The organism is Streptomyces sp. NPDC056486, assembly GCF_042795295.1.
GTDB lineage: Bacteria > Actinomycetota > Actinomycetes > Streptomycetales > Streptomycetaceae > Streptomyces.
In genome coordinates, this window is record NZ_JBHTSF010000038.1 from 1 (window position 1) to 55,827 (window position 55,827).

The following is a 55,827-nucleotide window of genomic DNA, read 5'->3' on the forward strand; positions in this document are numbered from 1 at the left end:
CCTACGAGGTGGTGGATGTGCTGTTCATCCGCCCCGACGTCGCCGCTGTCAAGGCGCATGCCCAGTACCTGACGCTCGACGGCCACCCCATCGGGAACCCGGGTACTCCGCTCTACGTCATGGCGAAGGAAGACGGGCAATGGCGCCTGGTCGCTTGCCAGAACACGGAGATACTCGGCGCGTGACCTGACAACAGCCGTGTGAGTCAGGCGAGTTGCTCGCTGAACTCGCCGCCCCGTGGGAGGCCGCGCGGCAGTCCGCACTTCGCGAAGCCCGAGGTGGGGAACTGTCAGTGGGCGCGGCGGATACGGATCGGGCCGCGGGCCTTTGTCGGCTCGACGGGGCGGCCGGACTGGGTGATTTCCACCTCGCCGGCCGTGACCAGGCGCCGGGCCGCGCGGCGGGCCGGTTCCATGAGCGCGCGCCAGCCGTCGTCGTCCCCTTCATACACCGCTCGCGCGGCGTCGGACGGGCAGATCGTCGAGGTCGGACCACGCCGCTCCAGGAGGTCCAGAATGGCTCGCTCCAAGCGCCGGCCTGTCTGCCCTTCGGTGTCCGTCACTGCGCCAGTGTCGCACCGGCGGTGACGAATACCAGGACATCAGCCGCCGACCGGATGTGCCGACGGTGCCTGCTCTCCGCTGGATGGACCAAGCGACCGATTTGATCGTCCTACCGCCGGGTAGCAGGGCGACATGGTCACCGACAGCGCCGCCTCCACGAGCGGCTACACGCAGCCCGCCATCGACGTCCCGGCTCTTGCCGAGCTGCTCGACGGCGAATACGCCGAGGTCCGCAGTCTCGTCCGCGCCAATTTGACGACGTACGCAGGCGTACTGGACGAAGCGGAGCAGCTCGGCTTCGACGAGTTCCGCGAGCGCGTGCGTGAGCTCGTCGTCGAGATGGCGGCAACCGGTCAGACCGGCATGGGATTCCCGAAGGCGTACGGCGGGGGCGGTGACGTCGGCGCATCGATCGCCGCGTTCGAGACGCTCGCCTTCGGAGATCTGTCGGTGCTTGTGAAGGTCGGCGTGCAGTTCGGACTCTTCGGTGGCGCCATCCTGCACCTGGGCACGGAACGTCACCACGAGGCCTACCTGCCGCGCCTGATCACCGGGGAGCTGATGGGCTGCTTCGCGATGACCGAGACCGGACACGGCTCCAATGTCCAGGCGCTCGGCACCGTGGCCCGCTATGACGCCGACAGCCAGGAGTTCGTCATCACCACCGGCGGAGACCAGGCGCGCAAGGACTACATCGGCAACGCTGCCCGGCACGGCGAGCTGGCGGTCGTCTTCGCCCAGCTGGAGGTGGGCGAGGAGCACCAAGGGGTGCACGCGTTCGTCGTGCCGATCCGCGTCGACGGTGCAATCGCCCCCGGCGTCCGGATCGAGGACGACGGGCGCAAGATGGGCCTCAACGGCGTGGACAACGGGCGGATCTGGTTCGACGGCGTACGCGTGCCGCGCGAGGCGCTGCTCAACCGGTTCGCCGACGTCACTCCCGAGGGCGTCTACCAGAGCCCGATCGACAACCCCGACCGCCGCTTCTTCACCATGCTCGGCACCCTGGTGCAGGGGCGGGTCAGCGTCGGCGGCGGCGCCATCAACGCCAGCAAGGTCGCCCTGGCCATCGCCACCAAGTACGCGGATCGCCGGAGGCAGTTCAAGGCCGCCTCGGACACCGATGAGCAGGTGCTCCTCGACTACGGCATGCACCAGCGCCGCCTGCTCCCGCTCGTCGCGCGCACCTACGCGCTGCACTTCGCCCAGGACGTCGTACGCACGCAACTGCACGAGGTCTTCTCGGGGACCACGGACGACGAGCAGGCACGGCGTGAGCTGGAAGCACGGGCCGCAGGCACCAAGGCACTCGGCACCTGGCACGCCACGCGCACGATTCAGGAGTGCCGCGAGGCGTGCGGGGGCGCCGGCTATCTGGCCGTCAACCGGTTCGCCGCGCTGAAGGCCGACAGCGACGTCTTCGCGACGTTCGAGGGCGACAACCACGTGCTGCTCCAGCTGGTGGCGAAGGGCCTGCTCACCCACTACGCAAGCGAGTTCGAGAGCATGGACCAGCTCGGCATGGTCCGGTACGTCACGAACCTCGCCGTCGAGACGGTCATCGAGAAGACCTCGGCCCACAAACTGCTCGAGCGAGTACGTGACTTGCTGCCCGGCGGCGATGAGTGGGATCAGGAAGCAGGCCTCCTCGATTCGGAGTATCAGCTCGCCATGCTCCGCTTCCGCGAGGAGCACATGCTCGCCGGTGTGGCGCGCCGCCTCAAGCGTGGGATGGACCAGAAGGCCCATCCCGGCGTCGTCTTCTCACAGGTGCAGGATCACGTCATCGCGGTGGCCCACGCACATGTCGAGCGGCTGGTGCTCGAGGCGTTCGTCGACAAGATGCGCCGGCTCCCCGACGGCGACAACAAGGTCGCACTAGGGCTCCTGTGCGACCTCTTCGCCCTTTCCACGATCGAGGCGGACCGCGCCTGGTTCATGGAGCACGGCCGGCTGACGGTACAGCGTTCCAAGGCGATCCGCCGTGAGGTGAACGACCTGTGCCGCAAGATCCGGCCGATCGCCGCCGACCTCGTCGATGCCTGGAACATCCCGCCCCAGATGCTGCGCTCACCCGATCTGGTGGGCTGAGCATCCCCGTCCGGTGCGTGAAAAGGCAGGCCGATACGACGTGCCCAGGTCCTAGGTCTCAGGTCCCTGGCACAGGACTGCCCATGGTCGTGCTTGCGGCCGATGCCGGTCCCGGTGGGCGAAGGCCAGGATGCAGGTGAACCTCGACGACAAGGAGCGCACGATGTCGTACCCGGACCACCTGCCGTACCCCGAGCCCCGCCACCACGGAGACAGAGGCGAGGTGAACGCATCCTTCCGCACCGCCGACACCCCGCCGGACCTCACTTCATCCGGCGGTGGCGCCACCCACTACCTCGCCACGCACGAATCGACCGGCGGCGAGTTCGGCCTCTACAAGGTGGACCTGGCAGCACGGTCCGCCGGCGCCAAGACCCACTTCCACAAGGCCATGTCGGAGTCCTTCTACGTCCTCTCCGGGGAGCTGGAGCTCTTCAACGGCGAGAAGTGGGTGACCGGCCGCGCCGGTGATTTCCTGTACGTACCGGTCGGCGGCCTGCACGCCTTCAAGAACGTGACGGCCGAGCCCACGTCGATGCTCATGCTCTTCTCCCCCGGCGCCCCGCGCGAGGAGTACTTCGAAAAGGTCGCCGAGATGTCCCAGCGCGGCAGCGAGGAACTCAAGGAGTTCCGCGTGCGGCACGACAGCTACTTCGAGGAGGACTTCGGGCCGGAGGCGGTGTAGTGGACTGCCCCCGACTGCTTGAGTGCGGCCCGCGAGTTCGCGACTCTGGGGCAACGCGATGGGACACGAACGGTCCCATGCTGAAAAGGAGTGCAGAGAAGCCATGAACACCGACCGGCTGCCCCTCTTCTGCGGCACCGCCCTGGCCGAGCGCATCGAGCGGGTCGAGGCACAGCTCATCGCCAAGGGCAGCGAGGCCGCCCGCGGACGCAGGGCGGACACGGCGGGCTTCGTGATCCCTCTCGCCGGCGGCGTGGCGAGTTTCGCCGAAGAGGGATCACCGCTCAACAAAGTTGTGGGCCTCGGCTTCGGCGGCGTGCCGAGCGCGGCCGCTCTCGACGAGGTCGAAAGGGCCTTCAGGGCCTGCGGCTCCCCCGTGCAGATCGAGCTCGCCCACCTTGCCGATCCCGCGATCGGTGCCCTGCTGACCGAACGCGGCTATCGGCTCGCATCGTTCGAGAACGTGCTCGGCCAGACCCTCGGGGGCGGGCGCGAGTGCGTCACGCCCACCGGGGTCGAGGTCCGGCCGAGCGACGACGACGAGTTCGAGCCTTGGCTCGACGTCGTGGCAGAGGGCTTCGCCCACCCTGATGCACAAGGGGTGCCCTCGCACGAAGAGTTTCCGCGCGAGGTGATCGCCAGGGCCGTGCGCGATCTCACGGCGGCGGCCGGCGTCATGCGGTGTGTCGCGCTGCGCGACGGGGTCATCGCCGGCGGCGCCAGCTTCCGCATGGCAGAGGGCGTCGCACAGCTCACCGGCGCGGCGACCGCGCCGGCGCACCGGCGCCGGGGTGTCCAGACCGCGCTGCTCTCGGCCCGGCTCGCCCACGCGGCAGCGGCCGGCTGCGACGTTGCCGTCATCACCACGCAGCCGGGATCCAAGTCCCAGGAGAACGCCCAGCGTCAGGGCTTCGATCTGCTTTATGCCCGCGCCATCCTGGTGAAGCAGCCCTGAGTCCGCCGCACGAGGAGAGGCGCAATTCCCGAGAGTTGTTCATCAGGTAAGCCATGCCGGTGGCCTGAACCGCACCCCGTCGTACCGGTTGGCGGACCCGCCGAATCTCACAGTCTGCGGGAGACATCCTGCGCCGCTTGCTGCACGGCCGGCGCGAAGCTGCTGAGCTGTTCCTCCGTCACGAGGAAAGTGAGGGCGGAGACCGAGACCGCCCCGACCGGGGTTCCATCCGCGTCGAGCACGGGGGCGGCGACCGAGCAGATGGAGTCGTCCGACTCCTCGTAGTCGGTGGCGTAGCCGTCGGCGCGGATGCGGGCCAGCTCCTCGGCCAGGGCCGCGCGGTCGGTGTGGGTGCGGGGTGTGCGGGCGGGCAGCCCGGTGCGGTCCAGGATGGCGTCCGCCTCGCTCTGCGGCAGGTGTGCGAGCAGCGCCTTGCCCGCGGCCGTGGTGTGCAGCGGCAGCGGGGTGCCGACGTCGCTGGCGATGCGGTAGGCGTGGCCCGGGTCGACCTTGTGCGTGTACGTGGCGTAGTCGCCGCTGAGCACGGCCAAGTGAACCGTCTGGCCGAGCCGTTGCTGGAGGGCGCGCAGCACCGCGTCGATGCCGACGGCGTCGTCCGCGAGCACCAGGGCGGACAGGGCCCGGAGTTGGTTGCCGCTGCCGTAGCGGCCCTCGCCGTCGGCCGCCGCGTACCCCTCCTCGATCAGGATGGCGAGGACCCGGTGAGTGGTGGCCTTGGGCACCCCCGAGTGCTCGGCGATCTCGCCGAGGCGGTGCGGTCCGTCCGGGCGAGCCAGCGCGTGCAGGACCCGCAGCGCCTTGGCGACGGAATTAACGGGCTTGCTGCCATCCATTGACCCTCCGAGAACACGCGGGCTATGTTGCCAATCGGTCCGCAAAACGGAACGTCATTCTACTCTACGGAACGCTCGTCTGTCCTTCGGCCGTGACGCACCCCTGGGTCGCCTCTCGCGCCGGACGCTCCACGCACCTATCTCATGCTCGGGAAAGGCGGCCGTCCATGGCTGAACACGGGGCAACAGCCCCGCACCGACAACGATTCGATCTCGTGGTGTCGGGCGGGCTCCTGGCCGACCCGCTGCGCGAGGCCCCCGAGCCGGGTGACATCGCCGTACGCGACGGTCGCATCGCGGAGATCGCCGCACCCGGCACCCTCTTCGGCGATGAACAGCTCGACGCCTCCGGCCTGCTCGTCACGCCGGGCCTGATCGACCTCCACACCCACGTCTACGCTCCCCGCACCTACCTCGGCGCCCCCGCCGACACGATCGGGGTCCGCCAGGGCGTCACCACCGTGGTGGACGCGGGCAGTTGCGGCAGCGACGACTTCTCCGACTTCACGGACAACGTTGTCCGCCCCGCCGCCACCCGGGTGCTGAGCTGGCTGAACATCTCCCGCCACGGCCTGGTGCACGGGCCCAGGGAGCTTTCGCACGGACCCGGCGACGTGGTCGAGGCGGCCACCGAGAAGGCGCTGCGCGACCACCCGGATCAGATCCGCGGGATCAAGGTCCGGATGAGCTCGTCGGTCCTCGGCGACAGCGGGCTCGCCCCGTTGCGGTCCGCCAAGCGGGTCGCCGAGCGGGTGGGCCGACCGGTCATGGTCCATGTGGGCAACGAACCACCGGTGCTCGGCGACGTCCTCGACCTGCTCGGCGCGGGTGATGTGGTCACGCACGCCTTCCACGGCAAGCCGGGCGGTCTCTTCGGCAGTGAGCGCCAGGCACGTGCGGCCGTCGCACGCGGCGTCCGTCTCGACATCGGGCACGGCAGCGCGAGCCTGTGCTTCGCCACCGCGGAACGGGCGCTGGCCGCCGGATTCACCCCGTACACGATCAGTACGGATCTGCACGCGCGCAGCATTGACGGACCGGTGCACTCGCTGGCCACCACCCTGAACAAACTGCTCGCCCTGGGGATGACGCCGCATCAAGTGATTCGCTGCGCCACCCTGCATGCCGCTGAAGTGCTGGGCCTGGGCGTGGACTTGGGCACCCTGCGCCCAGGTTCCGTGGCGGATCTGACCTTGCTGCGGCGAGAGCAGGGGCCGGTGACACTGACCGACGCCGAGGGCGCCACGCGGACCGGCGACACCCACCTGGAACCGGTCGCGGCCGTCCGTGCGGGCCGCATCCACCCGGTGAAAACCGGATCCGCTTGAACCACCGGCACCGGCCGGCCCCTCGACCGGGCCCGCCTGCGCCCGCACCACCGACCGGAACCACCGAGAGGCCCGTGAATTGAGCACCCCCCTGATCGAGCGCCTCGCAGAGGCGGTACGGGACACCGGCCGTCCCGTCACCGACGAGGACCGTGCCGAACTGGAAGCGTTCCTCCCGCTCACCCACCTCTACGCGCAGTCCAGCGGCATCACCTTCGACGACATCCGCGCGCTCGCCCTGGCCGTGCACGCGCTGGCGTTCGTCCGCAGGGTCCGCACCGCCGAGCACCTGGACGCACTCGACCCCCAGCTTGCCGCCGAGGTGGCTCCCGGACGCATGGCGGCCGTACGTCATCTCATCGACAGCTACTGCACCCCCAGGGAATTCGCCGCGCGCGAGACCGAAGTCCTGCTGCTCGCCCTGCACTTCGAGGCGGCGGCACAGCTCCAGCACGACACCGACCAGTAGGTATGACCGACACAGCCATGACCGATACACGCATGACCGACACACCAGGGAGCACCGCCATGACAGTGAAGATCGTGATCGGACACCGGCTCGGCAAGGGAAACGCGGTCGCCGACGGAGTACGTGCCGCGGGCGGCGAGCCCTTCGTCATCCCCGGGCCCGGAGCCGACATGAAGGTGGGCGATGTGATGGCCGCCGAGGGGGCCGACCTCGGCATCTCCTTCTGCGGCAGCGGCGGCGCGGGGGCCGTGACCGCCAAGGCCAAGTACGGGCACGACATCGAGTTCGGCATGCGGTCGGCGCAAGCCGGCGTGACCGCCGTCGAACAGGGCCGCACCGTCCTCGGCTTCGGCTTCCTCGACAGCGAGGAACTGGGCTTCAAGGTCACCGAGGCCCTCCTGAAGAAGCTGGGGAGGACAGCGTGAAGCAGTCCCGCCACACACTCCGCCTCACCGGCTCGGGGCCCACCCGCGAGAAGGCCTTCGCCACCGCCATCGGCCAGGTCCAGTCCACCGTCGGCAAGCGCACGGACGGGGTCTGCTTCCGGGTGGAACCGCTGGAGCTTGAGGTCGTGTCCGCCGCCGAACACCGTTGGACCGAGCGGTTCCTGGGGCTGCTCTTCCCACGCACCCGCCAACGCTTCGAGATCACCCTGCGCGTCGAGGTGCAGGTGGCCTCCCTCGACCTGGATGCCGTCGACTTCACGGTGCGCGAGGAGCGGCTCTCACCGCTCCAGCACGCCCTGCACATGAGGTGACCCGATGAATGAGACCCTCACCGTCCTGCTGCAGTCCCTCGTCATCGGCGGCCTCATCGGCTTCGGCGCGAGCGCGGGCGTGGCCCGGATGTTCCACGCGCCCAAGGTCCAGGGCATGGGTGCCTTCCGCACCCTCGGCGAGCTGAACGCCTGCCAGAACGACCCCGTCGCGCACTTCTCCTTCGGCCTAGGCTTCCTCTTCAACGCCTGGTCGAGCACCGTCGGCACCGGAGCGCTGACCGGAGACGTCGACCACCGCATCGTGCCGCACTGGACGGCCTCGGTCGCGATGATCAAGAACCGCAACCTCGACCAGACCCTGCACAACCCCCGGCGGATGGCCCTCACCGGCACCGTCGTCGGCATGGTCCTCATCGCGCTGCTCAACACGACGGCGGCCTCGATCCCGCACTCCCTGCAGGACGTCGCCGCCAAGGTCCTTGGGCCGGCCTCGGAATGGCTGATCAACCCCGTGATGCCCATCATCTTCTGGATGGCCGCTGTCGACGCGGGCCGCCGTACCGGAGCCTGGGGCACCGTCCTTGGCGGGCTCGGTCACCTGGTGATGGGCAACGCGGTCCCGGGCATCGTGCTCGGCATCGTCATCGGCAAGGGAGTCGACGACCTGGGCTGGACCAAGGTCACCAAATCTCTCGCGGGGGCGGTCATCATCCTGTTCGCCGCCAGCACGGTTCTGCGCGGCGCCGACATCACGCTGCTCCAACAGCTGAAGGTCGACATCCCGCACTGGCTCCTGCAGTTCCACGACGCGACCGGCACCAAGCCCCAGTGAGGCAGGCAGCGACATGACCGACACATCGACCGCCGCCGCGGGCGACATACCCGCGCACGGCTCCGACACCACGAAGCAGGAAAAGTCCGGCTTCCTGACCAAGGTGCCGGGAGAAGGCAGCTTCTGGCTCTCCGAGTGGGCCTTCCCCGTCTTCGTCGCCTGCCTGGCCGCCGGGATCTTCACCGGCACACACCTCTACTACGTCTACCACACAGGCATCTTCAACGAAGTCGCCGTCGTCGCCATGCTCAAGGCCGGTATGGAGGGCGGCAGTTACAGCGCTGCCGCAGCCTTCGGCGCGGGGTTCCTGTTCGCCCGGATCATCGAGGGCCCCATGGTCGGCATCCTCGACATCGGCGGTTCCCTCCAGACCGGCGTCGGCATCGGCATCCCCGCGATGCTGCTGTCCGCCGGGTTCACCGCGCCCCTGGAGCACTTCTGGCTGGCGATCCCCGTCGGCGCCCTGCTCGGTGCCCTGATCGGCGTCGCCATTCTCGCCATCCGCCGCGCCACCGTGAACTCCACGGGCGGCACCTCCACGTTCGGCGCCGACGTGATGATGGGCGCGGGCAACTCCGCGGGCCGCTATCTGGGCCCGCTCGTCATCATCTCCGCCGCCACCGCGTCCCTGCCCGTCGGTCTCGGCTCGACCGTCGGCGCCGCGCTCTTCTACAAGTGGCGCAAGCCCCTCACGGGCGGCGCCATCATCGGCGCGATGGCTGCCGGGTTCTTCTTCCCCATCCCCGGCAAGTGATCGCCCCCGCCCGCTCACGAACCGACCCTCTCGCCACCACAGTTCAAGGAATCAGTGTGCACACTCTCCACCAGGATCTAGGCGTCCCCCCGGCGATCAACGCCAGCGGCAAGATGACCGCACTCGGCGGCAGCGTGCTCAGCGAAGCCGTCATCACCGCGATGAGCGAGGGCGCCCGGCACCACGTCGTCATGGCCGACCTGCTCACCGCCACCGGACAGGAGATCGCTCGGGCCACGGGCACCGAGGACGGCTGTCCCACCACCGGCGCCGCTTCCGGCATCGCCATCGCCGTGGCGGCGCTCGTCGCCGGTACGGACCTATCCCGCATCGAGGCCCTGCCCGACCCGGGTGACGCGCCGTGCGAGGTGATCCTGCCGCGCGGCCACTCGGTCCACTTCGGCGCCCCGATACGGCAGTTGATCGCGCTCGGTGGCGGCCGACCCGTCGAGGTCGGCTCGGCGAACAAGGTCACCAAGGAACATCTCTCCGGCGCCGTCGGCCCCCGTACGGCGGCCCTGTTGTACGTCCAGTCGCACCACGCCGTACAGAAAGGCATGGTCTCTCTCGCCCAGACCATCGAGGTCGGCAAGGAGCACGGCATCCCGGTGATCATCGACGCGGCCGCCGAGGAGGATCTGCGGCACTGGCCCGCCACGGGGGCTGATCTCGTCGTCTACAGCGGCGGCAAGGCCGTCGGCGGGCCCACCTCCGGAATGATCTGCGGCAGCGCCCGGCACATGGAGGCCTGCCGCGCGCAGTACGGGGGCATCGCCCGCCCGATGAAGGTCGGCAAGGAGACCCTCTTCGGCCTCGTCCGCGCCCTGCGCGACTACGGCGCCGACTCCCCCGGCGGCCACCGCGGCCGCATGGAGAAGCTGGCCGCGCGCCTGGCCCCGCTGCCCGGCATCACGACACGGGTCGTCAGCGACGAGGCAGGCCGGGACATCCACCGCACCGAACTCACCGTCGACCCGGCGGCAGCCGGCCGTGACGCCGCGCACCTGGTCGACGAACTGGCCGCGCTCGGCGTGTACTTGCGCGATCACCACGCCTCTACGGGCCGCCTGTACATCGATCCGCGCCCACTGAACCCTGACGAGGAGACGCAACTGGTGCGCCACCTGACCACGCTGCTCGAGGGACACGACGGACTCGATGGACTCGATGGACTCGATGGAGGAGACCTGTGACCGTCGCCGAACGCCGCCTGGTCGTCACCGAGGAAGCCGGGCTGCACGCCCGACCGGCCGCAGCCTTCGCCCAGGCCGCGGCCCGCAGCACGGCCGAGGTCACCGTCGCCCGCGAGGACGGCCACGAAGTGCCCGCCCGCAGCGTGCTCTCGCTCATGACCCTCAACATCCGCTGCGGCGATGCCATCGTGCTGCGCGCACGCGGCGCCGACGCCGAATCCACCCTCGACGCCCTCGCACGCATAGCGGACCCCGCATGAGCGGCGCCCCGTCGCCCGATGCGACCTCCCCGAGCCAGGCCGTCACCCGCACCATCGACCGTCTGCGCCTGGCCCGCATCACCCCGACCGTGCGCGCCGCGGACGCCGACACAGCAGACGAACTGGCGCGCACTCTCCTCGCGTGCGGCATCACCGTCTTCGAGTTCACCGCCACCACGCCCGGCTGGGAGAAGCTGGTGGAGACCTGGTCCCGGGAGGCCCCGCAGGCGACCGTCGGCCTCGGCACCGTCACCTCGCCCGAGATCGCGCAGCGGGCCCTGGCGGCAGGGGCTCACTTCCTCGTCAGCCCGTTCCAGGTGCCGGAGGTCCGCCCGGTCGCGGACGCGGCCGACCGACTCCTGGTGGAGGGCGGCCTCACCCCCAGCGAGCTGCGCGTCGCCGCCCGGCGAGGCGTCGCCAAGTTCTTTCCCGCACACATCGGTGGCATCGCCTATCTGAAGTCGGTGATGTCCGTCCTGCCGGGCGCCCGCATCATGGCCACCGGCGGGGTCACCCTCGACAACGCGGGTGAGTGGCTGGCCGCGGGGGCCTTCACCGTGAGCATCGGCAGCGATCTGACCAAGGGGGATGTGGACGCGAACGTACGACGGCTGCGGGCACAGCTCGGCTGAGAGGGCACGAGGGGGGCGGGGTTCACCCACGCTGGTGGCACACTCCTCTCACACCCCCTACACACCCTTTGACCTGATTCGGAATCCGTGACTACGGTCCCCGCTGCGACAGGTGCTCACTTCGACTGACTGGAGCGGAATCCCGTGTCACCCACCGGCGCGTCGGCGTCGTATGTCCTCAGCAGCGACGTCACCGACCAGGCGATGTCAGCCCCGAGTTGGCTGCGGGACAACGTCGATACCCTCATAGGCATCCCGCTGCGCATCGTGCTCATCATCGTGGGAATGATGATCGTCCGGGGACTGGCCAAGAAGGCCATCACTCGCGTCGTGCAGCGCATACTCCAGCCACCGGAGGAGCAGAGCGAACCTCGCCGCACCAGCCGCGGCCCGGCCGTGCTGCAGCGCGATCGTAGTCGGGCCAACGAACGTCGTGAGCAGCGCGCTCGCACCATCGGCTCGGTGCTCAGCAGCATTGTCACCGTAGTTGTCGGCGTCATGGCACTGGCCATGGTCCTCGACCAGATCGGCATCGCCCTTGGTCCCCTGCTGGCAAGCGCCGGTGTGGTGGGCCTTGCCATCGGCTTCGGTGCGCAGAACCTCGTCGCGGACTACCTGTCCGGCATGCTCATCATGCTCGAAGACCAGTACGGCGTCGGCGACTCCGTGGACCTTGGGGAAGCCATCGGCGAAGTGGAGCACGTCGGTCTGCGCCTGACCCAGATCCGTGATCTCAACGGCGGCCTGTGGCACATCCGTAACGGTGAGATCCTGCGGGTGCGCAACGACAGCCAGGAGTGGGCCCGCGCCGTCCTGGACGTCTCGGTGGCGTACGACTCCCATCTCGACACTGTCTACAGCGTGTTGGAGGAGACGGGTCGCGACATGCGTCAGGATCCGCAGTTCGACGGGGTTCTGCTGGAGGACCCGTCGGTCTGGGGAGTGCAGTCCCTGGACGCGGACGGTGTCATGATCCGCGTGGCCGTCAAGACCGTTCCCCTCAAGCAGTGGGCAGTCACCCGCGAGTTGCGCCGTCGCGTCAAGGAAGCGCTGGATGCGGCGGGCGTCGAGATCCCCTTCCCGCAGCGCACTGTGTGGATGCGTACGGACAACGACTTCACCGTCAGCACCGGCAGCAAGGCCGCAGCATCGAACTGACCATTGCCCGGAAGCCGGCACAGGAATTTCACCCACTGCGCCGGCTTCCGGTTCCGTCGGGGACCCCGCCGCCCCCTTCCCCCTCAGTGACCGCCACTCCAGGAGAGACCCTCGGAGTGTCGGGCGTCGGATGTCATGGTGTGGCTAGTGGGGCTCCCAGTTGCCGTTGGTGGTCAGGGCGTTCGCGGTGGACGACACCTGGAAACCGTCCGGTGCGGACTGGATGCAGCCGCCGGAGCACTGCGGGGCGAGTTCGCTCGCCTGGGCGCTTGCGGCCGGAACGACGAGCAGTGCTGTGGCGACGCTGCCCACGGCGAGCAGGCCTGTGGCCCAACGATGCGTCCTCTTCATGTAATTCTCCTTCTGTGCTTTCTTTCCGATGACCGATGACCGGCTGTGGCATGGCAGGGCCGGGCATGACCTGCGCGTTCGAAGACGAACTCCGGTCCACGTTCACTTTGAGCGAGCGCCTGAGGAACCGTGGCACGCGGCGTCTGGCGGCGGCGAGCCATTCAGTCCTGGCTTAAAGGTCGTGCCCCTTCGGGATCCTGGTCTTCGGGCCGTCGTTGAGTCGGGCCGGCTCAGGACCGAGTTCAGGAGTGCGGCGCCCAGGGACGTCGTGGTGTGCAGTACCGCCCTGCCGTCCCGGCTCGTGGTGATGAGCTGGGCGTTGCGCAACACGGTCGCGTGCTGGCTCGCGGCCGCCGACGAAATGCTCAGGCGGCGCGCCAGCTCTGTCGTACTGCAGCCGTCGGCCACCGCCTCAAGTGCTGCGGCCCGGGTGCGTCCCAGTAGGTCACCGAGTGCCTGGCCACCGGACTCGCTGACGTCCCACACGGCAGTGCCGGCCGTGGCATCACCGATCGTGGGCACGGCCAGGACCGGCGCCTCGGCTGTATCCAACGGGCACTGCAACAGCTCCACCTGCCGCGACGAGAAGGCCGTCGGTGCGATGACGAGACCCCGCCCCCGCAGATACACGTCGGCGTCGCGCGGGTGGCACACCTCAAGCACCGGCGCCCGCCAGCGCACCAGGGACGGGCACAGGGTGTGCAACACCTGTTCAACTCCCCCTTCGGCCATCGTGCCCGCGTAAGCCGCCCGGACCGCGGCCAGATGAGAGCTCACCCTTCCCCAATAGGGCTCCACGTTCACGCGGTGGCAGGCGGTGAGCGCCGCGGCCAGTTGCCTGCGCGGTTCCGGGTCGCCGCTGAACAGGCTCCGGGCCCAGGAGCGGTGCGCCGACTGAAAGACGATGTGCTCCAGTTCCATACGCCACAGCGCACGCGGAGCCGCGAGCATGTTCTCCGCCGCCTCCTCGATGCACGTTGCATCGCCCGCGAGGCTCGCCACATCGACCATGGGCCCGCGAGCCGGCATCAAGGCGACCAGCGGCCGCGCCTGCTCACCCAGTTGGCCACTCACCGATTGCCGCCAGTGGTGAAACCCAGGACTCCGGTCGCGGTCTCGCAGCAGCTTGACGCTGTCGAAGGTCTCCGCCGCCACACCGATCGTCGTGGCCAGGCGGGTCCGGGCGAGATCCTCGCCCGTGAAGTGGATCCGCTTCACCGAGTGTCCCCCGTCACTCTGTTACTTGATCGCACTCAGTGTCGCGCCCGCCTCCAAAGCGCGCAACGTCGGTGACATAGGCAGGGACCGCCCCGCCTGGCTTGGGGGGAAGCCATTTGATCAGCGTGGCGGCATCGGCGCGGCACGGTTCGATAGTTCTGCTCGTGCCACTCCTTGCCGGGTGTCGTCCTCGCGGGCGGCCTGCTCCGGGTGCCGACGGCGCCAGAAGGGGTTGTCGTGGGGCAGTTTGCTGGAGACTCGGCCGTACATGCCGAAGGTGAGGATCAACAGACCCGCCGCGAAGCTGAACAGCACGTTGGTCATTCCGAAGTCGAGGAAGTTGGCCGGTCTATCCAGGGTGAAGAGGTGGTAGAAGCCGCTGAGCAGGAAGAGTGTGCCTACGGACATGTTCAGAGCGGAAGCGAATGTTCCGCCGATGATGCCGCCGAGGACGAGCGCAGCTCCTACCACGAGCGAGATCACGCTCAGCGCGACGTTGGTGGACAGGCCGGCCACCTCGCCGTTGGTACTCAGGGGTGTCAGTGCGTCGGCCAGGCCGAGACAGCCGAAGACGATGAGCAGCAGGCCGCAGAACGCTGCGCCATAGCGGTAGACGGCAGCGAGATGATGGTCGACGGGCAGTTCGTCCCGCAGTTTCATGTCGGCTCCTTCCAGTAGGCCGCCTGGCGGGCGGCAAGAACTCCTGCCACTGCCTGGTCACGCGTTGGCCCACAGTGTCGTGGTCGCATACAGCACGATCTATTCCGGTTCACCGCTTTGTTCGGATGCAGTGCCAAGCGCATTCACTGGCTGAGGCGCGCGCAGGCAGCCCGTGCCCAGCGATCTATACGGGCACCTCCTCCAGGCTGTCGCGCAGCCTGATGAGTCCATCTCGCAGGCGCGTCTTGACGGTGCCCAGCGGCAGCGAGAGCTGCTCGGCGACCTGCCGCGACGTCATTCCCTCGTAGTAGGCGAGGGACAGGCACTGCCGTTGCGCCTCGGTCAGCCCGAGAAGGGAACGTCGCACCTGCTCGTGCTCCAGCCGGATCTCGACCTCTTCGCTGACCTCGTCAAACGCGGGTGTGCGGGCCAACATCGCTGTTTTGTGATCACGAGCGTTGCAGGCCACCGTGGAGCGCACGCGGTCCACCGCGCGCCGGTGCGCCAGGGTGAGGATCCAGTTCATGACGGTTCCGCGGTCGCTGCGATAACGCTGGGCGGTACGCCAGACCTCGACGAGGACTTCCTGGGTGACTTCCTCCGACTGCGCGGAGTCACGCAGGACGCTGCGGGCGACACCGAAGACCGGAACGGCCACGGTGTCGTACAGAGATGAAAAAGCGTCCTCCTCCCCTAGAGCCACCCGTTGCATGAGCTCTGGAAGACTCGTTCCCGGCTCCCTGATCGGCATGACGTCCTTCATATTCGTCCTTTGGGGCGCCGTGAAAGAGCGCCCCAATGTGCGGAGGCTCTTCCCGGTCAGTGGATGCAGAAGGTGGGCGAGAGCATGATCGACGGCCCGGGAGGGTGTGCGTATCAGCGCCGCATTCTTCGTACGATGCGCAGGCGCCGGGTGCCGTCGGGGCGGGATGCGGTGCCGCGCGCGCTCATGCCCTTGGCGGCGGCCTGAGTGATGTTGCGTGCCATACCGCCGAAGACCGGAGCATGGAACGGGGCCACGGACCACCAGTAGGCGTGGCCCAGCAGACCGCGCGGGTGGAACAGGGCGCGCTGCCGGTAGCAGGTGCGGCCCTCATCGTCCGTCCCGGCATACATCTCCAGCCAGGCGAGTCCCGGCAGCCGCATCTCCGCCCGCAGTCGCAGCAGTTGTCCGCGTTCGATCTCCTCCACCCGCCAGAAGTCCAGTGAGTCGCCGACCCGCAGTAGTTCGGCGTCGCGGCGTCCGCGGCGCAGACCTACACCGCCGATGAACCGGTCCAGCCAGCCCCGGACCGCCCAGGCGAGCGGGAGGGAGTACCAGCCGTTGTCGCCTCCGATGCCCTCGATCACTTTCCACAGCTCCTGCGGGGACACGTCGACCGACAGGTGCCGCTCGTCCTTGTAGAGACTGCCGCCCGCCCAGTCCGGGTCGGTGGGCAGTGGATCGCTCGGCGCCCCGGGTACGGAGGCGGATGACCAGCGGGTGGCGACCTGCGCCTCCCGCACCCTTCTCAGCGCCAGGGACAGCGCCTTGCCGAACGGCAGCGGCCGGCCCGGGAGGTCGGGCACGTACTGGGCGATGTCATGTTCGTGGCAGACGACTTCATGGCGCAGCGACTCGGTCAGCGGTCGGGCGATCGATGCGGGCACCGGGGTGACGAGGCCGACCCAGTGGCTGGAGAGCCGTGGCGTGAGGACGGGTACCGGCACGATGAGCCGCCGCCGCAGCCCGGCGACAGTGGCGTATCCGCGCATCATCTCCCGGTAGGTGAGGACGTCCGGGCCGCCGATGTCGAACGCTCGGTCGACGTCGTCCGGCATGGTGGCCGATCCGACGAGGTAGCGCAGCACATCGCGGACGCCGATGGGCTGTGTGCGGGTGTGCACCCAACTGGGCGTGACCATGACCGGCAGCCGCTCGGTCAGATAACGCAGCATCTCGAACGAGGCTGATCCCGAACCGATGACGACCGCGGCCCGGAGGACGGTGGCCGACACCGCTCCGTCAAGGAAGATCTGTCCGACCTCGGCGCGTGATCGCAAGTGCGGGGACAGGCTTGATTCTGGAACCCCCCGTGGAGTGAGGCCGCCCAGATACACGATCCGCCGCACACCGGCAGCGTGTGCCTGCTCGGCGAAGATCTGGGCCGCGCGGCGGTCGGTCTCCTCGAAACGGGAGCCGGAGCCCAGAGCGTGCACCAGGTAGTACGCCACATCGATCCCGCGCATGGCCCCTGCGACAGAGTCGGCGTCCGTGACATCGCCCTGAACCGTTTCGGCATCCCCTGCCCATGGATGGTCGCGGAGTTTGGCGGGCGAGCGGGCCAGGCATCGCACCCGATGCCTCGCCTCCAGGAGTTCTGGCACCAGGCGTCCGCCGATGTAGCCGGAGGCTCCGGCTACCAGGCAGTGCAGCTGTTTCGCGTCCCGCTGTCCGTCCGTTCCCATGGTCGTTCCTCCGTGCACTCGCTCCGGCATCTGTTTCTCGGCTCTTGTCTCCGGCACCCGTTCACGGTCTGAGCAGCGCGACCGTCCCCAACGCGACGACTTGGTCGGATACCGTGACGAGAACGCGGAATCCCTCTGACTCCGGTGTCACTTCGACGAGGGCCCCGCGCGGCGGCACCGGTGCACGCAGTTCCACACGCAGCCCGGCCACAGCTGCAGCGGTCATGCCGGAGGTCAGCAGCGCCGCCTGGCGTGCGGCCTCCAGTACGGCCGGCGCGGGCAGCCGAGCCGTGCGGCCCGCGGTCAGGACGGGGTGGCGGGGGTCGCGCGGGACGATGGCCAGGCGTCCCTGCGGTGCTCGCGCCAGCATGACGTCGGTGTCGGCGGCCGCGCCCAAAGCGGCCGCCGGGGGATGCAGAAGCGCCGGTGGGGGCACCGCAAGCGCGCAGGGCGCACCCAAGTGGGCAGGGCGGACCATGCGCATGGTGCACGATCCGAACGGCGTCCCTGCGTGCCGGTACTCGGCGGTGATGCGGTAGAAGGCGAGCTCGCCGGCTTGCGTGGCGTGGTCGCTCACGCTGACTCGGACGGCTACGTCGGTGGCGCTGCCCCGCTCCGTCGGCCATACCCGAGGCTGCAGCCCAAGGCTCACGGCCACGGGTTCGAGTGGGGCAAGACCCTCTGCCGACAGATGCCCGCGTTCCAGCGCGACGGCGATCTGGCGGGTGGACTCCACCATGATCAGCGGATGGTGCGCCACGGCGATCGCGCGCTCGTTGAGCGGATGGAAGCGGGGCCATTGGCACTGTGCGGTGAAACCGGTGCGACCCAGGCGACGCAAGGACACGACGAGCATGGACGCCATCGCATCCAGCCCGAGTGTGCGCCACGTCAGCGAACGGTCCGGCTGCTCCGGACTGGGCTGCCGCCGGTCGGCCCGAGCTTCCTGGCGCTCGTCGGCCGTCTGAGCCGCTTCCGTCGTCGCACCGTACATGCGTGTCTCCTGCCGAAGTGGCCGGACGGCGTCTGCCGTGGCCGGCCCGACATGTTGCAGGTCCGGTGTCATCAGCTCTGCTCGATCTTGCTGCGCAGCTGATACAGGCCGCGGCGCGCGTGGCTCTTCACGGTGCCCAGGGGCAGACCGGTGCGCTCGGAGATCTGGACCTGGGTCAGGTCGTCGTAGAACGCCATGCGCAGCACCTCTTGCTGGCGCTGCGGGAGTCGGGCGAGCGCGTCGGACAGCAGCACACGGTCCAGTGCCCGGTCTGTGGTCTCCGGCCTCAGTACCCCTGTGGCGACGTCGGCGGCGTGGCCTGCCGCTTCGATCAGGTGGAGGCGTCGGGTGCGTGCTGCGAGCGTGTCGACGATCTTGCGTCGGGTGATGCCGACAAGCCAGGCACCCAGCGGCCCGCGTTCGGGGTGATATCCGCTCCTCCCCCGCCAGGCCGCGAGAAAGACTTGCTGGGTGACGTCCTCCGCTTCCCGCGCGTCGCCCAGTGTGCGGGCGGCCAGGGTGTGGACCAGCGGACTCCAGCGCCGGTGGATCGCGGCGAACGCCTGCTCTTCGGTGCCGCCGGGTCCACAGGCCGGATCCTTCTCGAGCGCCGCCTTCTCGACAGGCGGGAACAGACGCTCCGAGGCTTGCATGGTCGCACTCATGGTGTGGTCCTCCGGCGGAGCGGTATGCGCGGGATGGGAGCTCATGGGCTGACGTGCATCGGCAAAATGGCGGGGGCCTGGATCTGTCATGAGTCTTGGACGCACAAACGACGCAAGCAACACGCGTCGTTTGTGCGTCGTACGCTGAGCCGGTGAGCTCGAGCGAGCACGACCAGCCCGCAGGCCTGTCGACCGGTTCGGTGGCCAGGCGTCTTGGCGTTGCCCCCACGACGGTGCGTTCCTGGGACCAGCGCTATGGCCTGGGCCCCGATGCTCATACCAGCGGCAGGCACCGTCGCTGGGCTGCCGCGGACATCGCGCGGCTGGAGCGGATGTGCGCGCTGACCATGACAGGGGTGCCGCCGGCCGAGGCTGCGCGCATCGCACGCGAAAGCGCGCCGCCGGCACTGGCGCCCCCCGCCGCCCCGGCGCGGCCCAGGCCTGTTCGAAGCCGTTCACACACCGGTCTTCAACTCGGCGACGTGCGCCGGGAGTGCAAGGGGCTGGCCCGCGCCTCGCTGCGGCTCGAAGCCGCCTCCGTGGACGATCTGCTGACTGCGGCGATCGCTGACTACGGTCTTGTCACGGCCTGGCAAGAGGTGATCATGCCGACGCTCCAGGCGGTGGGACGCAAGTGGGAGAGCTCGGGCGAGAAGTACGTGGAGGTCGAGCACTTCTTGTCCTGGCACGTCACAGGTGTTCTGCGCCGAAGCGCCCCGACGCTTCCGGTCGGCCGGGCGGACCCAGTGACGCTGCTCGCCTGTGTGCCCGGCGAGAACCACACGCTGCCGCTCGAGGCGCTGGCAGCGGCCCTCACCGAACGTGGCCTGCCCGTGCGAATGTTCGGTGCGGCCATGCCTGCCCAGGCGCTCGTGGAGGCCGTACGCAGGACCGGGCCAGCGGCCGTCGGGCTGTGGGCCCAGTCCCGGACCACAGCGAACCGCCCCCTGGCTCAGCACGTGGCGTCGATGGAGTGGGGCGTGCGCGGCGCGCGCAGGCATCCCCTGGTCCTGACGCTCGGACCGGGCTGGACCGGTCAAGCCGTGCCCGGACTGCCACGGCCCCCGGGGTTGGCCGAAGCCTTGAACGTCTTGAAGACGGCGGCAGCCGATGACACGCGTCGGCCTGTCACGCCGTGAACCGGCCCGTGCCGGTGCCATCCTGACCCACCGTCGGCTTGCCCACTCCCGGGGTGCCCGGGGGTGGCCGACAGTGGACCGCGAACGAGACGAGGAGAGAGCTGATGACCTTTCAGCATCAGTCGGCCCCCGATACCGTCATCGTCGGTGCGGGTCTCGCCGGGCTCGCCTGCGCGATGGACCTGTCCCGCGCCGGACAGCGGGTTGCGCTGCTGGAGGCATCCGACTCTGTCGGCGGGCGGATGCGCACGGACCGCAGAGACGGCTTCCGACTCGACCGGGGGTTCCAGGTGTTCAACACCTTCTACCCTCAGGTGAAGCGACGTCTGGACCTTCGCAGCTTGCGCCTGCGCCCCTTCACCCCCGGCCTGATGGTGCACACGCCCACCGGAACCGTGCGGCTCACCGACCCGACCCGGCGCCCGCGAGAGGTCGCCAACCTGCTGCCCGGGCGGGTCCTGAGCCCCCGCGACCTGGCCGCTCTCACGGCCCTGGCCGCACGCGACACCCTCTTCCCGGCAGGAGCCATCACCCGCGGACACGACCGGACCACCGCCCGCGCACTCGCGCGCTCCGGGCTGTCCGACTACGCCATCGACAACGTGCTGCGGCCATTCCTGTCGGGCGTTTTCCTCGAGAAGGAACTGGAAACGTCGGCACGCTTCTTCCATCTGATCCTTCGCAGCATGGCACGCGGCAGTCTGTGCCTGCCCTCCGGCGGAATCGGCACGGTCCCGGCACAGCTCGCCGAAGGCCTGCCGGTCGACATTCTGCGACTCGAGACGCCCGTGACGGCCGTCACCGACCACGGTGTCCTCTTGGCCAACGGCCGCGAAGAGCCCGCCGCCGCGGTCGTCGTCGCCACGGATGCCCAGACAGCCGCACACCTGCTACCAGGGCTGACCGTGCCGGACGGACGGACAGTCACCACCTACTACCACGCCACCGACACAACCCCGTTGGCCGAACCGACCCTGGTGACGGACAGCACGCTGGCCGTCCTCAATACCTGTGTCCTCAGCGAAGTCGCCCCGGACTACGCCCCACCAGGCACCGCTCTCGTGTCCACCTCGGTGCTCGGTGGCGACCCGCCCGGGACGGAGGCCGCCGTACGCCGTCGCCTCGCCGAGCTGTACACGGCGGACACCGGAGCATGGCAGTTGGTCGGTACGTACACGGTCCCAGGGGCACTGCCCGCGATGCGTCCGCCCTGGCCGCTCAGCCGCACGACCCGCTTCGCACCGGGACGGTACGTATGCGGGGACTACCGAGCCACCGGCTCGGTGCAAGGCGCGCTCGCCTCCGGCACACGGGCCGCACGCGAGGTGCTGACCGATCTGGCACGTCCGAGGCCGTGACGTTCACCACCCACCAGGAGGGCCCATGGCCCAACCGCCACAGACTGATCATGTGCCAGTCCGAGCAGACGCCCCACTGCCCCCACCAGCGACCAGCGGGACGGTCATCTTCAGCCGTGATGCACCCGGTGGACACTGACGGCATAGCCGCCGCCCTCGTAGGGGTGGGCGTCCCACGTCGCGAAGCGGTCGACGAAGGTGAGGCCGGCTGCGGCGCAGTAGGCGTCGTACTCCGGCAGGGTGATGGCGGGCGATACCGGCAGGTGGGCCTCGTCCAGACCGAATCCGGCGACCATGAGTCCGCCCGGGCGCAGGGTCGCAGCCAAGTGGCTGATCACCGCGGCCTCAGTACCCGCGGCAAGGAGCGGGAAGATGTTGCCGGCAGCGACCACGAGGTCGAAGTCCGCAGCAACATGTAGCCCCGTCGCGTCGAACGTGGCCAGGTCGGCTTGGATCCAAGGCAGTTCCGGCGCCTGCCTGCGTGCCACGGCCAGCATGGAAGCGTCGAGGTCGACCCCGACACAGTCGTACCCGAGCTCCGCCAGCCGGATCATGACCCGCCCTGTACCGCACCCGGCATCCAGCACCCGTGCCCCGGGCGACACCAGGGCGGCGCACAACCGTGCCTCACCGTGCATGTCCTTGCCGCTGCCGGCCAGGGCAGCGAACCGGGCGGCGTAGTCCTCTCCGGACGTCCCACCGGTCAGCTCTTTCCAACGGCTCATGACGGACAGGGTAGGTGACCAGCACGCGACCATGGCCGCCGTGGATGTCCGCTGACTGGTGTGTGAGGCGTCGGCACCCACGGCTACGCATCGCGCTGCTGCGGACGGCCGATGGCCACGGCACCGCGGAAGCCGTCAGCCGAGATGGCCGACATGGTGTCGAGCGACGAATCGGGGACGGGCAGCAGATGGGCGTCGACCCAGGTGTCTCCCGTTGCCGCGCTGGCCCACGGATCCTCGACCACGATGGCGCCGGGTACGGCGCCGTGGCAGAGCACCCAGTGCGGCACGTCGAACCCTTGCATCCCGGCGAGTGAGACCAGGAGCAGCACGTGCTCATGTCGGTCGATCGCGCTGCGGATCGAGGTCAAAGAGAGGCGACGCGAGTCGATCGGGACACCGATGTGTCCGGCGCCCGTACGCGATGTGCGCTGGAGCAGGGCACGCCACTCCTGCTCGTTGTCCGGGTAGTGGTCGAGCAGGACGGGCCCGTCCACGTCGAGGTGGACCGTGACGGGGGAAGACGGCCAGGCCCGGCGCACGGCAACCCCCAGCCCGACGGGCTCGCACGCGGGGAAGTTGGTCGCGTCGCGCCACAGTGTCAGCTCCGCCTGGCGGTCGAGTGCATCGTGCGGCAGCACCCCCGCGTGCGTCTGCGCGAGCAGGGCGGTGACGGCGCCGCAAGTGAAGTGCGTGGTCTGCCCGTAGTACGGAGGTTCGGTCACCAAGCCGTCGCGCAGCCAGCGAACGTAACCGGCCTCGGGCCCTTCCGCGTTGCCTGCCGGTGTGAGCGGAGGACGCAGCGGGGTGAAGCCGTTTGCGGCGGCGACCTCCGGGCTCGCCGTCCAGCCTTCCCACTTGACCTGCGCGAGCCCCCGTCCGCGTGCGTGGGCGACGACAGCCTGGACGGCTGCCGACACGTCACCGACGGCGTCGACGATCTTCAGGTAGGCCGTGTGCGGGCGTGCCGTCACGAGCGCGGCAGCAGCCCAGTCCGCGCCGTCGTCACCTGGAACGGCCACGATGTGCGGGGCGTGAACGGAGCGGTCGACCCTGTGCCAGCGCTCCGGCACCTCGTGGCGTCCGAGTCGCCTCAGCTGGGTCGCCGATGTGTCGGGATCGAACGGGACAACGACGATCTTCACGGGCGTTTCTCGCTGTTCCTGCTGAGGCTGTTGAGGCTGCATACCGGCGCTCCTGGCGGATCGGAGGGTTCGATGGACAGGGGTTCGCCGAAGGGTTCATGCGCGGGAGCGCCGGAGTACCCAGACGAAGTACGGGCCACCGATCAGGGCGATCATGAGGCCCGCCGGCACCTGGGCGGGTGCGATGAGCGTGCGGCCGAGGGCGTCGGCCACGCAGACAAGCAGTGCGCCGAGCAGCATCGCGACCGGGATCGCCCGGCCGTGCCGGGCGCCCACCAGCGACCGGGCGAGGTGCGGGGCGACGAGCCCCACGAAACCGACGACACCCACGGCGATCACGCTGAGCGCCGCGAGGACCGCAGCGATCGTCAGTGCGGCGATGCGTACGCGTACCGGCCTGACGCCGACTATGCGCGGGGTGTCCTCGTCGACGGCGAGCAGGTCGAGCCGGCCGCGCATGGCGAACAGCACGGGGAGCGCGAGCGCCAGGGCCACCGCGACCGGTACGACGTCGGGCAGCGTGCGCCCGTAGGTCGTGCCGGAGAGCCAGGTGAAGATCCGGGGCGTGTTGTACGGGTCGGCTCGCAGCAGGAGGAAGGTGGTGACGGAGCTGAGGCCGTACCCGCATCCGATGCCGATCAGTACGAACCGGTCGGGCAGGAAGCCGCCGCGCCAGGACAGCAGGGCGATCACCGCGAACGTGGCGAGTCCCGCCGCGACCGCGACCGCGATGAGCAGCGGCCGTCCGCCGGGCAGGCCCGACGTGACGACGGCCGCCGCGCCGAGCCCGGCGCCCGCCGTGATGCCGAGCACGCCCGGCTCCGCCAGCGGGTTGCGCACCGCGCTCTGTACGACGCATCCGGCCAGTCCGAGTGCCGCGCCGGCGAGGATCGCGGCGATCACGCGCGGGACCCGGTCGTCGAGCGCCTGGCCGATCAGGTCGGGGGCGGCGCCTTGGGCCCAGAGCGCGATGTCGCCCGTCCGCAGCCAGAGGCTTCCCGCCAGAACCGCCACGATCGCCGCCCCGGCCAGGAGTGTCAGCGCACCGAGCACGACGAGGAGGAACGCGCGGCGTGACCGTGTGGCGACTCGCGCGTGCGGTGGCTGCCGGAGCCCGCCCGTGTCGCGGAGGCGCAGCGCCAGGACCACGATCACGACGGCGCCGAGCAGCGCGGTCGGTACGCCGGTCGGAATGGAGGCGGCCCCGTCCGCGCCCTGCACCGCGCGCAGCGACGCGTCCGCGAGCAGGATGAGCAGCGCGCCGAGCAGACCGGCCGCGGGCACCAGGAGGAGGTGCCGGCGCAGCGAACGGACCCGTCCCGCGATCAGGCGGGCCAGGACGGGGGCGCCGAGGCCGACGAAGGCGATCGGGCCCGCGAGTGTCACCGCCGTGCTGGTCAGGAGAACCGCGCAGAGCACGGCGGTCACGCGGGTGGTCCGGATCGGCACGCCGAGGGTGGACGCGGCGTCGTCGCCGAGGTTCATCACGTCAAGGCGTCGGGACAGCGCCACGGCGACGCACAGCACCACGGCCAGGACAGGGAAGGCGCGGATCGACGCGTCGATGTTCAGTTGAGCGAGCGAACCGCTCCCCCAGGCGAAGAGGCCGGTCGTGTTCTGGTTGAACAGGATGAGGAGCATCCCGGTGGCCGCGTCCAGGGCCATCGCCGTCGCCGATCCGGCGAGGATGAGGCGGGTGCCCGCGGTGCCCGCTGCCCGGCCAGCGAGGAGCAGCACCAGCGTCGCCGCGACCAGGCCGCCGGCGAAGGCGACGGCTCCCGACGCCCAGAGCGGGACGGCTAGGCCGAAGGCCGCGACGAGCGAGAGCGTGAAGTAGGCCCCGGCCGTGACCGCGAGGGTGTCGGGGGAAGCGAGCGCGTTGTTCGTGACGGACTGCAGCAGCGCGCCGGCGCAGCCGAGGGCGAAGCCCACCGCCACGCCCGCGAACAGGCGCGGCAGGCGCGAGCCGGTGAGGATCTCACCGACCGGCGCCCCGCCTGTGGTGTCCCGTTCCCCGCCGAGGTACCGCACCAGGTCGCCGACGCCGACGCCCGATGTTCCCTGCGTCAGGTGCCACATGCCCACGAGGGCGGTCGCTGCGAGAAGGAGCGCCAGGACGGCCACCCCGGTGGGGGCGCCGCCGCGCTCGGCGCGCGGCAGCGCTTCCCCTCCGGATGCCGTCATCTGAGGTGTGCTCACTTCTTGTCGAGTACGTCGACGTACGCGTCGATCGCCTGCTCGCAGGAGCGCGGACCGCCGGCGCCCCACACCCGCGCGGGGAACGAGTGCGCGCGGCCTTCCTTGACGGCAGGGATGGTCTTCCAGATCGGGTTCTTCTTCAGCGCGGCGACGTACCCCCCGGCCCCTTCGTCGTTGGCGTAGAACAGGTTGGCCTTCCCCACCGAGGTGAGTCCCTCGACGTCGGTCTGCGCGAGACCGTAGGACTTGTCGACGCCCCCGTCTCCGTGGGCCTTGTTGATGTCCTTGGTCCACGCGGGGTTCATGCCGAGCTCCTTGCCTATCTCGGTGAACAGGGCGCCGTCGCTGTAGGGGCGGACGGTGAGGTTGCCTCCTTGCAGCCATCCGTCGAAGAACAGGAAGTCCTTCGTCGGCAGATCGGCGTCGGTGACCTGCTTCTTCGCCGTCGCGAGGTGCTCGTCGAACTCCTTGAGCACCTGGTCGGCGCGCTCGGTACGCCCCGTCGCCTCGCCGATCATGCTGAACACGTCCCGCATGTTCCCGATCGGGTCCTTCGGGTTCGCTCCCCGCGTGGCCATCACGGGGACGCCTCGCTTCTCCAGCTTCTTGAGGGTCTCGTCGTCGGCGTCGAACGCCTCCACCACGATGAGGTCGGGCTTCGCCGCGTAGAGGGTGTCGAGGTCGGGCTCCTCACGGGTGCCGATGTCGGTCACCTTGCCGGGCAGCTTCTCCGCACTGACCCAGGTGCTGTATCCCTTCGCGTCGGAGACCGCGGTGGGGGTGACGCACAGGGTCAGCGCGTCCTCGACCTGCTGCCATTCCAGGACCGCGATCCGTTCGGCGGGCTTGTCGAGCTTCACCTGCCGGCCGACTCCGTCCTTGAAGGAGACCGGCTTCGTCGAGGTGGTCGTGGTGTCCTTGGCGCAGTCCTTCGACACGGGCGACGCACTGGCACTGCTGCCGGCCCCGGCCTTGTCGACGCTGGTCGTGCCGCAGGCCGTTGCGGCGAGGACGATGAGCCCTGTGGAGGCTGACGCCGCCAGGCGATGGGCACGGTTCATGAACGTTCCTCTTTCTTGTGTCTTGCCACGCGTTCTTCTTGCGACGCGTCTTTCTTGCAGCGCGTCGCTGTTGCGACTCGCTGCGGCGGCGGATGTGCCGCTTCAGGCGGGATACCGCCCGATGGGGTCGATCCGGAGACGGCCCGTGCGCGGATCGACGCCGACCTCGACACGGATGTCGTAGACCTCGCCGATGTTCTCCTCGGTGAGGACGTCGGCGGGTGCTCCGGCCGCGTGCACGTGGCCGGAGCGCATCAGGACCAGCGTGTCCGCGACGCGGGACGCCTGGTCGAGGTCGTGCAGCACGATCCCGACCGCGATGCCGTGCTCCTCGACGAGATCGCGCACGAGGTCGAGCGTCTCGATCTGGTAGCGCAGGTCCAGGTGGTTGGTCGGTTCGTCAAGGAGCACGACTCCGGTGTCCTGGGCCAGGCAGGCCGCGAGCCAGACACGCTGCACTTCCCCGCCGGAGAGTTCCCCGACCGGCCGGGCTGCCATGTCCCGGACGCCTGTGACCCCCATGGCGTGCTCGATGGCGCTCCGGTCCTCAGCGGTCAGTCCGGCGAAGCCACGCCGGTACGGGTGGCGTCCGAACGCGACGACCTCTTTGACCGTCAGCCCCTGGGGCGCGGGCCTCGACTGGGAGAACAGCGTGATCTCGCGGGCGAACTGACGGGCACTGAGCAGAGCCGCGTCGCGCTCGGGTTCTCCGTCGGGCGAGCCGAGCGTCACCCGGCCGCCGTCCACTCGATGCAGTCGGGAGAGCGCGCGCAGCAGCGTGGATTTCCCGCTGCCGTTCGGCCCCACCAGGGCGGTCGCGCGGCCGGGTTCCAGAGTCAGCGAAACGCCGTGGACGACCGGTGTGCCGCCGTACCGCAGCACGAGGTCGTGCCCGTTGAGGGCGGCCACCGGCGTGGCGGGGATAGCCACAGGGTGACCGGCGTGCCGGGAGGGGCTTGTGAACATCAGTGAGTCCGGATGATCGGAGGGGCGAGGGCTGCGGCACCCTCCGTCCGGCCTTGTCGGCCGGGCAGCGGACTCTCCGCGCACGGAAAGCACCGTTCACGGCGAGCGACAACTAAGGGTTACCTAACTCCGAGGAGCTTATATATCCCTTGCCATGTCGACAATCAGGAGTTCTGGACACTCGGTACGGGATTCCGGACACCCTCGGGGGTGCCGTCGGCGGCGTCGAAGAACGCGCCCGGCGTGGTTCCCGTGATCCGCCGGAAGGCGGCGATGAAGGTGCTGGGCTGCGCGTAGCCGAGCACCTCGGAGATGGTCGTGACGTCGAGCCCCTCGGAGAGGTGCGTCAACGCCCGGTGCACACGCAGTGCCTGCCGCCACTGCGCGAAGGACAGTCCCGTCGCCTGGCGAAACGCGCGAGTGATCGTGCGGTCGCTGATCCCCAGCCACCGCGCCCACTCCTCCAGCGAGCGGGAGTCGGCGGGATCGTCAAGGAGGGCTTCAGCGATCGTGTCGATCCGGGAGTCACCGGGCAGCTGCAGCGCGAACTGGCGTTCCGAGGGCTGGAGCACGTCGAACACGACCGACTCCGCCCGCGCCCTGGCCGCCGCGTCGAGATCCGTGGAGGACAGATGAATCAGCAGTGACTCAAGGAGCGGCGTCATCGCGATCGCTCTCGGCTCCTCGAACGCGAACGCGGACGGCGTTCGGTCGGGGGCGAAGAAGGCCTCGTGGAACTGCGCACCCGCCGTCGCCCGGCCCCCGTGCACCACTCCGGCCGGCATCCACAGCCCGTACCCCTCGGACACGGTGAAGACGCGGTCCGCCACGCGGGACGTCAGTGTTCCGCCGCGGACCCAGACGAGTTCGTGCCGGGGATGCGAGTGCGGCGCCCATTCCGTGGGAACGCGGGGAATCTGCAGCCCGGCGAAGATGGCGAAAGGGGCTATCGCCTGCTCCGGGAACGGCGCGACCCGGCGCACCACAGTGCCCGCCTCTTGCCGCCACATCCCGGGGCTCGCGTCGCCACGGGACGATCGGACCATGCGGACGAGTCTAGCCGGGGCCCGAACCGACACCGAGAGCCCCCTGGCCTGCGATGAACCGGCGAGCGGTTCGGTGAGGCGAGCCCGCGGGATGTCCGGCCGTCTCCGCCCCAACGTTCTCGTCGGACCGTGCACCAACCAGCGCGTCACACACCCCGATCCCCCAGATCCGGACACCGACCTGGAAAAGGGGCTGGTCCGATTGCGCTGCTGCGAGTCAAGATCCTGTGATGCGCCATGCCTACGAGGACGCCGAGCTCCCGGCCCTGATCCGCCGCTATGTCACACCCGGTCGGCGCTACCTGAAGCTCGGCGGCGGCCTGCTGCGTCTGCAGGATCCTGAGTACGACCACTTCGCGCGCGCACTCGGCGAAGACGCCCGCCTCATCACCCCGCACGAACTCATCACCCTCCTCAAGGGCGGATGGCGTGAGCGCAGAACCGCCGCATGGCTCATCGCCGTCTCCCACCGGACCGAGTTCCGTGAGCGCCTCGGGGAGCTGCTGCTGGCCAGCGAGATGGGCGGAGCGGGCTCGGCCTACTGCGTAGCCCTGGCCACCTTCGGCACGTCGGACGACGCCGAGCTGCTCACCAGCTACCTCGATCGCTACCTGCGCCGCCCCGACCTCGCCTACGACCAGCCCATCGCTCTGGGCGCCCTTCTCTTCGTCACCCTGAACCTCGGCACCGACCACGCCGAACCATTCCTGGCTCCCGATGGCCTGTGGCACCAGTGGCAACAGCACACGTCCTCCACACCCCACGCAGCGGCGCCCGCGAGCACCCTGAGCCTGATCCGCCGGCTCTGCGCCTTCGCCGACGAATGCGGCACCCGCCCCGCCTGACCTCGTGGCCTGAGACCCGGCGGTCTTCACCCCCGCCTTCTTCGCCTGGTGATGCCGGACGCGGGCCCGGTGGGCGACCTGTCTATGCTGCTCCGATGACTGAGGTGGACACGAAGAAGTCGCAGGGTTCAACCGTGAGTCGGGGGATGTACTTCGTATTCACCCTCGTCGTGATGGGACTTGGCTGGGCCATCGCGGCTGCCAACACCGGGATCTCGTATCTTGCGGTGGGCACCGACGTGATTCCGATCATCACCGGCCTCATCGGGTGCTTCGCCTTCGCGATCCTCCTGGCCTACCTCCACAACGCGTTGTGGCTCGCCTTGGTCTCCTTCCTGCCGGCGGTGTTCGTCCTCGTGGGCTCGGTGCAAATCGCCCCCGAGGCCGCTCTCGATGTCCGCGGGGTGCGTGAAAGCGTCCGCATCGCAGCCGACAGCGCCGACGACGACGGCTCGAACAACCACCGCTTCACCCTCGTCGGACCAGAAGGAAAACTCGACGAGCCGCTGACCTACGACGGGAACAACCCGGAGTGGGAGGTGGGCGATCGGCTCGACGTCATCAGCGACCCGGAAGGCGTCGTCCCGATGGAAGCCGCCACCGACGTCGACCCCGCGGGCCAAATCGGCACTCTGGCCATGGGCGTCGTCGGATGGACGGGGATCACGCTGCTGGCAGGACTCCGCGGTTTCGTACGGCGCCGAGCAGGTCATCGCTTCAGGCTCACCAACCTCGCCTGAGGCCGGTGCAAGTTCCCGCAGACACCGCAGCTGCCCCCTCCGAAGGGGCAGCCCCGGTGGCCGGCAGTTCGGCCGAGGCCTGGCGCGGAAGGGTCAGCAGCCGCCGCAGTTGTAGTAGAGGACGTCCCAGTGATTGCCCTCGTCGGCGTAGATGTTGCCGGAGCCGGATTTGTACTGCGGAGCGCCGTCACCCCGCGGTCCGATGTAAGTGAAGGTGTTCTTGACGTAGTTCGTGACACAGGTGTTCTTGCCGAAGTCGAGCTTGTATCCGTTCCAGTGGGAGTACGTACCACTCGCATGGCCGGTCTCCGTGCCACCCGTGACGTTGAGGGCGCACCCACTGGCACGTTTGAGGGTCTGGGCCCCTTGCGCGGTGGCGAGGTTGAGCTGCTCGAAGGACGTACACGTCGGGTTGTTGCGGTTCGAGCAGCCGCCGGAGGACGACCAGGTGACGCCGACCTCGCGGAACATCGAGGTCGCGGTGGCATGGCTGATCTTGGTGGCGGCGAAGGCGTCGGTGGCCGTGGTGAGGACGCCGAAGCCAGGAGCGATCAGGGCACCTGTGGTGAGTGCTAGCGCGGTGAGCGCGGAGCGGATGCGCATGGTGGTTCCTTCCTGCTGGTGACCGTGCTGACGATGGGACGGCTGTGGTGCAGGTGGAGTATGGAGATGGTGCCCGGTTCCACGCGTCAGAGCCAGAGGACAAAGCGGAAGGCGTGGTCGAGCTCCAGGACGGCACGCATGAGCTCGGGCTCTGGCTCTCCCACCGGAGAGGTCATCGTGCTCGACGGCGAGCCGCAGTGCACCTGAGGTCGCGGACGGGGCCGGGTTCCGTATGTTTCACCCGCCCGGGTGGAGGCGTACCGAACCGCACCTGCACGGGGCCGTGATGCGCAACTCTTCGTCGGGTGAGCGAAGTTGTCCCCAGGTCGCGCGTACGGCGGGCCGGGATCGTGTACCTGGTTCTGTTCGGCGGGGGTGTCCTCGGGGCGCTCGTCATCGCCCCGCGTCTCGACGACCCGGCCACGGTCATCGCGGCCCTGCTGCCGACGGGGGCCGGTGCCTACCTCGCCTGGTGCGCCTACCGGGCGGATCGCGCCGAGGCCGCGGTGGACGACCCCGGCGGCGTCGCCGACCGGCTGGCGATCGCCGTACGCCGCCAGTGGGAGGGCGAGGCACGGGTGCGGCGGCTGTCGGAGCCGTATCCGCTGCCCGTCTCCTGGCGCTGCGCGGACCCGGACTTCGCCGCCACCGAGGAGTCCGGCCGGCTCGCCGGACGCGGCGGGGAGCTCGGTGCTCTCTTCGCCGAACATCTTCCCCACCGGCGGCTGCTCGTGCTTGGCGGCCCGGGGGCGGGCAAGACGGTCCTGCTCGTCCGGCTCGTCCTCTCACTGACCGAGCGCCGCCGGGAGGGCGAGCCGGTGCCGGTGCTCTTTCCGCTCGTGTCCTGGGACCCGGCCGCCGAGGAGCTGCGCGTATGGATGGAACGCAGACTCGTCCAGGATTACGCGGACCTTGGCGAGGCAGCGCTCGGCGCGTACGGGGACACCACCCTGGCCGGGATGCTGCTTGAGCGGCGGCTCGTCCTGCCGGTGCTCGACGGGTTCGACGAACTCCCCGCCACCGCGGGGGCCCTGGCACTGCACCACATCGCCGCTGCGCTGCCGTACGCCTGCGGTCTGGTGCTGTCCAGCCGTCCGCAGGAGTACCTGACCGCGCTGCACCCGCAAACAGGGGTCCCGGCACGTCCGGCCCTCCTGGCCGGCATCCATCTCGACCCGCTCGACGGGCGGAGTGTCGCGGACTACCTGCTGCACGACGCGGGTGGGGCCGGCACCCCTGCGGCGGAGCGCTGGACGCCGGTGGTGACCGCGCTCGGCACCGATGCGCCGGTGGCACAGGCTCTCACCAGTCCGTTGATGGTGTCCCTTGCCCGGTCCGTGTACAACCCGCGTCCCGATGAGGAGGACGGACAACTGCCGGACCCGGCCGAGGTGTTGCGGTGTCCGACACGGGCCGCCGTCGAACACCATCTTCTCGACGCCTTCATCCCGGCCGCCTACCGGCCACATCCGCGCCGCCCGTGCCGGTGGACCGCGGACCAGGCCCACGACACGTTGAGGTTCCTGGCCCGGCACATGGAGCAGGGGCGCGACGGCGCGGCAGAGGTGGCCTGGTGGCGTCTGCACCACGCGGTCCCGGCCATGCTGCCCCGGGTGCTGGCCGGCGTCCTGCTTGGCGTGCTCGGCTGGCTGGCCGAGGGCGTGGGCATGGAACTGATCCACCACTTCGCCCCGCAACTGCCCGCCATGCCCCACTGGGAGGAACGGGGCGGGCTCGGTGTCGTGGCGGCGGGGATGTGCGGTGGTCTTGCGGGCGGTCTCGTCGCGGGCCTCACGGTCACCCTGCTGTGCACGGCGGCCGCCGCTGCGGACGCTTCTCCCGAACTCGTCCTGAACCGACTGGCCGACGGCGGTGCGCTCGCTCTCGTCGGCGTCATCATCTCCGGGTTCGCCTTCGGACACCGGCTCGGAATCCGCCGCCCTTCCTCGTGGAACCTGCGCGCCCTGGCGACCGGGATCGCGGCCGCGATCTGCTACGCGCTGGCGTTCGGCAACGCCTGCGGCACGGTCAGTGCCCTCCTGTACGGCGTCACAGCGGCCGCCACGGTCGGGGACGGACCCCGTATGGATGCCGCCCGTCCGGTGGCCCGGGTGCGCTGGCACTGGAGTGCGGGAGGCGTGTGCCGGGGACTGCTGGGCGGGATGCTGCTGGGTGGCGGCGTCCTGCTGGAGGGCCTGTTCGCGAACGTGCTGTCGGGCGGGTCGGACCGGATGTACATCGCGCCCGCCGATCCGGTCGCGGCGGCCTGGGCCGCCGGGCAGGTGGGCGCGGTCTTCGCGGTGGCCTGCCTACTGCTGCACGCGCTGCGCACGGTGCCGGTCGACCTGGGTGCCGCGGTCGACGGGCGGGCGCTGCTGGCCAACGACCGGCGCATGCTGGGCACCTGCGTGGCGACGGCGGTCGTCGTCGGCGTCGCCGTGATCGGCACACAGGGCTGGTGCGCCGCTCTGTGGGGGTCGACGGGTGTGTGGGGAATGAATCCCGGCAACGGTGAGCTGTGGGTGTACGCGGTCGGGCTGGTCCCGGCCCTCCTGTCGGGGCTGGCGATCGGGATGCGACAGGCGGCCTGGAGCCGATACGCGGTCGCCCGCTGCTACCTGACGATCCGGGTCCGCCTTCCCCGCGATCTGATGGCCTTCCTCGCCGACGCGCACGAGCAGCGCGGTGTGCTGCGCCGTGTGGGAGCCGTCTATCAGTTCCGGCACGTCGAGCTGCAGCACCGGCTGGCCGATACGGACACCCGTTGCTGACTTCGGCGCCTCGAGGCCGTTGGCTGGTTCGTGCGGCCGACTGATGGTCGTTTGCGCAGTACGTCGTTGGAATGCGCTACGCGGATGACGGATGGAACCGCCCTCGTCAGCCGAGCTCCCTCGGAGTTGGAGCAGTGGATGTCCGATCGAGCCGAGAGCAGAGCCTCGTACGCTGCCGCAGGAGGCTCTGGCGCGCATGGCCGCCGTACGAGGCGCGGCATGGTGAGAAGGTCCGCAGGCCCCGACGTCAGACCTTCCGGATCCGGTCGGCGATCTCCGGCCTCGCCGCGAACCCGGCCGCCTTGTACGTGGCGACGCCGCCGGCGTTGGAGCTCGGCGTGCACACGCGCACGCTTGAGGAGCCCATCTCCCGCAGTGCGGCCGCCCCGGCGACGGTGATCGCCCGGCCATAGCCGCGGCCGCGGTGGTCCGCGTGGACGCCCATCGGCTCGACCAGTCCCGGCTTCCCCGGGCCTGCCGACCAGACCGTCACCACCGCCGCGGGGTTGCCCTGGTCGTCGTAAGCACCCAGGCATCGGGCGTCGGCGTAGAACGGTGCCGCGGACATCTTGTGCCGGTACTCGCGCGTGGGCCTCGTGGTGTCGAACGCGGACCGCAGGACGTCGGCGAAGTCCTGTGCCTGCTCCAGGCCGATCTCCTTGATCCGCACGCCGGGGTCCTGCACCGCTTCCGCGAGGTCGCGGAAGAGCGGCGTCCACGGCTCGTCGACGCCCCAGCCCTCCTTGGCCAACAGGTCGTGGAGCAGCAGGCCCTGCGGCGCCTCGATGGATACCGCTCCTTTTGGCAGCACGCCGCGCTCAGGCAGCGAGAAGTCCTCGACGAGCCGCCGCGCCAAGTCCTCGTCATGGAAAGCGTCGGAAGCGACCGTCATCCGCACCACCGTCGGCGAATCGAGCATCCCGACAGCGAGGATCCGTCCGTCCCGGCTCCAGGTCCGGACCACCGCGGCCGTCTCGGCCGTTCCGAACCGGTAGTTCCAGCCGATGTCCCCGGGATGCAGTTGCATCGGCGCGTCGTCGTGCTGCCACTCTCGCAGCGCCGCCATAGCCTCGCCCGCTCCGTCGGCCGTCGGCGTCCTCAGCACAATCGTCATAGCCGGGATCAGACACCCCGTCTCGGAGGCGTGCAACCGATTAACTGACCAAGCGCTTCGGGGTGATGGTGGCGGGAGGTCGATGGCGATTCCGGTCCCGGCGGGAAAGCCGTCGAGGACGTCGGGGCGGTACTGGAGGCGCTCGAGTCGGTTACGCACGAGCACGGCGAGTCGTCGAGGGCAACGCCGGCGAGGTGACTCGAAGTCCTCGCGGGGGGGGCGACGGTGTCAGCGTCGCCCCCTTGAGGAAGTCTCGTTCTCAGCCGACCTGGGTCGGTGTCGGGCCGGCACCGGCCTCCACCGCGTCAGCACCGTCAGCACCGTCAGCGACGTTCCGAAGGGAGCCACCCTGGGTTTCAACAGCCACGTCGTCGTCGGCCTCCTGGGCGAGCCGCTCCATGCCGCTGGTGTCCTTCAGCGGCTTCTCCTTGATGAACAGAACGGCGATCAGCGCGAGCAGGGCGAACGGCGTGGCGACGAGGAAGAGGTCGCCGGTGGCAACGCCGTACGCGTGCTCGACGAGCTCCCGCATCGGGGCCGGCAGTGTGGTCATGTCCGGGACACCGTGGCCGGCGGCCTGGCCGGATCCGGCCGACACGCCCTGTTCCTCAAGACCCTTGGCCATCTCGGACGCGACACGGTTGGCGAGGATCGCGCCGAGGACGCTGGTGCCGATCGTGCCGCCCATGCTGCGGAAGAAGGACAACACAGAGGTAGCGGCGCCCAGTTCAGCAGCAGGGACATCATTCTGCGCGGCCAGGACCAGGTTCTGCATCAGCATGCCGACGCCGATGCCCATCACTGCCATGTAGACGCTCAGCAGGCCGAAGTGCGTGTCGGCGCCGATCGTGGAGAGCAGGGCAAGGCCCGTGGTCATGGCGATGGCGCCGATGACGAGGTAGATCTTCCAGCGGCCGGTGGCACTGATGATCTGGCCGGCGACCGTGGAGGAGACGAGCAGTCCCAGGATCATCGGCAGGCTCATCAGGCCCGCGACCGTGGGGGACTTGCCCAGGGACACCTGGAAGTACTGCGAGAGGAACACGGTGCCGCCGAACATGGCGACACCGACCAAGAGGCTGGCCAGCGTGGTCAGCGACACCGTGCGGTTGCGGAAAATACCCAGCGGGATGATCGGCTCGGCGACTCGCGTCTCGACGTAAATGGCGGCCACCAGCAGCGCCAATCCCCCGCCGGTCAGGGCGGCGGTCTGCCACGAGGCCCAGTCGAACTGGTTACCCGCCAGCGAAACCCAGATCAGCAGGGCGCAGATGCCTGCGACGATCAGGAAGGCGCCCAAGAAGTCGATCTTCGCCTCGCGGCGCACGGTGGGCAGCTTCAGAGTGCGCTGCAGCAGCACGATGGCCAGCAGGGCGAACGGCACACCGATGAAGAAGCACCAGCGCCAGCCCAGCCAGGAGGTGTCCACCAGGACGCCGCCGATGAGCGGCCCGGCCACGGTGCCGACGGCGAAGACCGCTCCGAAGATGCCCGCGTACTTGCCGAGCCTGCGCGGCGGGATGATGGCGGCCATCACGACCTGGGCCAGGGCGGTGAGTCCACCCGCGCCGATGCCCTGGGCCACCCGACTGAAGATCAGCAGCCCCACGTCGTGGGAGAAGCCTGCCAGGAGTGAGCCGACCACGAACATCCCGAGGGAGAGCTGCAGCAGCAGCTTTTGGTTGTAGAGGTCGGACAGCTTGCCCCACAACGGCACTGTGGCTGTCATGGCAAGGAGTTCAGCGGTGACGACCCACGTGTAGGCGGACTGGCTGGCCCCCAGGTCGGCGATGATCCGGGGCAGCGCATTGGAGACCACGGTCCCGGCCAGGATGGCGACAAACATGCCGGCCATCAGCCCGGACATGGCCTGGAGTATCTCGCGGTGGGACATCGAGGTCGGCAGCGCCTTTTCTGGCGCGGCTGCTGAGTTCACGTCATCTCTTTCGCAGTAAATCGGTGGGGGATCCGCGCACGCACGAGCAGAGGTCGTCCGACGGGGCAGAGCGGTCACGTAAAAGGTGTGAAAGACGTTCGGAGGCCGGGAGGAATCACGGCCCGGTCAATGTCGGGCCGGCTGCCCGGAAGGCGCGGGCAGCCCAGCGGCAAGCTGCTCGAACACGTCCCGGAAGACGTCCGCGAACGTGGTCTCGTCCTGCCGGACGCACCAGTGCTCGACAGCGACTCGTACAGCGGTGGCACCGACGGCGGCCAGCAGTCGGGGGTACAGCCCCAGAGCCCGCCGCCGCTGTTCATCCTCGGTCGGGGAGGACGCCGTACGTTCCCCGGAGAACAGGGGCGACCCGGCGCCGATGCGCTCGGCGAGCACTTCGGCCAGGCCGATCTCATCGGCCATGTGAGCGCCGAGGCTGCGCGCGAGGAGATGCGGCGACCTGCGCAGCACCTCGGCATGCAGGCGCCAGAGCTCCTGTTGCTGCTCGATCTCCTCCAACTCCGCCGCCATGGCGTCACGCAACGCCTCGAGCGGCGAGAGCTCGGCCGGTGCTTCGAGCAGGGCGCACCGGACCCGGGCGCTCGACTCCGCGCCGACCATGACGAAGACCTCGTCGCGGGACTCGAAGTAGTTGAAGAAAGTGCGCGCGGACACGCCGGCCGCCTCGCTGATCGCATCGACGGTGACGTGTTCCACTCCATGCTCCGCGGCCATCCGCACTGCCGCTTCTACGAGAGCGGCACGCGTCGCCCGCTTCTTGCGCTCCCGCCAACTGCCCTCCGGGGCCACCTTGTCATCCACACTTTGCATATTACGCAAAAATGCAGACTCTGCAATTCTGAGCCTCGACCGCCCCTCCGCCCCCCCCAGCCCCCATACCGGAGGGGATTCGTCGCGGCGGGCCGGACCTGAGCCCTACACCTCACCCCCTCCCCTCTGACCACTCATGCTGAACCGCAGATCAGTAATCCGACCTTTAACGCGTCAGTAGCCTTGACGCACCCCTGCAGCCGCCCCATGCTCCGATTCATCGGATGTCTCACCGATCGGAGCGACGCCGCATGAAGGCCCAATCCCGTTTACGAGCCGCCCTGTTGACGCTCGGCGCCACCACGGCGCTCACCGCCTCTCTGCTCACCGCACCGGCCACCCAGGCCGTCGAGGCAGCCCAGGTCTCACCCGCCTCGACAAACACCCCCTCCCCCTCTGCCACCGTGACGGTCGACGACGGCAGACCCGCCCTCTCTGTGACTGTCGGCGGCACCCAGGTCATCGCCCCCTCCCCCATCGGCCTGGTGACCCAACACGCCGACCTCAGCGCCGACTTGAAGATCACCGGACGCGACACCCGCACCGTCAACGAGAAGTACCGCACCTCGGCGGGCAAGTCCCGAACCCGCAGCGTGCACGCCCGCGAGACGACGTATCACCTCGCCTCGAAGGCGACGCGGGGCGTCCGGCTCGACCTGGTGGTGCGGGAGTCCGCGGACGGCGTCGCCTACCGCTACCGGCTGCCCGCCGCCGCCACGGCGCGGACCGGGAACATCCTGCGCGAGGCGTCCGCCTTCACCTTCCCCGCGGACACCGACGCCTGGCTCGGCGTCTACCGCCAGGACAACGAGAACCGCTTCACGCAGTACAAGGCCGCCACGGCCCCGACCGGCGACTACTCGATGCAGGGCCTTTTCCGCACCGGATCCACCTACGCACTGATCGCCGAGTCCGACCTCACCGGCGACTACGCGGGCGCCCACCTCACACATGCCGCGGGCTCGTCGACGTACGGCGTCGGGCTCTGGAACAAGGACCCCGTGCAGGTCAAGGGCGGTGCAGCGCTCGCCACCCCCTGGCGCGCGATCATCACCGGCTCCCTCGCGACGGTCACCGAGTCGACGCTGACCGACGACCTGGCACCGGCCTCCCGCGTCGGCGACACCTCCTGGATCAAACCGGGCCCTGCCCTGTGGACCTGGCTCGCGGGCGGCAAGGAGGCCGGACAGAGCCTGGAGGCGCAGAAGAAGTACGTCGACTACGCGGCCGAACGCGGCTGGCCGTACGAGGTGGTCGACGCGGGCTGGTACTACCTACCGGGCCAGTGGGAGGTCATCGACCCCGAGTGGCAGACCCGCAACTGGATGCCGGAGCTGGTGAGTTACGCGAAGAAGCGCGGCGTCGAGATCCAGGTCTGGCTGCACTACACCCTCCTCACCGATCCCGTCGAACGCGAGAAATGGCTCTCCACGCTGGAGAGTTGGGGCGTCAAGGGCGTGAAGATCGACTTCATGGACTCGGAGTCGCAGGACCGCTTCCGCTGGTACGACGAAATCCTCCCGGCGACGGCGAAGCACCATCTCATGGTCAACTTCCATGGCTCGACCATCCCCAAGGGCATCCAGCGCACCTGGCCGCAGGTGATGACGCTGGAGGGCGTGGGCGGTGAGGAGAAGCGCACGAACACGGCCGAGCATCTGACCCTCCTGCCTTTCACCCGCAACGCGATCGGCTCGATGGACTTCACCCCGGGCGCCTTCCACCGCCCCTACCGCCCCAACGTCGCCTCCGACGCGGGCGAACTCGGCCTGTCCGTCCTGTACGAGTCCGGCATCACCAACCTCGCAGGCACCCCCGAGTCGTACGACCAACGCCCCCAGGCACGCCGCTACTTGGAGCAGCTGCCGCGCGCCTGGGACGCCACACGGTTACTCACCGGCGATCCCGGAACCTCGGCCGTGCTCGCGCGCAAGGCGGGCGGCCAGTGGTTCATCGGCGGTACGTTCGCGGGGGCGGCCCGCACCGTGGACGTGCCCCTGCGCATCGGGTCCGGCCGCTGGCTGGTCGAGACGGTGACGGACGGCCCCTCCGGGCTCGAGCGCACGCCGCATGTGATGCGCGGCGGCGACACCCTCGCCGTTCCGGTGGTCGCCGACGGCGGCTTCGCGGCACTGGCCTGCCGCTGGCACCCGGGGCGCACCACCTGCGACCGCTGACCTCCTCCTTCTCTCACCGTGCGAGTTGGCTTCCCGTCGCGGCATGGCGGGCGGGTGGCGGCGCCCCACGATGGACCGGCCGGGCCACGGTGGTCGGGGCGGTCCTTGGAGTCCGTCGCGGCCCAGGAGCCGCCTGCTCCCCGTCAACGTGATCAGCCGGGGCAAGGAGGTCGCCGCAGACGCCGCACGCCTCCTGCCAGACCTCTCCTCCGGCAAAGTCGTGCCGACCTGCGCTGACCGCGCCGAGGCGGCTGACGGCCCGCGTTGCACGGCCGCGGCACCTTCGCACCGGCCGACACAGGCCCGCGCGAGCGCTTCGCGCGGGCCTTAGCGTGCTGCTCCTGTAGATCACAGGGAGGCCGGAAACCGGCACGAGCAGCAGGAGCGGCGAGGTCGCTTCACGCGACGGCGGTGCCCTCGAGCTCGACCATCTGGCCGGGGATCGCCAGTCGCGTCACCCCGAGCATCGTGGTGGTCGGCGCCACCCCTGCGGCGCCCAACCGCGCCGCCAGCACGCCGTAGTGCGGGAAGAGCTGATCAACGTCGGTCGTGTAGACGTTGAGCCGGACGACGTTCGCGAGAGACATGCCGGCCTCGCCGAGCACGGCCTCCAGGTTGTCGATGCTCAGCGTCAACTGCGCTGCCATGTCGCCGTCATGCTGGGGCTTGCCGTCACCGTCCATCGCGGTCTGCCCCGAGATGTACAGCGTCCGGGTGTGCCCGGAGACGATCTCTCCCTGGTTGAAGCCCATCTCCACCGACCACGTCACCGGGTTGACCGCAGTTCGTTCCACTGCCACATCAGCTCCATTCGATTCAGGGGAAGTACGTACGTCCATCGGCTCGGTGGCCACCAGCTCTGACGTCGCGTCAACGAGCCTCCCAACAAATCACGACACCCTCAGTCATGTATTCCGTTAACGTTCTCGCATGCGTGCCGACCGGTTGGTCTCACTGGTGCTCCTGCTGCGCCGGCGCGGCCGGCTGACAGCGGACACGCTGGCCCGCGAGCTGGAGGTGTCCACCCGCACCGTGCTGCGTGACATCGAGGCGCTGTCGACAGCAGGCGTCCCGGTCTACGCCGAACGCGGTCGGCACGGCGGTTTCTCGCTGCTGCCCGGTTTCCAGACCGAGCTCACCGGACTCAACCACGACGAGGCCCTCGCCTTGCTGACCGCCGGATCGGGGCGCGGCGAGCAGGTGTTCGGCCTCAGCGCGGCGCTCGCTTCGGCCATGCGGAAAGTGGTCGACGCACTGCCCGAAAGCCACCGGGCCTCCGCGGGCGACGCGACCCAGCGATTTCTCGTCGACCCGGAGACCGACCTGCTCTCACGCCGCCTGGTCACCGAGGAGGTATCCGGTACCGCAATGGTCGAGGTCAGGCGGGCGGTGCTCGCCGGACACAAGCTGCGCATCCACTACGCGGCCACCGGCCAGACACCACAGTGGCGCACGGTGGACCCGATCGGCCTGGTCACCGTACGCGACCGGGGCTACCTGCTGGCCACGAGATCCGGCGCCGACCGCACCTACCGACTGGCGCGGGTGCTGGCCGCCGAGGAACTCCCCGAAGCGGCGCGGCGACCGAACCGGGTCGACCTGGACCGGATCTGGCGGGAACGCTCCGCGCAGTTCCTCTCCGGCGGCGACCACCTCACCGTGCTGGTACGGGTGGACCCGGCGCGGCGGGAGGAACTCCTTGACACCGCGCTGGCAGTCCGCGCAGAGGAACCCGACGCAGACGGCCGACTGCGGCTGGAAGTGACCTTCCAAGATTCCCGGCATGCCGAATGGGCGCTGTGGCAGCTCGGCACGGACGCGGAAGCCCTGGCCCCGCAGTCGTTGCGCGCCTCCCTGCGCGACCGCGCCGCCGCGCTCGCCACCCGCTACGGGGACGCGTGATGGCGCCGGTAGTGGCGAGCGGCGCGGGCCCGGTTCCCGCATGACGCCTTGCACCACTCCTGTCGGCCGTGGCTCTTGACGAAATAGCGCACGCACCGAGGTGCCGTACAGGCGCGCAGTTGCTCGCGTTGTGGGCCGCTCAGGAAGTCGACCGCGGCCCGGGCCAGGGTCGCCACGAGGCCGGTGTGCGGGTCGTTCTGCGCCGTCAGGAGCCGTGCGGCGGGGGTTCCTTCGTGAGGCCACTCCAACTGCGGGGCGATCAGTTCCCGGGCGGCGGTCGTGTTGAGGTGGGTCAGCGCCCTGTCGACGGGCATCAGGTGGTGGGCGTCCGCCGGGCTTGGCGGCGCGGGGCTGACCGCCCGCGCGAACAACGCCCGTACTGCCGCCCGTAGTTCGACGATCCCTTGCCTGAGGTCCTCGTCCGCCGCGAGTTCCCCGGTCCGGATGTGGGCGGGCAGCAGGCTGTCCTGGTCGTGGATCCAGCGGGTGGTTTCCCCGGCCGTGGCCAGGTCGTCGGTGACGCCGCCGTCGCCGTCATGGCGGATCGTGCTCGCCAGTTCCAGTGCCAGCCAGCGCTCCACGGGCCGCCTCCTCTTCTCCCTCTGCCCGCCTTCGGGCCCTGCCGATGACCACTTGATCACATCCGTCGGCGCAGTCTAATGTTCTAACGGCAAACTGAAAACTTCCGTTAGGAATACTTCCGTCAGGCATGTCGAGCGGTTGGTTGCGCACCCGTCGGCCCACACCGACTGCGGCCCGACCCGCCATCTGGAGGAGACAGAGCGATGACAGCGTTGCTTGCCCACATCAGTGACCTGCACCTGGACGGCAGCGAGCGGGCGACCCGGCGCGCCACGCACGTCATGAACTATCTGCGCGCCCTGCCCCGCCCGGTCGACGCCCTCCTGGTCACCGGGGACATAGCCGACCACGGCGAGGAGGCCGAGTACGCGGAAGCCGCCCGGATCCTGGCCGCTCCTTTCCCGGTTCTGACCTGCCCCGGCAACCACGACGCGCGCCCCGAATTCCGCAAGGCCCTGCTCGGCCGGACGCCCGACAACAGCCCCATCAACGAGCTCCACCACATCGCGGGCACGGCCATCCTGATGTGCGACTCCACCATCCCCGGCCGCGACGAGGGGCACCTCGCTGCGGCGACACTGGCCTGGATCGACGCCACCCTTGCCGCGCTGCCCCGCGGCACCCCCGCGCTGGTCGCCTTTCACCAGCCGCCCGTCGAGCTCCATCACCCACTGCCCGACGCCCACCGCCTCCAACACCCCGAACAGCTCGCCGCGCTGATCGAAGCGCACCCGCGCATAACCGCCGTCCTCACCGGCCACGCCCACACCGCGGCCGCCACCACCTTCGCCGCACGCCCCCTGATCGTCGGACCCGCCATCACCTGGACCCTGCGCCTGCCCTGGGAAGGCGACCGGCCCGCGGATCGCGACCAACCCCCGGGTCTCGCCTTCCACGTCCTGGACGACAGCCACCGCCTGACCACCCATTTCCGCGTCCTCCCCTGACCTGGACCAGACGTTGAGCCCGGCGTTGAGCCCGAACTCGCTCAGGGGCGCCAGGTGAAGGTAGCCACGGCCCCTGCGGGCAGTGTGTAGGTGAAGCTGCGGCCCGCGTCCGTGACCGAGAAGACCTTCGCCGCGGAGCCGGTGTTCACCGCGTACACGGCCCGCGATCCATTCGGATTCTGGAACGCGACGTTCCGGATGGTCGAGTCCGCAGTGGAGCCGATCCGATTCGCTCCCTCGTCCACGAACTTGGTCAGGTGGCCCAGCATGTAGAACTCGGCGTTCCTGGTGACCGTGCCGTCGCTCTTGGTCTCGACGACGCCGTTGCAACGGGTGCCGCACAGTCCTTGGTGCGGTCCGCCGTTCTCGTCGAGGGCGAGGTTCCAGCTGACGACGGTCTCGCCGCCACTGCGCATGTTCCGTACGACGAGGTTCTCGGCGTGCCACTTCAAGGTGTCGCCGAACGTCGTGGAGGCATTGGAGGAATCGGTGCCGGAGCACTCCGTGAAGAACACGCGCTTACCCGCGTCACGCACCTGCTGCTCGGCTTCCGGGCTGCCGCCGTAGCAGTGGAATGCGGCGCCGATCAGACGGTTCATGCCCGCGGTCTGGCCGAACACCTCGAGGGGGTAGTTCGGATGGTCCCAATTGTGGTCGTAGGCAAGGATGTTGGTGTTCAGACCCGCGCTCGTAAGGGTCTTGTCGAGGACCTTGAGGAAGGATGCCTGCTGACCTGAGGTCATCGACATCGACGGGTACGTGGAGTTGGCGAACTCCGGCTCGTTCTGGACGGTGAGGTCGGTGAGCTTGACCCCTTCGGCCTGGTAGGCCTTGATCGCCTTGACCAGGTAGTCGGCGTAGCCCTGGTAGTGCGCGGCATTGAGGCTGCCGCCCTTGAGCGAGCCGCCCGTCTTCATCCAGGCCGGCGCCGACCAGGGGGATCCCATGAAGCGGATCCGCGGGTTGACGGCGAGCGCCTCTTTGAGGACGGGGAGGGTTTCCTTCTTGTCACGGTCGATGGTGAAGGCGCCCTTGGTGTCTTCGTACGTGGTGAAGCGCGCGTCCGTGTTGAAGTCGCTGCTGCCCAAGGGCTGGCGCAGGTAGTTCAGACCGATGCCCTCGCCGTCGCGCGAGAAGAGGGATGCGAGGAGCGCTTTCCGCTTGTCGGCGGGCAGTTGCCGGATGAGGTGGGCGGACGCCTCCGTCACCGAGGCGCCCGCACCGGTGAAACGCTGTCCCGTGGCACCGGGGTCGATGCGGATGTCAGTGCCCTGGGGCTGACCGGTGAAAGGCGCCTCGCCCGCGTGCGCGAGCTTGCGGCTCCCGTCCGGCGTGGTGATCCACACCTGTGCCGCGGGGTCGGCTGCCGCCTGCGCGGACGCGCCGTGGGCCGCCGCGGAGGCCGGGCGGGCTTGTGCCTCGTCGAGCGGGCCGTAGGCGATGGCCGTGCCGGCGAGCGCCAGGGCGGCTGCCGCCCCGGCGGTCTTCAGGCCTGTGCGGTGGTGCGTTCCGGTGCGTGTTCTCATGTGCGGCTCCTTGGTCTGCGATGCCTGCCATGCGGTGGCGCGGGGAGGAGGAAACCGACGATCACGGGGCTCTGGGGTCCAGGCCAGGCCCTGCCGCACGGCGCGGCAGGGCCTGGCAGTGGCGTGAACGGGCAACATGGAAGCACACTTACTAAGTACTCAGTAAGTGGTTGGAGAGCGGTTCTTTCCGGGCGATCAACTCGCGCCTAGACTCCGCACCGTGAGCACGCAAAAGGCGGCGAAGACCGCAGGCGCGAAGAGTTCGACGGACCGCCGGGGCCAAGGGCAGGTCACCCGCCGCGGCCGCAGTCAGGCCGCCCAGGAACGCCACGACGAGATCCTGCAGATCGCCATGGAGACCTTCGCGGCCCGCGGATACGGCAAAGCGTCGCTGGCGGAGATCGCCGACCGCGCGGGCCTGACCCAGGCGGGCGTCCTGCACTACTTCCGTACCAAGGAGAACCTCCTGACCGAGGTTCTCGAGCTACGCGACAACGCCGAGATCGCACCGCTCGGCCCGCAGCGGCCCCGCGGACTGGCCTTCCTGCGCCATCTCGTGGACACCGTCCGCCACAACACCGAACGCGAAGGCATCGTCCGGCTCTACACCGTCCTGTGCGCCGAGAGCGTCACCGACGATCACCCCGCCCAACCGTATTTCCGCCGACGCTACGCAGGCTTGCGCACCTTCATCACCGAGGCCCTCACCGAGGCCTGCGAACTCGACGAAGCACGGGCCGACCTCGACATCGAGAACACCGCCAACGTGATCATCGCCGTCATGGACGGTCTGCAGGTGCAGTGGCTCCTGGACCCGGCAGCGGTGGATATGGCAGCCGCCACCGAGCAAGCTGTCGATGCGCTTCTCGCACACATCCGGACCCACAACTCCTGACCCGGCAGGAAAGCCGAGCGCCCCGCCCCCGCTCCGGCATCACTCGGAGACAAGGGCGGGGCGGCAGCGCTGCAGCCACAGCGCGGATGGAAGATCCCAGGCTAGCGGCCTGCACTGACAATCCGGGCCGGCGCTACTGCTGCGGGGGCTTGTCCTGGTCCCCGCCGAACTGGTCCTTGAGCTTGTCCTGGGCGGTGTCGACCTGGCCGGAGTACTTGCCCTGAGTCTTCCCGTCGACGAAGTCGCCCGCCTTGTCGACTCCCTGCCCGGCCTTGTCCTCGTGGCCCTTGAGCATCTGCTTGAGCTTGTCCATGACTGACATGGGCCAACCGCCTCTCTGTGTCGCCCCCACACCAGGCTCACATTGCGGGGCGTGATCCGCATCCGGTGGCCCGCCCCGACGCCATTTCCTGCAATTTCCTGCGGTAACCCGTTCGGGCGCCCCCTGCTGCACCGGGCCAGGCATCCCCTGAAGCTGAGACGCGGGTGGCACACCGTACGGAAGCACCTCGGAAGACCTCGGAAGAAGGCGTTCATGGCGAAGGCGTATCTGGTGGGCAGCGGGATCGCTTCCCTGTCGGCGGCGGCGTTCCTGATCCGCGAGGGCGGGTTCGTGGGATCCGACATCGTCGTACTGGAGGAGCAGGACCGTGAGGGCGGCAGTCTGGACGCCTCCGGCTCGCCCGAGACCGGCTACACGATGCGCGGCGGCCGGATGTTCGAGATCCACTTCGACTGCACCTACGACCTGCTCGGTTCGATCCCCTCCCTCGACGATCCGTCGAAGTCGGTCACCGACGACACCTTCGCCTTCCACGAGGACTTCGCCTGGGACGACCACGCCCGGCTCGTCGACGCCGAGGGCAAGGTGATCGACTCACACTCGATGGGCTTCTCGGAGCGCGACCGTATCGAACTGGTCAAGTGCGTGGGCACCCCCGAGAAGCTGCTCGACGGCAAGCGCATCACCGACTGCTTCAGCCCGGGGTTCTTCCGTACGGACTTCTGGTGGATGTGGTGCACCACCTTCGCCTTCGAGCCGTGGCACAGCGCGATCGAGTTCCGCCGCTATCTCAACCGGTTCGTCCACCTCTTCAAGACCTTCGACTCCATGTCGGGCATCTACCGGACCCGCTTCAACCAGTTCGACTCCATCGTGCGTCCGCTGCTGAAGTGGCTCACCGATCAGGGGGTGACCGTGCAACTCGGCACGAGGGTAACCGACTTGACCCTGGCCGGCGGTGACGCCCTCACCGTCGAGGCGATCAGCTGCAGGCGTGGCGACCGGAGCCAGGAGATCACACTCGCCCCCGGCGACCTCGTCATGGTCACCAACGGCTCGATGACGGCAGGCTCGACCCTCGGGTCCACCGACACGGTGCCCGCCCTGGACACCACGGGAGCCGACGGAGCCTGGCGCCTGTGGGAGACGCTCGCGGCCAAGCGGCAGGGCCTTGGCAGGCCCGTGGTCTTTAACTCGTCCATCCCGGATTCGACGTGGGAATCCTTCACGGTGACGACCAAGGACCCCACCTTCTTCGAGCTGATGGAGAAGTTCAGCGGCAGCGAGGCCGGCAAGGGCGGCCTGATCACCTTCAAGGACTCCAAGTGGCTCCTGACCATCGTCCTCAACCACCAACCGCACTTCCATGACCAGCCCGAGGACACCTACGTCTGGTGGGGCTACGCCCTGTTCCCGGACCAGGAGGGCGACTTCGTGGGCAAGCCGATGCGCCAGTGCACCGGCCGGGAGATCCTCGACGAGGTCCTGCACCACCTGCGCTTCGAGGAGGGTCCGCAGATCCTCGAGAACTCGATCGTGCTCCCGGCCCTGATGCCGTACATCACCAGCCAGTTCCTGGTCCGCAGCGCAGGCGACCGGCCTCAGGTCGTGCCGGAGGGCTCCACCAACCTCGCCTTCATCGGACAGTACGCCGAGGTCCCCGACGACGTGGTGTTCACGGTCGAGTACTCGGTGCGCACCGCCTGGACCGCCGTCGCGCAGTTGCTCGGGCTCGAGAAGCAGCCCCCGCCCGTCTACAAGGGAGGGCACGACCCGAAGGTATTGGTCGAGGCACTGCAGACCATGCACCGGCGCTGACCACTGCTGTCGCTGTGCGCTAGGCCGACTCGCGCACCACGAGTTCCGGCTCGAAGATCACCGAGGTGGGCTCTGTCCGTACGCCCTCCATCTGTTCCTGCAGCAGCCGCGCCATCTCGGCACCCATCTCTTCGACCGGCTGCCGCACCGTCGTCAACGGCGGCACGCAGGTGACCGCCACGCTCGAGTCGTCGAATCCGACCACCGCCACGTCCCCCGGCGCCTGCTTGCCCTGCTCCCTCAGGGCCTGGCACACCCCTTGCGCCATCAGGTCGTTGGCCGCGAACACCCCGTCGATGTCCGGGTGCTCGGCCAGCAGCCGACGCATCGCCTTCGCTCCGCTCTCCAGCGTGAACCCGCCCTCGGCGACGGGGATGTAGGGCTGCCCGCCCCGCTCCATGCCGTCCTGGAAACCGGCGAGGCGTTCCCGGCCGGCGGGGATGTCCAACGGGCCCGAGATGGTCGCCACCCGTCGGCAGCCGCGGGCCAGCAGATGGTCCGCGGCCAGCCTCGCCCCGTCCCGGTGCGCGAAGTCGACGAACGTGACGCGGGCAAGCAGTGAGGGACGCGCGAAGAACACCGCGGGCACCTCTGCTTCGGCGAGCAGCGCGGGCAGCGGGTCCTGGGCGTGTGTCGAGACGACCAGGGCGCCGTCCGCGTTGCCCTGGCGCAGGTAGGTCAGGACCTGTTGGCGGGATTCCTCCGTCTCCGCGAACATCAGCACCGGATGCATGGCGCGCGGACGCAGGAATCCCACCACACCGCTGACGGCCCGGCCGAAGAACGGGTCCGCGAACACGCGCGCGGCGAACGCGTTCTGTGCCGTGTCGGAGTTGTCTCCGGCCCCCGAGACGACCAGGGCGATGGTGCCCGCGCGCTGGGTCACCAGGGAGCGGGCCGCACGGTTGGGTGCGTAGCCCGTCCGCTCGATGGCCGCCCGGACCACGTCCTGGATGGCGGGGGCGACATTGCGCACGCCGTTGACCACCCGGGAGACGGTGGCGCGCGAGACCCCCGCCTCGCGCGCCACGTCCTCGAGCGTCGGCATCTGTCTGTCCATCCGGGAACCCTAACGCCCCGCCCCCGGGCGTCATAGAGCGCTCTCCCGTGCCTACGCTCCTGCTACGCGCGGCTGTTTGACCTGCGTACCGTCGCCGTGAGCGGAAGATCTCCCGCGCTGCGCCCGGCAAGAATCCGCCAGACGCCCGCTTCTGTGCGCCATGCGCCCTCGTCCGCATCCCAGTGGCGCAGCATCCTGGCCGGTACCTCCACCGACGCCGTCACCGTCTCCCCCGGCCCCGCCGAGACCGCCGTGAAGCCTGCTAGCCAGCGGACCGGGCGCTCCACGGCGGAGTCGGGCCGTGCGAGGTATACCTGCACCACCTCACGTCCCGGGCGCGCCCCCGTGTTGCGCAATTGAACCTCCACGGCAAGAGCGGCCCCTCCCCCGTCGTTCGTGCTCGCGACCCGGAGACGGTCGTAGCTCCACGTGGTGTAACCCAGGCCATGGCCGAACCAATAGGCCGGTTCGCGGCCCGCCCGCAGCCAAGCCCGGTAGCCGATGTGCAGGCCCTCCGCGTAGACGAGTTCACCGTCCCGCGGGCGGGTCTCCCTGACCGGTGCGTCCGCCAGTGCGGCTCCCCACGTGGTGGGCAGTCGGCCGCCCGGTTCGGCCGCTCCGAAGAGGACGTCGGCGAGTCCGGACCCCGCTTCCTGTCCGGGGAACCACGAAAGGAGCACCGCCCCGGCCTGTTCCCGCCAGGGCAGCTCCACGGGGCCGCCCGAGTTGACGACGACCACGGTGCGCGGATTGGCGGCGGCGACCGCCGAGACCAGCTCGTCCTGACGGCCCGGAAGGGTGAGCGAGGTGCGATCGTGCCCCTCGGACTCGCCGCCCTCGGTGGTACCGACGACGACCACGGCCACGGCCGCGTGCCGCGCGGCCTCGACCGCCTCGGCCAGTGCCCGCTCGGGGTCCGGCTCGGGCGCCGCGGCCGTCACGACGATGGCGCGACCGGTGTCAGGTGCCAGCTCGCGGCGTGCCACCAGGTGCGCGGCGTGACCGCCCGCCAGCCATACCGATGCGTGCCGACGTGGCGGATCGAGATGGATGACCGCAGGGTCCTCGGTGTCGCGCGCGAACTCCCCTTCCACCAGCGGCTGTCCGTCCACCGCGAGGCTCATCCGGCCGTAGCCGCCCACCCCGAACGTCCACTTTCCGTCGCTGACGGGGCGCACCAGCGCGCTGATCTCGACGGTGTGGGCTTCTGGTGCGACGGGAGGCTCCAACTGCCGTCCGGAGAGACGATGTTCAGAGTGCAGTTCATGCCCGTCCTCGGTCAGTACGCGCATCAGTACGCCGGGCTCCCCGGTGAGAGGGTTCGTGCACCGTGCGGGATCCAGTGGCAGCGGCTGCCCGCCCAGGTCCGGGCCCGGCGCGTGCAGCACCTCGGCCCGTCCGTGCAGCCGGGCCCGGATGCCGTCCAGGGGTGTGACGACGTCCGGCGGGAAGACTCCGGCGCTGCCTCCGCCCTGGAGGCGCGGGGCCGAGGCGTGCCGTCCGATGACCGCCACGCTGTGCAGCGCGGAGAGGTCCAGGGGCAGTACGTCGTCGTTGTGCAGCAGCACGGTGCTCGCCGCCACGGCCCGGCGCAGCAGGCGGCGCGCCGTGCCGCCCGGCCACGCGCGCGGCGGGATGCTCCGTCCGCTCCCGAGCGCGCCGACCCGGTCGGCCAGGGTGAGCAGGCGCAGCACCTTGTCGTCGATCGCCTTCTCCGGAACGCTGCCGCTCCGGACCGCCGCCATCAGAGCCGCGCCCCACGGGCCGTCAGGGCCTGGCATCGCGAGGTCCTGTGCCGCTGCCGCGCTCGCGGCCGTCAGCCGCACGGCGCCCCAGTCGGAAACGACGGCCCCGTCGAAACCCCACTCTCCTTTCAGGGGCTCGGCCAGCAGTTCGCTGGCGGTCATGGTCGTGCCGTTGACGCCGTTGTACGCGCTCATGACGAGCCACACGCCCGCTCTGACGGCGGCTTCGAACGGGGCCAGATACACCTCGCGCAGCGTCCGCTCGTCCACCCGTACGTCCATGGTGAGCCGTTCGGTCTCCGAGTCGTTCGCCACGTAGTGCTTGGCGGTGGCGGCGACGCCGTGGGCCTGGATGCCATGGATCAGGGCGCTTCCGGTGCGCGCGGCCAGTTCCGGGTCTTCGGCCAGGCACTCGAAGTGGCGCCCTCCCAGCGGGGAGCGGTGGAGGTTCAAGGTGGGCGCCAGGACCGCGTGCACCCCCTTGCCCAGGGCTTCGAAGGCGAGCAGTTCGCCGAGCTGACCGGCCAGTTGCTCGTCCCAGAGTGAACCGAGCGCGGAGGCGGAGGGCAGGAGCAGCGAGGTCCTGCGCTCGTCCCACTCCTCCCCCCGCACACCGGCGGGACCGTCCGAGAAGACCATCTCCCGTAGGCCCAACGCTGGTTCGGCCCGGGTACGCCACACCGTGGCTCCGGTCAGCAGACCCACCTTCCGCGCCAGGTCAAGCGCGCCCACCAGCTTCAGCAGTTCGTCCCGCGTCATTCCTTGCTCCTCCTGCCCCCGACAAGGAAGCGGCGCCGAAGTCGGATCAGTGGTGAGTTCAGTGGCGCATCACTTGTAGACACCGAATTCGTAGAGCGAGTAGCCGTATCCGGTGCCTCGCTGGGTGCCGTTGACCCGTACGTACCGGCCGGAGCCGTTCACGTCGAAGTCGTCGACGCCGCCGTTGCCGCCGCTCACCTCGCGCACGGTCTTCCAGTTCTGCCCGTCGTCCGAGGTCTGGATCGTGTACGTCTTCGCGTACGAGGTCTCCCAGTTGAGCTGGACGTGCTTGAAGGAGGTGGTGGAGCCCAGGTCGACCTGGAGCCACTGCGGGTCGCTCCAGTCACTGGCCCAGCGGGTGTCGTTCTTGCCGTCGACGGCCTTGGCGGCGGGGCACGGGCAGTCGCCGCTGCCGGGCTGGAAGGAGGAGGCGGTCGCGGGCTTGCCCAGGGCGACGTTCGTGCCGTCGACCGGCGGCACCACCACACGCACGGACCGTGTCTCGATGCCGACATTGCCCTTGCCGTCGCTGACCTTGACGTAGATCTTCCAGACGCCGGGCTTGTCCGGGGCCGTGACCTTCAGGCGGCCCGATCCCTGGTTCGTGACGGCAAGCGGGGTGAGACCCTTGTTCTGGTCGATGTAGATGCTGCTGGCGAGCACCTCGTAGGAGAGCGCGTCGCCGTCAGGGTCGCTGACCTTGGTCGTGAGTGTGAGCGGGGCGCCTGCGGGGACCTTGCCCGCGTCGCCGTCGACGGCCAGTTCGGAGATGACAGGCGGGGTGTTGTCACCGGCGGTGCTGCCCTTGTAGGCCTTCTTCACGGCGTAGTACGAGAGTCTCTTCTGGCCCGCGGGGAGCAGGTTGAACCAGACGCCGCCGAAGTCGTACTCCGTCCCGTAGTGGAACAGAGTGGCGCCGAGCGCGACACCCCGGTGGCCGGTCACGCAGTCCCAGGCCTTCGTGTACCCGGCCGCCTTGGCCCGGTCGGTGGGCTCCTCGGGGACTCCGTTGGCGTCGTCGGGGACCTCCCACTCGCCCGCGGGCCCGGACTCGGTGACGATGTAGGGCTTGGTGTACCCGCCCTTCTCCCAGTCGGACTTGATGTCGCACGCGGCGTTGTAGGAGTTGACGGCGTAGAGGTCGAGGTCCGGGGCGTTCTTCTTGTAGTAGGGCCAGGCCCCGGTCCAGGCATCGGTGGAGGTCACGGGGTGGTTGGGGTCCACCGCGTGGATCTTCTTGGCTATGTCGTTGACGAAGGTGGTGTACGCGTTGCGTTGCTTCTCCAGCTCGTCACCGGCGTAGCAGTTCTGCAGGCCGAGCACCGATTCGTTCCCCACGTTCCACATCAGTACGCCGGGGTTGTCCTTGTAGGTGTCCACCCACTTGGGGAACTCCGCGAGCATCTGGTTCTTGTACGCGGTGTCCGTCAGGTAGTTGACACAGCCGCCGCTCCCCGGGCCGCCGCCGGGCTGGAGCCAGAAGCCCGCGACGACCTTGATGCCGTGAGCGGCCGCGGAGTCGAACAGCGGTTTGCTGGAGGCGTCGGTCCCCCAGGTCCGGATGGTGTTGACGCCCATGGACTTCACGTCGGGCATGTACTTGTCGGCGTCAGCGACCGAGGGTCCCCAGGTCAGGCCCTTGACCTGGTAGGGCGAGCCGTCGACGGTGAGCTGCCAGTTGCCTTGCGAACCGGTCACCTTCACGACACTGCCGGCCGCGTGCGCCTGCTGTGCGGGGAGCACGAGTGCACCGGCCACGAGCAGGCCCGCGGCCGCGGGGACCACGACGCTGCGCAGGGAGAGAGCGGCGAGAGCGGTACCAGGTCTGAGCATGGGAATCTCCTGGATGAGGGGGGACGGGGGATGGAGAAGGTGTGCGGAGTGGGGGGCGGTGGGCTGTGAAGGGCGGAGGGAGCACCGCCCTTCACAGGTCGAGCACCGCCTTTCGCAGGTCGAGGTCAGGGCAGTTCGTAGTTCTCGTCGAGTGCCGCGCCCGCCTCGGGGTGCGTCTGGTCGTAGCCGCGCGGGTCGCATTGCAGGCCGCCGACGACGCAGTGGTCCACCAGTGCCTTCAGCGTCGCGTCGTCCCACGCGTTGAAGAAGTCGTAGTGGAAGGAGTGGCTCGCGCCGCTCGCCAATCGGGCCTTCGACAGATCCCCGTTGACGGGGAACGCCATCTTGAACTCGATCATCGGCAGGGCGACGGGATGGCTCGTCGGGCACACGTTGTCGTTGGTGCCGTTCTTGACCACGGGGTAGGACATGTGACTCTGGTGATTGGGGGAATCCAGTGTCTTGCCGTCCCAGCAACTGGGCGCCTGGAAGCGGATGTTGAGCTGTGTGTCGGGCGTCGTGGGGCAGTCCTTGGGGAACTCGACGTTGAAGTAGCTCGTCCCGCACTCCCATCCCTCGACGAAGCCGGGGTGGTTGCGGAACTCCTGCGCGCTCTGCATCGGACTGCCGACGACGAACCTGAGCCCCTTGGGGAACGGCCGCACGCTCGTGTAGTCGGTGACCCCGGCCTTGTAGTAGATCGTCTGGTCCCCTACGGGACGTATCTCCTTGTCGCCGTTGTACAGCGTGGGCATCCAGTACGCCGACCTGTCGCCGGGCGCGAGGCACTTGGTGGAGCCCGCGTCCAGCGACGCCGTGGTGCTGTTGGCGTTCGTCGTGGTGTTGCCCATGAACGTGTGGTCGTGCGACTTGCCGGGCTGCCCGGGGTAGACGATGGGGTCGTCGGGGGCGGTGTGCGTGACCGAACAGTGCGCCTGGAATTCGTGGAAGTAGCGGTGCGGCGGCTGCTCGGCGGACGGCTTGACGCCGGTGACGGGCGACTTCGCGGGGATGTACCCGTCCGCGTCGGTGTCGTCCGCCGACGCTCGGGTGGACGCGGCCATGGCGTGTCCCGCGTGCTGCGCCGCGGCCTTCTGCGTCCAGGGCTGTGAGGCGTTGTCGGCGCTCATCGCGATGCCGCCGATGCCGAGTGAGCTCAGTATCAGGGCGCCCGCGATCAGCGCTCCCGAGATCGTTCTCGATCTCCGTGCCATGGAGACCTCCTGCCACGTGGAGAGGGATGGGGGGCCGGCCCGGGAGCCGTGGCCGTGCGCTCCCGGAGACCGGGTGGGGACATGGGCGGCCGAGGGCGCCAACCGGCCACCCGTAGCCACCTGTTGCAGAGCACCCGCCGGAGTCAGAGGTGGGAGAGCGCTCTCCCGGAGTGTTCCCACCGTGACGCGAGCGTGTCAAGAGATGGTGAACGACTGGCCGCCGATGACTGCGGATCGGCGATGCGCGAATGACGTACGAGACTGACCACTCCCCCGGAACCGCGAGCGGTGGGATACAACTTCGAGGTGGTCAGGGGGCATTGAGAGCTGGACATCGCGGCTTCGACCGCTCCGACCACTGCTCGGCGCGGTTCGGCGGCGACGTGAAGAGTCGACTCTGGGGCGTTGACGTCTCGGCCAGGCGCATGCAAGATGCAGCTCGGGAGAGCGCTCTCCCAGAGTTCGCGGACGCAGCTGGGACTTCCGGCTGTCTCACAAGGGGCTAGGGCCTCTCAGAGGGCCTGCACCCTCCCCCTCAGAGGGCCCGCATGCCTCAAGGCCTGCGCCTTTCACCGGAACGTGTGGACCAGCTGAATCTCGCCGACGATGTGGGCGTTGAAGTCGTCGAGCTCCTCGGCCGGAACCCACAGCTCTAGGATCGTCCGGCCACCCGCCTGCTGGACGGGGTATCGGCGCAGGAACTCGGAGTCGACCTCGAAGCGTGTGACGTGGCCGGCGCCGTCGTGCTTCACGTTCCAGTCTCTGGCGATCTTGATCGCGTAGTCCTCGTTGAGGACCGGGTAGAAGATCGGCTGCTCGGGCAGCCGGGGCGGCCAGGCCCGCCAGTTCAACTCCCGGACAAGCTCCAGCTCCTTGGGACCGGTCGGTCGCCACAGGGTCGTCGTCGCGGGCCGGCTGGTCATGAGAAATCCACCTCTGAGTCGGAGGCCGCAGAAGCGGCTGGTCAAGAGGTGGACGATACCGGCACGGCAAGCGCGCGGGCCACGGCGTTCAGTTGGAGGCGTGGGTGCGGTCCGGCGGGCCCGGAGTGCAGCGGGCCCGGAGTGCGGCGAGCCCGCCACGAACCGTCGTGATCCGTCGTGATGCGCCGTCAGCCGGCTTCGCAGCGGAGGTCGGCGGACCGCATGTATCCGAGCTGCTGGCCGTTGTCGGTGCGCGAGACCCGCCACAGGGCGTCCGCGCCCTGGCGGGTGCCGTTCACCGGGATGCCCGGATCGAGATAGCCGACGATCTCGGTCCACGGGTTGTCCCCGGCATAGATCGGCGAATCGGCGTGCGTGGCGAAGCAGGTTCCGCCGGCCGCGGCACTGCCGCCGAGCATCGGGAGAGTCAGCAGGCTCAGTGTCAGCACGACCGCGAGTCGCGCCGCGCTCTTGCGCGCTTGTCGGGCACGGGACATGTGGGTCCTCCAAGTAGGGGTGAGTGCTCCACGTGTTCCCTTGGAGCGTGGGGCAGCAGGCGGGGCCGGGACGCGTACGTCCCGGCCCCGCGTCCGTCGTCTCAGAGCCTCTGGGTACTGGAGATGTCAGGGGCGACCACACCTTGTTCGGCGGCAGGCTTCGACGGGGTGCTGTCGGTCCACTGCTCGACGTCGCCGAGCTCGTCCAGCGCCCCGGCGGTGTGAACGGGCCCCGCCGTGTCCGCGGTGTCCGCTCCCGGGGGCGGGCTGATCGCGGCGATGACAGCCCCGGCGGCGAAAGTGACGACGGCCAGTACGCTTCGCTTCTTCATACCGGGGTCAACTCCCCGTCCCCCGGAAAG

The 55,827-nt window shown here is 69.4% G+C and carries 53 protein-coding genes and 1 pseudogene; 24 read left to right on the plus strand and 30 right to left on the minus strand.

Features of this window, described 5'->3' with window-relative positions; genetic code table 11:
- Positions 1-185, plus strand: a 185-nt coding sequence (locus ACFQ7F_RS17455) for an SgcJ/EcaC family oxidoreductase (protein ID WP_383271214.1), incomplete at its 5' end; no start/stop codon positions are given.
- A 104-nt stretch (positions 186-289) separates the two neighbouring features.
- Here ACFQ7F_RS17455 and ACFQ7F_RS17460 read toward each other — a convergent pair.
- Complete coding sequence (locus tag ACFQ7F_RS17460) at positions 290-562, minus strand: DUF3253 domain-containing protein (RefSeq protein WP_383271215.1); 273 nt, start codon at positions 560-562, stop codon at positions 290-292.
- Positions 563-695: 133 nt separating this feature from the next.
- On the opposite strand from ACFQ7F_RS17460, the gene ACFQ7F_RS17465 reads away from it, so the two are divergent.
- From ACFQ7F_RS17465 to ACFQ7F_RS17475, 3 genes are all read left to right on the plus strand, one after another.
- Positions 696-2,654 (plus strand): acyl-CoA dehydrogenase family protein, encoded by a 1,959-nt coding sequence (locus tag ACFQ7F_RS17465; RefSeq protein WP_383271216.1) that lies wholly within the window; start codon positions 696-698, stop codon positions 2,652-2,654.
- Positions 2,655-2,817: 163 nt separating this feature from the next.
- Positions 2,818-3,339 carry a cupin domain-containing protein gene (locus ACFQ7F_RS17470; protein WP_383271270.1) on the plus strand — a complete coding sequence of 174 codons (522 nt, stop codon included), beginning with the start codon at positions 2,818-2,820 and terminating at the stop codon, positions 3,337-3,339.
- Positions 3,340-3,442: 103 nt separating this feature from the next.
- Positions 3,443-4,294, plus strand: a complete 852-nt coding sequence (locus ACFQ7F_RS17475) for a GNAT family N-acetyltransferase (protein WP_383271217.1) — start codon at positions 3,443-3,445, stop codon at positions 4,292-4,294.
- A gap of 107 nt (positions 4,295-4,401) precedes the next feature.
- On the opposite strand, the gene ACFQ7F_RS17480 is transcribed toward ACFQ7F_RS17475, so the two are convergent.
- Positions 4,402-5,148, minus strand: a complete 747-nt coding sequence (locus ACFQ7F_RS17480) for an IclR family transcriptional regulator (protein WP_383271218.1) — start codon at positions 5,146-5,148, stop codon at positions 4,402-4,404.
- Positions 5,149-5,315: 167 nt separating this feature from the next.
- On the opposite strand from ACFQ7F_RS17480, the gene ACFQ7F_RS17485 reads away from it, so the two are divergent.
- The 10 genes from ACFQ7F_RS17485 to ACFQ7F_RS17530 all read left to right on the plus strand — a co-directional run bounded on the left by ACFQ7F_RS17485 (position 5,316) and on the right by ACFQ7F_RS17530 (position 12,492).
- Positions 5,316-6,476: an amidohydrolase/deacetylase family metallohydrolase gene (locus tag ACFQ7F_RS17485; protein WP_383271219.1), complete on the plus strand. Its 1,161-nt coding sequence runs from the start codon at positions 5,316-5,318 to the stop codon at positions 6,474-6,476.
- Positions 6,477-6,555: 79 nt separating this feature from the next.
- Positions 6,556-6,945, plus strand: a complete 390-nt coding sequence (locus ACFQ7F_RS17490) for a hypothetical protein (protein ID WP_383271220.1) — start codon at positions 6,556-6,558, stop codon at positions 6,943-6,945.
- A 59-nt stretch (positions 6,946-7,004) separates the two neighbouring features.
- The gene (locus ACFQ7F_RS17495) at positions 7,005-7,370 is read left to right on the plus strand and encodes an SFCGS family glycine-rich protein (protein ID WP_383271221.1); all 366 of its coding nucleotides are present in this window, start codon (positions 7,005-7,007) and stop codon (positions 7,368-7,370) included.
- The gene (locus ACFQ7F_RS17500) at positions 7,367-7,702 is read left to right on the plus strand and encodes a DUF4312 family protein (RefSeq protein WP_383271222.1); all 336 of its coding nucleotides are present in this window, start codon (positions 7,367-7,369) and stop codon (positions 7,700-7,702) included. The genes ACFQ7F_RS17495 and ACFQ7F_RS17500 overlap by 4 nt, the downstream gene beginning before the upstream one ends.
- A 4-nt stretch (positions 7,703-7,706) precedes the next feature.
- Positions 7,707-8,495, plus strand: coding sequence for a DUF4311 domain-containing protein (locus ACFQ7F_RS17505; protein WP_383271223.1), 789 nt, complete (start codon positions 7,707-7,709; stop codon positions 8,493-8,495).
- 13 nt (positions 8,496-8,508) lie between these two features.
- Positions 8,509-9,249 carry a DUF4310 family protein gene (locus ACFQ7F_RS17510; protein WP_383271224.1) on the plus strand — a complete coding sequence of 247 codons (741 nt, stop codon included), beginning with the start codon at positions 8,509-8,511 and terminating at the stop codon, positions 9,247-9,249.
- A gap of 56 nt (positions 9,250-9,305) precedes the next feature.
- Positions 9,306-10,442: a DgaE family pyridoxal phosphate-dependent ammonia lyase gene (locus tag ACFQ7F_RS17515; RefSeq protein ID WP_383271225.1), complete on the plus strand. Its 1,137-nt coding sequence runs from the start codon at positions 9,306-9,308 to the stop codon at positions 10,440-10,442.
- On the plus strand, positions 10,439-10,702 hold the full coding sequence (locus ACFQ7F_RS17520; RefSeq protein ID WP_383271226.1) for an HPr family phosphocarrier protein: 264 nt from the start codon (positions 10,439-10,441) through the stop codon (positions 10,700-10,702). The genes ACFQ7F_RS17515 and ACFQ7F_RS17520 overlap by 4 nt, the downstream gene beginning before the upstream one ends.
- Complete coding sequence (locus tag ACFQ7F_RS17525; RefSeq protein WP_383271227.1) at positions 10,699-11,334, plus strand: bifunctional 4-hydroxy-2-oxoglutarate aldolase/2-dehydro-3-deoxy-phosphogluconate aldolase; 636 nt, start codon at positions 10,699-10,701, stop codon at positions 11,332-11,334. Before ACFQ7F_RS17520 ends, ACFQ7F_RS17525 begins: the two co-directional genes overlap by 4 nt.
- A gap of 144 nt (positions 11,335-11,478) precedes the next feature.
- Entirely contained in the window at positions 11,479-12,492 is a 1,014-nt protein-coding gene (locus tag ACFQ7F_RS17530) for a mechanosensitive ion channel family protein (RefSeq protein WP_383271228.1), read from the plus strand.
- A 144-nt stretch (positions 12,493-12,636) separates the two neighbouring features.
- Here ACFQ7F_RS17530 and ACFQ7F_RS17535 read toward each other — a convergent pair whose 3' ends face one another.
- The 7 genes from ACFQ7F_RS17535 to ACFQ7F_RS17565 all read right to left on the minus strand — a co-directional run bounded on the left by ACFQ7F_RS17535 (position 12,637) and on the right by ACFQ7F_RS17565 (position 18,828).
- Positions 12,637-12,843, minus strand: a complete 207-nt coding sequence (locus ACFQ7F_RS17535; protein ID WP_383271229.1) for a hypothetical protein — start codon at positions 12,841-12,843, stop codon at positions 12,637-12,639.
- Between the two features lie 102 nt (positions 12,844-12,945).
- The gene (locus ACFQ7F_RS17540; RefSeq protein ID WP_383271230.1) at positions 12,946-14,061 is read right to left on the minus strand and encodes an ArsR/SmtB family transcription factor; all 1,116 of its coding nucleotides are present in this window, start codon (positions 14,059-14,061) and stop codon (positions 12,946-12,948) included.
- Positions 14,062-14,181: 120 nt separating this feature from the next.
- Positions 14,182-14,721: a DUF4383 domain-containing protein gene (locus ACFQ7F_RS17545; protein ID WP_383271231.1), complete on the minus strand. Its 540-nt coding sequence runs from the start codon at positions 14,719-14,721 to the stop codon at positions 14,182-14,184.
- 184 nt (positions 14,722-14,905) lie between these two features.
- A complete protein-coding gene (sigK, locus tag ACFQ7F_RS17550) occupies positions 14,906-15,484 on the minus strand; it encodes an ECF RNA polymerase sigma factor SigK (protein ID WP_383271232.1) in 579 nt (192 codons plus the stop codon).
- Positions 15,485-15,597: 113 nt separating this feature from the next.
- Positions 15,598-17,169: an SDR family oxidoreductase gene (locus ACFQ7F_RS17555; protein ID WP_383271233.1), complete on the minus strand. Its 1,572-nt coding sequence runs from the start codon at positions 17,167-17,169 to the stop codon at positions 15,598-15,600.
- 61 nt (positions 17,170-17,230) lie between these two features.
- Positions 17,231-18,163, minus strand: coding sequence for a hypothetical protein (locus ACFQ7F_RS17560; RefSeq protein WP_383271234.1), 933 nt, complete (start codon positions 18,161-18,163; stop codon positions 17,231-17,233).
- A 71-nt stretch (positions 18,164-18,234) separates the two neighbouring features.
- Entirely contained in the window at positions 18,235-18,828 is a 594-nt protein-coding gene (locus ACFQ7F_RS17565; protein ID WP_383271235.1) for a sigma-70 family RNA polymerase sigma factor, read from the minus strand.
- Between the two features lie 152 nt (positions 18,829-18,980).
- On the opposite strand from ACFQ7F_RS17565, the gene ACFQ7F_RS17570 reads away from it, so the two are divergent.
- Together ACFQ7F_RS17570 and ACFQ7F_RS17575 are read left to right on the plus strand one after the other, a co-directional pair.
- Positions 18,981-19,967, plus strand: a complete 987-nt coding sequence (locus ACFQ7F_RS17570) for a MerR family transcriptional regulator (RefSeq protein ID WP_383271236.1) — start codon at positions 18,981-18,983, stop codon at positions 19,965-19,967.
- 104 nt (positions 19,968-20,071) lie between these two features.
- Entirely contained in the window at positions 20,072-21,325 is a 1,254-nt protein-coding gene (locus ACFQ7F_RS17575; RefSeq protein WP_383271237.1) for an NAD(P)/FAD-dependent oxidoreductase, read from the plus strand.
- Positions 21,326-21,435: 110 nt separating this feature from the next.
- Here ACFQ7F_RS17575 and ACFQ7F_RS17580 read toward each other — a convergent pair whose 3' ends face one another.
- The 6 genes from ACFQ7F_RS17580 to ACFQ7F_RS17605 form a co-directional block, all read right to left on the minus strand.
- Entirely contained in the window at positions 21,436-22,050 is a 615-nt protein-coding gene (locus ACFQ7F_RS17580; RefSeq protein ID WP_383271238.1) for a class I SAM-dependent methyltransferase, read from the minus strand.
- An 83-nt stretch (positions 22,051-22,133) separates the two neighbouring features.
- Positions 22,134-23,237 (minus strand): peptidase C39 family protein, encoded by a 1,104-nt coding sequence (locus ACFQ7F_RS17585; protein ID WP_383271239.1) that lies wholly within the window; start codon positions 23,235-23,237, stop codon positions 22,134-22,136.
- A gap of 54 nt (positions 23,238-23,291) precedes the next feature.
- A complete protein-coding gene (locus ACFQ7F_RS17590) occupies positions 23,292-25,379 on the minus strand; it encodes an iron ABC transporter permease (RefSeq protein WP_383271240.1) in 2,088 nt (695 codons plus the stop codon).
- 11 nt (positions 25,380-25,390) lie between these two features.
- Positions 25,391-26,455: an ABC transporter substrate-binding protein gene (locus tag ACFQ7F_RS17595; RefSeq protein WP_383271241.1), complete on the minus strand. Its 1,065-nt coding sequence runs from the start codon at positions 26,453-26,455 to the stop codon at positions 25,391-25,393.
- Positions 26,456-26,557: 102 nt separating this feature from the next.
- Positions 26,558-27,421: an ABC transporter ATP-binding protein gene (locus ACFQ7F_RS17600; RefSeq protein ID WP_383271242.1), complete on the minus strand. Its 864-nt coding sequence runs from the start codon at positions 27,419-27,421 to the stop codon at positions 26,558-26,560.
- A 164-nt stretch (positions 27,422-27,585) separates the two neighbouring features.
- Positions 27,586-28,431 carry a helix-turn-helix domain-containing protein gene (locus tag ACFQ7F_RS17605; RefSeq protein ID WP_383271272.1) on the minus strand — a complete coding sequence of 282 codons (846 nt, stop codon included), beginning with the start codon at positions 28,429-28,431 and terminating at the stop codon, positions 27,586-27,588.
- Between the two features lie 266 nt (positions 28,432-28,697).
- Between ACFQ7F_RS17605 and ACFQ7F_RS17610 the strand changes: the two genes are divergently transcribed.
- Together ACFQ7F_RS17610 and ACFQ7F_RS17615 are read left to right on the plus strand one after the other, a co-directional pair.
- Positions 28,698-29,312, plus strand: a complete 615-nt coding sequence (locus ACFQ7F_RS17610; RefSeq protein WP_383271243.1) for a DUF6000 family protein — start codon at positions 28,698-28,700, stop codon at positions 29,310-29,312.
- Positions 29,313-29,407: 95 nt separating this feature from the next.
- Positions 29,408-30,052: a hypothetical protein gene (locus tag ACFQ7F_RS17615; protein ID WP_383271244.1), complete on the plus strand. Its 645-nt coding sequence runs from the start codon at positions 29,408-29,410 to the stop codon at positions 30,050-30,052.
- A 93-nt stretch (positions 30,053-30,145) separates the two neighbouring features.
- On the opposite strand, the gene ACFQ7F_RS17620 is transcribed toward ACFQ7F_RS17615, so the two are convergent.
- Positions 30,146-30,655: a hypothetical protein gene (locus ACFQ7F_RS17620; protein ID WP_383271245.1), complete on the minus strand. Its 510-nt coding sequence runs from the start codon at positions 30,653-30,655 to the stop codon at positions 30,146-30,148.
- 305 nt (positions 30,656-30,960) lie between these two features.
- Here ACFQ7F_RS17620 and ACFQ7F_RS17625 point away from each other — a divergent pair, with 305 nt between their 5' ends.
- The gene (locus ACFQ7F_RS17625; RefSeq protein ID WP_383271246.1) at positions 30,961-33,426 is read left to right on the plus strand and encodes an NACHT domain-containing protein; all 2,466 of its coding nucleotides are present in this window, start codon (positions 30,961-30,963) and stop codon (positions 33,424-33,426) included.
- 247 nt (positions 33,427-33,673) lie between these two features.
- On the opposite strand, the gene ACFQ7F_RS17630 is transcribed toward ACFQ7F_RS17625, so the two are convergent.
- From ACFQ7F_RS17630 to ACFQ7F_RS17640, 3 genes are all read right to left on the minus strand, one after another.
- Complete coding sequence (locus tag ACFQ7F_RS17630; protein WP_383271247.1) at positions 33,674-34,540, minus strand: GNAT family N-acetyltransferase; 867 nt, start codon at positions 34,538-34,540, stop codon at positions 33,674-33,676.
- Positions 34,541-34,799: 259 nt separating this feature from the next.
- Complete coding sequence (locus ACFQ7F_RS17635; protein ID WP_383271274.1) at positions 34,800-36,434, minus strand: MDR family MFS transporter; 1,635 nt, start codon at positions 36,432-36,434, stop codon at positions 34,800-34,802.
- Positions 36,435-36,602: 168 nt separating this feature from the next.
- The gene (locus tag ACFQ7F_RS17640) at positions 36,603-37,304 is read right to left on the minus strand and encodes a TetR family transcriptional regulator (RefSeq protein ID WP_383271248.1); all 702 of its coding nucleotides are present in this window, start codon (positions 37,302-37,304) and stop codon (positions 36,603-36,605) included.
- A 251-nt stretch (positions 37,305-37,555) separates the two neighbouring features.
- Here ACFQ7F_RS17640 and ACFQ7F_RS17645 point away from each other — a divergent pair, with 251 nt between their 5' ends.
- Positions 37,556-39,481, plus strand: coding sequence for a glycoside hydrolase family 97 catalytic domain-containing protein (locus ACFQ7F_RS17645; RefSeq protein WP_383271249.1), 1,926 nt, complete (start codon positions 37,556-37,558; stop codon positions 39,479-39,481).
- 398 nt (positions 39,482-39,879) lie between these two features.
- Here ACFQ7F_RS17645 and ACFQ7F_RS17650 read toward each other — a convergent pair whose 3' ends face one another.
- A complete protein-coding gene (locus ACFQ7F_RS17650) occupies positions 39,880-40,275 on the minus strand; it encodes a RidA family protein (RefSeq protein WP_383271276.1) in 396 nt (131 codons plus the stop codon).
- Between the two features lie 136 nt (positions 40,276-40,411).
- Here ACFQ7F_RS17650 and ACFQ7F_RS17655 point away from each other — a divergent pair, with 136 nt between their 5' ends.
- Positions 40,412-41,383, plus strand: a complete 972-nt coding sequence (locus tag ACFQ7F_RS17655; RefSeq protein WP_383271250.1) for a helix-turn-helix transcriptional regulator — start codon at positions 40,412-40,414, stop codon at positions 41,381-41,383.
- On the opposite strand, the gene ACFQ7F_RS17660 is transcribed toward ACFQ7F_RS17655, so the two are convergent.
- Positions 41,368-41,964: a CGNR zinc finger domain-containing protein gene (locus tag ACFQ7F_RS17660; protein ID WP_383271251.1), complete on the minus strand. Its 597-nt coding sequence runs from the start codon at positions 41,962-41,964 to the stop codon at positions 41,368-41,370. The genes ACFQ7F_RS17655 and ACFQ7F_RS17660 overlap by 16 nt on opposite strands.
- A 204-nt stretch (positions 41,965-42,168) precedes the next feature.
- Here ACFQ7F_RS17660 and ACFQ7F_RS17665 point away from each other — a divergent pair, with 204 nt between their 5' ends.
- Complete coding sequence (locus ACFQ7F_RS17665) at positions 42,169-42,912, plus strand: metallophosphoesterase (RefSeq protein WP_383271252.1); 744 nt, start codon at positions 42,169-42,171, stop codon at positions 42,910-42,912.
- A gap of 50 nt (positions 42,913-42,962) precedes the next feature.
- On the opposite strand, the pseudogene ACFQ7F_RS17670 reads toward ACFQ7F_RS17665, so the two are convergent.
- Positions 42,963-44,438: pseudogene (locus ACFQ7F_RS17670) on the minus strand (glycoside hydrolase family 30 beta sandwich domain-containing protein); the annotation flags it as partial.
- Between the two features lie 337 nt (positions 44,439-44,775).
- Here ACFQ7F_RS17670 and ACFQ7F_RS17675 point away from each other — a divergent pair.
- Complete coding sequence (locus ACFQ7F_RS17675; protein ID WP_383271278.1) at positions 44,776-45,333, plus strand: TetR family transcriptional regulator; 558 nt, start codon at positions 44,776-44,778, stop codon at positions 45,331-45,333.
- Positions 45,334-45,466: 133 nt separating this feature from the next.
- On the opposite strand, the gene ACFQ7F_RS17680 is transcribed toward ACFQ7F_RS17675, so the two are convergent.
- Positions 45,467-45,655: an antitoxin gene (locus ACFQ7F_RS17680; RefSeq protein WP_383271253.1), complete on the minus strand. Its 189-nt coding sequence runs from the start codon at positions 45,653-45,655 to the stop codon at positions 45,467-45,469.
- A 213-nt stretch (positions 45,656-45,868) separates the two neighbouring features.
- Here ACFQ7F_RS17680 and ACFQ7F_RS17685 point away from each other — a divergent pair, with 213 nt between their 5' ends.
- Positions 45,869-47,434, plus strand: a complete 1,566-nt coding sequence (locus ACFQ7F_RS17685; protein WP_383271254.1) for an oleate hydratase — start codon at positions 45,869-45,871, stop codon at positions 47,432-47,434.
- Between the two features lie 19 nt (positions 47,435-47,453).
- Here ACFQ7F_RS17685 and ACFQ7F_RS17690 read toward each other — a convergent pair whose 3' ends face one another.
- From ACFQ7F_RS17690 to ACFQ7F_RS17720, 7 genes are all read right to left on the minus strand, one after another.
- Complete coding sequence (locus ACFQ7F_RS17690) at positions 47,454-48,494, minus strand: LacI family DNA-binding transcriptional regulator (RefSeq protein WP_383271255.1); 1,041 nt, start codon at positions 48,492-48,494, stop codon at positions 47,454-47,456.
- A 62-nt stretch (positions 48,495-48,556) separates the two neighbouring features.
- Complete coding sequence (locus ACFQ7F_RS17695; RefSeq protein ID WP_383271256.1) at positions 48,557-50,998, minus strand: glycoside hydrolase family 3 C-terminal domain-containing protein; 2,442 nt, start codon at positions 50,996-50,998, stop codon at positions 48,557-48,559.
- Between the two features lie 69 nt (positions 50,999-51,067).
- Positions 51,068-52,831 (minus strand): discoidin domain-containing protein, encoded by a 1,764-nt coding sequence (locus ACFQ7F_RS17700; protein WP_383271257.1) that lies wholly within the window; start codon positions 52,829-52,831, stop codon positions 51,068-51,070.
- A 125-nt stretch (positions 52,832-52,956) separates the two neighbouring features.
- Positions 52,957-54,045, minus strand: coding sequence for a DUF1996 domain-containing protein (locus ACFQ7F_RS17705; protein ID WP_383271258.1), 1,089 nt, complete (start codon positions 54,043-54,045; stop codon positions 52,957-52,959).
- A 569-nt stretch (positions 54,046-54,614) separates the two neighbouring features.
- On the minus strand, positions 54,615-54,968 hold the full coding sequence (locus tag ACFQ7F_RS17710; protein ID WP_383271259.1) for a hypothetical protein: 354 nt from the start codon (positions 54,966-54,968) through the stop codon (positions 54,615-54,617).
- 188 nt (positions 54,969-55,156) lie between these two features.
- Positions 55,157-55,465, minus strand: coding sequence for a hypothetical protein (locus ACFQ7F_RS17715; RefSeq protein WP_383271260.1), 309 nt, complete (start codon positions 55,463-55,465; stop codon positions 55,157-55,159).
- Positions 55,466-55,566: 101 nt separating this feature from the next.
- Positions 55,567-55,797 (minus strand): hypothetical protein, encoded by a 231-nt coding sequence (locus ACFQ7F_RS17720; RefSeq protein ID WP_383271261.1) that lies wholly within the window; start codon positions 55,795-55,797, stop codon positions 55,567-55,569.
- Positions 55,798-55,827: the final 30 nt, after the last annotated feature.

Coding starts and splice junctions, on each gene's coding strand:
- ACFQ7F_RS17465 (WP_383271216.1), top strand. CDS start 696: ATGGTCACCGACAGCGCCGCCTCCACGAGCGGCTACACGCAGCCCGCC.
- ACFQ7F_RS17470 (WP_383271270.1), top strand. CDS start 2,818: ATGTCGTACCCGGACCACCTGCCGTACCCCGAGCCCCGCCACCACGGA.
- ACFQ7F_RS17475 (WP_383271217.1), top strand. CDS start 3,443: ATGAACACCGACCGGCTGCCCCTCTTCTGCGGCACCGCCCTGGCCGAG.
- ACFQ7F_RS17480 (WP_383271218.1), bottom strand. CDS start 5,148: ATGGATGGCAGCAAGCCCGTTAATTCCGTCGCCAAGGCGCTGCGGGTC.
- ACFQ7F_RS17485 (WP_383271219.1), top strand. CDS start 5,316: ATGGCTGAACACGGGGCAACAGCCCCGCACCGACAACGATTCGATCTC.
- ACFQ7F_RS17495 (WP_383271221.1), top strand. CDS start 7,005: ATGACAGTGAAGATCGTGATCGGACACCGGCTCGGCAAGGGAAACGCG.
- ACFQ7F_RS17505 (WP_383271223.1), top strand. CDS start 7,707: ATGAATGAGACCCTCACCGTCCTGCTGCAGTCCCTCGTCATCGGCGGC.
- ACFQ7F_RS17510 (WP_383271224.1), top strand. CDS start 8,509: ATGACCGACACATCGACCGCCGCCGCGGGCGACATACCCGCGCACGGC.
- ACFQ7F_RS17525 (WP_383271227.1), top strand. CDS start 10,699: ATGAGCGGCGCCCCGTCGCCCGATGCGACCTCCCCGAGCCAGGCCGTC.
- ACFQ7F_RS17535 (WP_383271229.1), bottom strand. CDS start 12,843: ATGAAGAGGACGCATCGTTGGGCCACAGGCCTGCTCGCCGTGGGCAGC.
- ACFQ7F_RS17545 (WP_383271231.1), bottom strand. CDS start 14,721: ATGAAACTGCGGGACGAACTGCCCGTCGACCATCATCTCGCTGCCGTC.
- sigK (WP_383271232.1), bottom strand. CDS start 15,484: ATGAAGGACGTCATGCCGATCAGGGAGCCGGGAACGAGTCTTCCAGAG.
- ACFQ7F_RS17555 (WP_383271233.1), bottom strand. CDS start 17,169: ATGGGAACGGACGGACAGCGGGACGCGAAACAGCTGCACTGCCTGGTA.
- ACFQ7F_RS17560 (WP_383271234.1), bottom strand. CDS start 18,163: ATGTACGGTGCGACGACGGAAGCGGCTCAGACGGCCGACGAGCGCCAG.
- ACFQ7F_RS17565 (WP_383271235.1), bottom strand. CDS start 18,828: ATGAGTGCGACCATGCAAGCCTCGGAGCGTCTGTTCCCGCCTGTCGAG.
- ACFQ7F_RS17575 (WP_383271237.1), top strand. CDS start 20,072: ATGACCTTTCAGCATCAGTCGGCCCCCGATACCGTCATCGTCGGTGCG.
- ACFQ7F_RS17580 (WP_383271238.1), bottom strand. CDS start 22,050: ATGAGCCGTTGGAAAGAGCTGACCGGTGGGACGTCCGGAGAGGACTAC.
- ACFQ7F_RS17585 (WP_383271239.1), bottom strand. CDS start 23,237: ATGCAGCCTCAACAGCCTCAGCAGGAACAGCGAGAAACGCCCGTGAAG.
- ACFQ7F_RS17590 (WP_383271240.1), bottom strand. CDS start 25,379: ATGACGGCATCCGGAGGGGAAGCGCTGCCGCGCGCCGAGCGCGGCGGC.
- ACFQ7F_RS17595 (WP_383271241.1), bottom strand. CDS start 26,455: ATGAACCGTGCCCATCGCCTGGCGGCGTCAGCCTCCACAGGGCTCATC.
- ACFQ7F_RS17600 (WP_383271242.1), bottom strand. CDS start 27,421: ATGTTCACAAGCCCCTCCCGGCACGCCGGTCACCCTGTGGCTATCCCC.
- ACFQ7F_RS17605 (WP_383271272.1), bottom strand. CDS start 28,431: ATGTGGCGGCAAGAGGCGGGCACTGTGGTGCGCCGGGTCGCGCCGTTC.
- ACFQ7F_RS17610 (WP_383271243.1), top strand. CDS start 28,698: ATGCGCCATGCCTACGAGGACGCCGAGCTCCCGGCCCTGATCCGCCGC.
- ACFQ7F_RS17615 (WP_383271244.1), top strand. CDS start 29,408: ATGACTGAGGTGGACACGAAGAAGTCGCAGGGTTCAACCGTGAGTCGG.
- ACFQ7F_RS17620 (WP_383271245.1), bottom strand. CDS start 30,655: ATGCGCATCCGCTCCGCGCTCACCGCGCTAGCACTCACCACAGGTGCC.
- ACFQ7F_RS17630 (WP_383271247.1), bottom strand. CDS start 34,540: ATGACGATTGTGCTGAGGACGCCGACGGCCGACGGAGCGGGCGAGGCT.
- ACFQ7F_RS17635 (WP_383271274.1), bottom strand. CDS start 36,434: ATGTCCCACCGCGAGATACTCCAGGCCATGTCCGGGCTGATGGCCGGC.
- ACFQ7F_RS17640 (WP_383271248.1), bottom strand. CDS start 37,304: ATGCAAAGTGTGGATGACAAGGTGGCCCCGGAGGGCAGTTGGCGGGAG.
- ACFQ7F_RS17645 (WP_383271249.1), top strand. CDS start 37,556: ATGAAGGCCCAATCCCGTTTACGAGCCGCCCTGTTGACGCTCGGCGCC.
- ACFQ7F_RS17655 (WP_383271250.1), top strand. CDS start 40,412: ATGCGTGCCGACCGGTTGGTCTCACTGGTGCTCCTGCTGCGCCGGCGC.
- ACFQ7F_RS17665 (WP_383271252.1), top strand. CDS start 42,169: ATGACAGCGTTGCTTGCCCACATCAGTGACCTGCACCTGGACGGCAGC.
- ACFQ7F_RS17680 (WP_383271253.1), bottom strand. CDS start 45,655: ATGTCAGTCATGGACAAGCTCAAGCAGATGCTCAAGGGCCACGAGGAC.
- ACFQ7F_RS17685 (WP_383271254.1), top strand. CDS start 45,869: ATGGCGAAGGCGTATCTGGTGGGCAGCGGGATCGCTTCCCTGTCGGCG.
- ACFQ7F_RS17690 (WP_383271255.1), bottom strand. CDS start 48,494: ATGGACAGACAGATGCCGACGCTCGAGGACGTGGCGCGCGAGGCGGGG.
- ACFQ7F_RS17695 (WP_383271256.1), bottom strand. CDS start 50,998: ATGACGCGGGACGAACTGCTGAAGCTGGTGGGCGCGCTTGACCTGGCG.
- ACFQ7F_RS17700 (WP_383271257.1), bottom strand. CDS start 52,831: ATGCTCAGACCTGGTACCGCTCTCGCCGCTCTCTCCCTGCGCAGCGTC.
- ACFQ7F_RS17705 (WP_383271258.1), bottom strand. CDS start 54,045: ATGGCACGGAGATCGAGAACGATCTCGGGAGCGCTGATCGCGGGCGCC.
- ACFQ7F_RS17710 (WP_383271259.1), bottom strand. CDS start 54,968: ATGACCAGCCGGCCCGCGACGACGACCCTGTGGCGACCGACCGGTCCC.
- ACFQ7F_RS17715 (WP_383271260.1), bottom strand. CDS start 55,465: ATGTCCCGTGCCCGACAAGCGCGCAAGAGCGCGGCGCGACTCGCGGTC.
- ACFQ7F_RS17720 (WP_383271261.1), bottom strand. CDS start 55,797: ATGAAGAAGCGAAGCGTACTGGCCGTCGTCACTTTCGCCGCCGGGGCT.